The 54,160-nt window shown below is 67.9% G+C and carries 60 protein-coding genes, 1 tRNA gene and 1 pseudogene (1 of these 62 cut by a window edge); 35 read left to right on the top strand and 27 right to left on the bottom strand.

What is annotated here, in order from left to right:
* Window positions 1-865 carry the 5' portion of a [protein-PII] uridylyltransferase family protein gene (locus tag ABS73_RS05405; RefSeq protein WP_277020780.1) on the bottom strand. The gene continues 1,931 nt to the left of window position 1, outside the view, so only the first 865 of its 2,796 coding nucleotides appear in the window; it begins with the start codon at window positions 863-865; its stop codon lies off the left edge, out of view.
* Between the two features lie 205 nt (window positions 866-1,070).
* Between ABS73_RS05405 and ABS73_RS05400 the strand changes: the two genes are divergently transcribed.
* From ABS73_RS05400 to ilvN, 3 genes are all read left to right on the top strand, one after another.
* Window positions 1,071-1,910 carry an arginyltransferase gene (locus ABS73_RS05400; protein WP_277020782.1) on the top strand — a complete coding sequence of 280 codons (840 nt, stop codon included), beginning with the start codon at window positions 1,071-1,073 and terminating at the stop codon, window positions 1,908-1,910.
* A gap of 160 nt (window positions 1,911-2,070) precedes the next feature.
* Complete coding sequence (locus ABS73_RS05395; RefSeq protein WP_277020784.1) at window positions 2,071-3,825, top strand: acetolactate synthase 3 large subunit; 1,755 nt, start codon at window positions 2,071-2,073, stop codon at window positions 3,823-3,825.
* A 25-nt stretch (window positions 3,826-3,850) separates the two neighbouring features.
* Window positions 3,851-4,411 carry an acetolactate synthase small subunit gene (ilvN, locus tag ABS73_RS05390; protein ID WP_277020785.1) on the top strand — a complete coding sequence of 187 codons (561 nt, stop codon included), beginning with the start codon at window positions 3,851-3,853 and terminating at the stop codon, window positions 4,409-4,411.
* 42 nt (window positions 4,412-4,453) lie between these two features.
* Here the strand turns inward: ilvN and ABS73_RS05385 are convergent, their stop codons facing one another.
* The 3 genes from ABS73_RS05385 to ABS73_RS05375 form a co-directional block, all read right to left on the bottom strand.
* Window positions 4,454-4,864 carry a hypothetical protein gene (locus ABS73_RS05385; RefSeq protein WP_286693412.1) on the bottom strand — a complete coding sequence of 137 codons (411 nt, stop codon included), beginning with the start codon at window positions 4,862-4,864 and terminating at the stop codon, window positions 4,454-4,456.
* Window positions 4,865-5,008: 144 nt separating this feature from the next.
* Window positions 5,009-6,283 (bottom strand): DUF2254 domain-containing protein, encoded by a 1,275-nt coding sequence (locus tag ABS73_RS05380; protein WP_277020790.1) that lies wholly within the window; start codon window positions 6,281-6,283, stop codon window positions 5,009-5,011.
* Between the two features lie 2 nt (window positions 6,284-6,285).
* Window positions 6,286-7,059, bottom strand: coding sequence for a M48 family metalloprotease (locus ABS73_RS05375; RefSeq protein ID WP_277020792.1), 774 nt, complete (start codon window positions 7,057-7,059; stop codon window positions 6,286-6,288).
* A gap of 142 nt (window positions 7,060-7,201) precedes the next feature.
* Between ABS73_RS05375 and ABS73_RS05370 the strand changes: the two genes are divergently transcribed.
* Window positions 7,202-7,447 carry a DUF8831 family protein gene (locus ABS73_RS05370; protein WP_136856705.1) on the top strand — a complete coding sequence of 82 codons (246 nt, stop codon included), beginning with the start codon at window positions 7,202-7,204 and terminating at the stop codon, window positions 7,445-7,447.
* On the opposite strand, the gene ABS73_RS05365 is transcribed toward ABS73_RS05370, so the two are convergent.
* Window positions 7,444-7,692, bottom strand: coding sequence for a DUF167 domain-containing protein (locus ABS73_RS05365; RefSeq protein WP_277020795.1), 249 nt, complete (start codon window positions 7,690-7,692; stop codon window positions 7,444-7,446). The two genes, ABS73_RS05370 and ABS73_RS05365, sit on opposite strands and share 4 nt — an antisense overlap.
* Window positions 7,693-7,792: 100 nt before the next feature.
* Here ABS73_RS05365 and ABS73_RS05360 point away from each other — a divergent pair, with 100 nt between their 5' ends.
* On the top strand, window positions 7,793-8,365 hold the full coding sequence (locus ABS73_RS05360; protein WP_277020797.1) for a nitroreductase family protein: 573 nt from the start codon (window positions 7,793-7,795) through the stop codon (window positions 8,363-8,365).
* Window positions 8,362-9,078 carry an EI24 domain-containing protein gene (locus ABS73_RS05355; RefSeq protein WP_277020799.1) on the top strand — a complete coding sequence of 239 codons (717 nt, stop codon included), beginning with the start codon at window positions 8,362-8,364 and terminating at the stop codon, window positions 9,076-9,078. Before ABS73_RS05360 ends, ABS73_RS05355 begins: the two co-directional genes overlap by 4 nt.
* Here ABS73_RS05355 and ABS73_RS05350 read toward each other — a convergent pair.
* Both ABS73_RS05350 and mce read right to left on the bottom strand, forming a co-directional pair.
* Window positions 9,035-9,304, bottom strand: coding sequence for a DUF1467 family protein (locus ABS73_RS05350; protein WP_277020801.1), 270 nt, complete (start codon window positions 9,302-9,304; stop codon window positions 9,035-9,037). The genes ABS73_RS05355 and ABS73_RS05350 overlap by 44 nt on opposite strands.
* On the bottom strand, window positions 9,304-9,708 hold the full coding sequence (mce, locus tag ABS73_RS05345; RefSeq protein ID WP_277020803.1) for a methylmalonyl-CoA epimerase: 405 nt from the start codon (window positions 9,706-9,708) through the stop codon (window positions 9,304-9,306). Before mce ends, ABS73_RS05350 begins: the two co-directional genes overlap by 1 nt.
* Before the next feature lie 126 nt (window positions 9,709-9,834).
* On the opposite strand from mce, the gene ABS73_RS05340 reads away from it, so the two are divergent.
* Window positions 9,835-10,569, top strand: coding sequence for a response regulator (locus tag ABS73_RS05340; RefSeq protein ID WP_423805172.1), 735 nt, complete (start codon window positions 9,835-9,837; stop codon window positions 10,567-10,569).
* A 1-nt stretch (window position 10,570) separates the two neighbouring features.
* On the opposite strand, the gene ABS73_RS05335 is transcribed toward ABS73_RS05340, so the two are convergent.
* From ABS73_RS05335 to cobS, 8 genes are all read right to left on the bottom strand, one after another.
* Window positions 10,571-11,746, bottom strand: coding sequence for a DUF1501 domain-containing protein (locus ABS73_RS05335; protein ID WP_277020806.1), 1,176 nt, complete (start codon window positions 11,744-11,746; stop codon window positions 10,571-10,573).
* A 4-nt stretch (window positions 11,747-11,750) separates the two neighbouring features.
* The gene (locus tag ABS73_RS05330; protein ID WP_277020808.1) at window positions 11,751-13,121 is read right to left on the bottom strand and encodes a DUF1800 domain-containing protein; all 1,371 of its coding nucleotides are present in this window, start codon (window positions 13,119-13,121) and stop codon (window positions 11,751-11,753) included.
* 66 nt (window positions 13,122-13,187) lie between these two features.
* Complete coding sequence (aspS, locus tag ABS73_RS05325; protein ID WP_277020810.1) at window positions 13,188-14,963, bottom strand: aspartate--tRNA ligase; 1,776 nt, start codon at window positions 14,961-14,963, stop codon at window positions 13,188-13,190.
* A gap of 61 nt (window positions 14,964-15,024) precedes the next feature.
* Entirely contained in the window at window positions 15,025-15,687 is a 663-nt protein-coding gene (locus ABS73_RS05320; protein WP_277020812.1) for a CPBP family glutamic-type intramembrane protease, read from the bottom strand.
* Entirely contained in the window at window positions 15,660-16,463 is an 804-nt protein-coding gene (locus tag ABS73_RS05315) for a glycoside hydrolase family 25 protein (protein ID WP_246053582.1), read from the bottom strand. Before ABS73_RS05315 ends, ABS73_RS05320 begins: the two co-directional genes overlap by 28 nt.
* A gap of 175 nt (window positions 16,464-16,638) precedes the next feature.
* On the bottom strand, window positions 16,639-16,944 hold the full coding sequence (locus ABS73_RS05310; RefSeq protein ID WP_277020814.1) for a hypothetical protein: 306 nt from the start codon (window positions 16,942-16,944) through the stop codon (window positions 16,639-16,641).
* A gap of 68 nt (window positions 16,945-17,012) precedes the next feature.
* The gene (cobT, locus tag ABS73_RS05305; RefSeq protein ID WP_277020815.1) at window positions 17,013-18,881 is read right to left on the bottom strand and encodes a cobaltochelatase subunit CobT; all 1,869 of its coding nucleotides are present in this window, start codon (window positions 18,879-18,881) and stop codon (window positions 17,013-17,015) included.
* A gap of 52 nt (window positions 18,882-18,933) precedes the next feature.
* The gene (gene cobS, locus ABS73_RS05300; RefSeq protein ID WP_136856718.1) at window positions 18,934-19,905 is read right to left on the bottom strand and encodes a cobaltochelatase subunit CobS; all 972 of its coding nucleotides are present in this window, start codon (window positions 19,903-19,905) and stop codon (window positions 18,934-18,936) included.
* A gap of 163 nt (window positions 19,906-20,068) precedes the next feature.
* Between cobS and ABS73_RS05295 the strand changes: the two genes are divergently transcribed.
* From ABS73_RS05295 to ABS73_RS05250, 10 genes are all read left to right on the top strand, one after another.
* Window positions 20,069-20,623 carry a sigma-70 family RNA polymerase sigma factor gene (locus tag ABS73_RS05295; RefSeq protein WP_277020818.1) on the top strand — a complete coding sequence of 185 codons (555 nt, stop codon included), beginning with the start codon at window positions 20,069-20,071 and terminating at the stop codon, window positions 20,621-20,623.
* Window positions 20,620-21,327 carry an anti-sigma factor gene (locus ABS73_RS05290; RefSeq protein WP_277020821.1) on the top strand — a complete coding sequence of 236 codons (708 nt, stop codon included), beginning with the start codon at window positions 20,620-20,622 and terminating at the stop codon, window positions 21,325-21,327. The genes ABS73_RS05295 and ABS73_RS05290 overlap by 4 nt, the downstream gene beginning before the upstream one ends.
* Window positions 21,328-21,429: 102 nt before the next feature.
* Entirely contained in the window at window positions 21,430-21,996 is a 567-nt protein-coding gene (locus ABS73_RS05285; RefSeq protein ID WP_136856720.1) for a fasciclin domain-containing protein, read from the top strand.
* A 180-nt stretch (window positions 21,997-22,176) separates the two neighbouring features.
* Entirely contained in the window at window positions 22,177-23,178 is a 1,002-nt protein-coding gene (locus ABS73_RS05280) for a DUF808 domain-containing protein (RefSeq protein WP_277020824.1), read from the top strand.
* A 107-nt stretch (window positions 23,179-23,285) separates the two neighbouring features.
* On the top strand, window positions 23,286-24,599 hold the full coding sequence (gene ugpB, locus ABS73_RS05275; RefSeq protein ID WP_277020827.1) for a sn-glycerol-3-phosphate ABC transporter substrate-binding protein UgpB: 1,314 nt from the start codon (window positions 23,286-23,288) through the stop codon (window positions 24,597-24,599).
* Between the two features lie 77 nt (window positions 24,600-24,676).
* The gene (gene ugpA, locus ABS73_RS05270; RefSeq protein WP_277020830.1) at window positions 24,677-25,555 is read left to right on the top strand and encodes a sn-glycerol-3-phosphate ABC transporter permease UgpA; all 879 of its coding nucleotides are present in this window, start codon (window positions 24,677-24,679) and stop codon (window positions 25,553-25,555) included.
* On the top strand, window positions 25,555-26,403 hold the full coding sequence (gene ugpE, locus ABS73_RS05265; RefSeq protein WP_136856724.1) for a sn-glycerol-3-phosphate ABC transporter permease UgpE: 849 nt from the start codon (window positions 25,555-25,557) through the stop codon (window positions 26,401-26,403). The genes ugpA and ugpE overlap by 1 nt, the downstream gene beginning before the upstream one ends.
* A gap of 1 nt (window position 26,404) precedes the next feature.
* Window positions 26,405-27,412 carry a sn-glycerol-3-phosphate import ATP-binding protein UgpC gene (locus ABS73_RS05260; protein ID WP_277020833.1) on the top strand — a complete coding sequence of 336 codons (1,008 nt, stop codon included), beginning with the start codon at window positions 26,405-26,407 and terminating at the stop codon, window positions 27,410-27,412.
* 87 nt (window positions 27,413-27,499) lie between these two features.
* Window positions 27,500-28,570: a M4 family metallopeptidase gene (locus tag ABS73_RS05255; RefSeq protein WP_277020836.1), complete on the top strand. Its 1,071-nt coding sequence runs from the start codon at window positions 27,500-27,502 to the stop codon at window positions 28,568-28,570.
* 15 nt (window positions 28,571-28,585) lie between these two features.
* Complete coding sequence (locus tag ABS73_RS05250; protein ID WP_277020839.1) at window positions 28,586-28,864, top strand: protealysin inhibitor emfourin; 279 nt, start codon at window positions 28,586-28,588, stop codon at window positions 28,862-28,864.
* On the opposite strand, the gene ABS73_RS05245 is transcribed toward ABS73_RS05250, so the two are convergent.
* From ABS73_RS05245 to ABS73_RS05215, 7 genes are all read right to left on the bottom strand, one after another.
* Complete coding sequence (locus ABS73_RS05245) at window positions 28,861-29,823, bottom strand: magnesium transporter CorA family protein (RefSeq protein ID WP_277020842.1); 963 nt, start codon at window positions 29,821-29,823, stop codon at window positions 28,861-28,863. The genes ABS73_RS05250 and ABS73_RS05245 overlap by 4 nt on opposite strands.
* A 123-nt stretch (window positions 29,824-29,946) precedes the next feature.
* The gene (locus ABS73_RS05240; protein WP_136856729.1) at window positions 29,947-30,144 is read right to left on the bottom strand and encodes a CsbD family protein; all 198 of its coding nucleotides are present in this window, start codon (window positions 30,142-30,144) and stop codon (window positions 29,947-29,949) included.
* A gap of 59 nt (window positions 30,145-30,203) precedes the next feature.
* Window positions 30,204-31,154 (bottom strand): 2-hydroxyacid dehydrogenase, encoded by a 951-nt coding sequence (locus ABS73_RS05235; protein ID WP_277020845.1) that lies wholly within the window; start codon window positions 31,152-31,154, stop codon window positions 30,204-30,206.
* Window positions 31,151-31,480, bottom strand: a complete 330-nt coding sequence (locus ABS73_RS05230) for a tRNA-binding protein (protein WP_277020847.1) — start codon at window positions 31,478-31,480, stop codon at window positions 31,151-31,153. The genes ABS73_RS05235 and ABS73_RS05230 overlap by 4 nt, the downstream gene beginning before the upstream one ends.
* Window positions 31,477-32,286, bottom strand: coding sequence for a pyrroline-5-carboxylate reductase (gene proC, locus ABS73_RS05225; RefSeq protein WP_277020849.1), 810 nt, complete (start codon window positions 32,284-32,286; stop codon window positions 31,477-31,479). The genes ABS73_RS05230 and proC overlap by 4 nt, the downstream gene beginning before the upstream one ends.
* A 1-nt stretch (window position 32,287) precedes the next feature.
* Window positions 32,288-32,791, bottom strand: coding sequence for a type III secretion system chaperone family protein (locus ABS73_RS05220; protein WP_277020850.1), 504 nt, complete (start codon window positions 32,789-32,791; stop codon window positions 32,288-32,290).
* Window positions 32,792-32,905: 114 nt separating this feature from the next.
* Window positions 32,906-33,256: an alginate O-acetyltransferase AlgX-related protein gene (locus tag ABS73_RS05215; protein ID WP_277020853.1), complete on the bottom strand. Its 351-nt coding sequence runs from the start codon at window positions 33,254-33,256 to the stop codon at window positions 32,906-32,908.
* An 85-nt stretch (window positions 33,257-33,341) separates the two neighbouring features.
* Between ABS73_RS05215 and cobD the strand changes: the two genes are divergently transcribed.
* Window positions 33,342-34,304, top strand: coding sequence for a threonine-phosphate decarboxylase CobD (gene cobD, locus ABS73_RS05210; protein WP_277020855.1), 963 nt, complete (start codon window positions 33,342-33,344; stop codon window positions 34,302-34,304).
* Here the strand turns inward: cobD and ABS73_RS05205 are convergent.
* The gene (locus tag ABS73_RS05205; protein ID WP_277020856.1) at window positions 34,301-34,597 is read right to left on the bottom strand and encodes an alkylphosphonate utilization protein; all 297 of its coding nucleotides are present in this window, start codon (window positions 34,595-34,597) and stop codon (window positions 34,301-34,303) included. The genes cobD and ABS73_RS05205 overlap by 4 nt on opposite strands.
* Window positions 34,598-34,733: 136 nt before the next feature.
* On the opposite strand from ABS73_RS05205, the gene ABS73_RS05200 reads away from it, so the two are divergent.
* Genes ABS73_RS05200 through ABS73_RS05180 form a run of 5 tightly spaced genes read left to right on the top strand, consistent with a single transcriptional unit; the run spans window position 34,734 to window position 37,816 of the window.
* Window positions 34,734-35,198, top strand: a complete 465-nt coding sequence (locus ABS73_RS05200; RefSeq protein WP_277020858.1) for a hypothetical protein — start codon at window positions 34,734-34,736, stop codon at window positions 35,196-35,198.
* A 55-nt stretch (window positions 35,199-35,253) separates the two neighbouring features.
* Window positions 35,254-36,156 (top strand): polyphosphate kinase 2, encoded by a 903-nt coding sequence (ppk2, locus tag ABS73_RS05195; protein ID WP_136856738.1) that lies wholly within the window; start codon window positions 35,254-35,256, stop codon window positions 36,154-36,156.
* A gap of 12 nt (window positions 36,157-36,168) precedes the next feature.
* Window positions 36,169-37,038, top strand: coding sequence for a PhzF family phenazine biosynthesis protein (locus ABS73_RS05190; RefSeq protein WP_277020862.1), 870 nt, complete (start codon window positions 36,169-36,171; stop codon window positions 37,036-37,038).
* On the top strand, window positions 37,038-37,331 hold the full coding sequence (locus ABS73_RS05185) for a DUF1330 domain-containing protein (protein WP_277020865.1): 294 nt from the start codon (window positions 37,038-37,040) through the stop codon (window positions 37,329-37,331). The genes ABS73_RS05190 and ABS73_RS05185 overlap by 1 nt, the downstream gene beginning before the upstream one ends.
* Before the next feature lie 32 nt (window positions 37,332-37,363).
* Window positions 37,364-37,816 (top strand): tellurite resistance TerB family protein, encoded by a 453-nt coding sequence (locus tag ABS73_RS05180; protein ID WP_277020868.1) that lies wholly within the window; start codon window positions 37,364-37,366, stop codon window positions 37,814-37,816.
* 12 nt (window positions 37,817-37,828) lie between these two features.
* Here the strand turns inward: ABS73_RS05180 and ABS73_RS05175 are convergent.
* From ABS73_RS05175 to ABS73_RS05160, 4 genes are all read right to left on the bottom strand, one after another.
* A tRNA-Arg gene (locus ABS73_RS05175) sits at window positions 37,829-37,905 on the bottom strand.
* A gap of 54 nt (window positions 37,906-37,959) precedes the next feature.
* The gene (locus tag ABS73_RS05170; RefSeq protein WP_277020869.1) at window positions 37,960-38,700 is read right to left on the bottom strand and encodes a calcium-binding protein; all 741 of its coding nucleotides are present in this window, start codon (window positions 38,698-38,700) and stop codon (window positions 37,960-37,962) included.
* A gap of 85 nt (window positions 38,701-38,785) precedes the next feature.
* Window positions 38,786-39,247: a GNAT family N-acetyltransferase gene (locus ABS73_RS05165; protein WP_338118591.1), complete on the bottom strand. Its 462-nt coding sequence runs from the start codon at window positions 39,245-39,247 to the stop codon at window positions 38,786-38,788.
* Between the two features lie 65 nt (window positions 39,248-39,312).
* Window positions 39,313-40,443 carry an aminotransferase class V-fold PLP-dependent enzyme gene (locus ABS73_RS05160; protein ID WP_277020872.1) on the bottom strand — a complete coding sequence of 377 codons (1,131 nt, stop codon included), beginning with the start codon at window positions 40,441-40,443 and terminating at the stop codon, window positions 39,313-39,315.
* Between the two features lie 138 nt (window positions 40,444-40,581).
* On the opposite strand from ABS73_RS05160, the gene ABS73_RS05155 reads away from it, so the two are divergent.
* The 12 genes and pseudogenes from ABS73_RS05155 to ABS73_RS05100 all read left to right on the top strand — a co-directional run.
* Window positions 40,582-41,289 (top strand): type 1 glutamine amidotransferase, encoded by a 708-nt coding sequence (locus ABS73_RS05155; RefSeq protein ID WP_277020874.1) that lies wholly within the window; start codon window positions 40,582-40,584, stop codon window positions 41,287-41,289.
* Window positions 41,286-42,641 (top strand): glutamine synthetase family protein, encoded by a 1,356-nt coding sequence (locus ABS73_RS05150; RefSeq protein ID WP_277020876.1) that lies wholly within the window; start codon window positions 41,286-41,288, stop codon window positions 42,639-42,641. The genes ABS73_RS05155 and ABS73_RS05150 overlap by 4 nt, the downstream gene beginning before the upstream one ends.
* Complete coding sequence (locus tag ABS73_RS05145; RefSeq protein ID WP_277020879.1) at window positions 42,638-43,933, top strand: NAD(P)/FAD-dependent oxidoreductase; 1,296 nt, start codon at window positions 42,638-42,640, stop codon at window positions 43,931-43,933. The genes ABS73_RS05150 and ABS73_RS05145 overlap by 4 nt, the downstream gene beginning before the upstream one ends.
* A 122-nt stretch (window positions 43,934-44,055) precedes the next feature.
* Window positions 44,056-44,433, top strand: coding sequence for a hypothetical protein (locus tag ABS73_RS05140; protein WP_277020882.1), 378 nt, complete (start codon window positions 44,056-44,058; stop codon window positions 44,431-44,433).
* Window positions 44,430-47,255 carry a response regulator gene (locus ABS73_RS05135; protein ID WP_277020884.1) on the top strand — a complete coding sequence of 942 codons (2,826 nt, stop codon included), beginning with the start codon at window positions 44,430-44,432 and terminating at the stop codon, window positions 47,253-47,255. Before ABS73_RS05140 ends, ABS73_RS05135 begins: the two co-directional genes overlap by 4 nt.
* A gap of 2 nt (window positions 47,256-47,257) precedes the next feature.
* Window positions 47,258-48,262, top strand: a complete 1,005-nt coding sequence (locus ABS73_RS05130; RefSeq protein WP_277020888.1) for a GGDEF domain-containing protein — start codon at window positions 47,258-47,260, stop codon at window positions 48,260-48,262.
* 172 nt (window positions 48,263-48,434) lie between these two features.
* The gene (locus tag ABS73_RS05125; protein WP_277020891.1) at window positions 48,435-50,033 is read left to right on the top strand and encodes an ABC transporter substrate-binding protein; all 1,599 of its coding nucleotides are present in this window, start codon (window positions 48,435-48,437) and stop codon (window positions 50,031-50,033) included.
* Window positions 50,034-51,104 carry an ABC transporter permease gene (locus ABS73_RS05120; RefSeq protein ID WP_423805173.1) on the top strand — a complete coding sequence of 357 codons (1,071 nt, stop codon included), beginning with the start codon at window positions 50,034-50,036 and terminating at the stop codon, window positions 51,102-51,104.
* Window positions 51,101-52,024 carry a nickel transporter permease gene (nikC, locus tag ABS73_RS05115; protein WP_277020893.1) on the top strand — a complete coding sequence of 308 codons (924 nt, stop codon included), beginning with the start codon at window positions 51,101-51,103 and terminating at the stop codon, window positions 52,022-52,024. The genes ABS73_RS05120 and nikC overlap by 4 nt, the downstream gene beginning before the upstream one ends.
* Window positions 52,021-52,860: an ABC transporter ATP-binding protein gene (locus ABS73_RS05110; RefSeq protein WP_277020896.1), complete on the top strand. Its 840-nt coding sequence runs from the start codon at window positions 52,021-52,023 to the stop codon at window positions 52,858-52,860. Before nikC ends, ABS73_RS05110 begins: the two co-directional genes overlap by 4 nt.
* A 1-nt stretch (window position 52,861) precedes the next feature.
* Window positions 52,862-53,626 (top strand): ABC transporter ATP-binding protein, encoded by a 765-nt coding sequence (locus ABS73_RS05105; RefSeq protein WP_277020898.1) that lies wholly within the window; start codon window positions 52,862-52,864, stop codon window positions 53,624-53,626.
* Window positions 53,627-53,791: 165 nt separating this feature from the next.
* Window positions 53,792-53,917: pseudogene (locus tag ABS73_RS05100) on the top strand (IS3 family transposase); the annotation flags it as partial.
* Window positions 53,918-54,160 lie beyond the last annotated feature (243 nt).

Here is a 54,160-nt window from a genome sequence, read left to right as displayed (position 1 = left end):
CGTCTTGGATGGCCGCGAAATCCAGATGCTTGCGCCAGACAAAGGGCCGCAGCTCTCGCAGGAACCGATCGCCCGCCGCGATGTCGCCGGCCGCCGCGCGGGCCTTGATAAAGGCCGCGCGTTCCCAGGTCCGCCCCTCGGCCTCGTAATAGGCCAGGGCCGCGGCGGTCGAGATGCAGACCGGCGTCACCGCCGCATCGGGCCGCAGGCGCAGATCGGTGCGAAAGACATAGCCGTGATCGGTCACATCCGACAGGGTCGCGGCCATCCGGCGCGTGGCGCGGATCAGCGCGGCGCGGGCCTCCATCTGCGCATCGGGGGCATAGGCGGTCTCATCGAACAGCACGATCAGGTCGATGTCAGAGCTGTAGTTCAGCTCCCGCGCGCCGCCCTTGCCCATGGCCAGCGCAAAGATCCCGCCCGCATCGGCGTCGGTCTGGGGCAGTTTGCCGCGCCGGATCTCGGTCGCGACATGAGCGCGCAGCGCCAGATCGACGGCGCGGTCGGCCAGGTCGGACAGCGCGCCGGTCACCTGCTCCAGCGGCCAGACACCGCCCAGATCGGCCAGCGCCGCCTGAAGCGCCACCCGCCTTTTCGCGCGGCGCAGGGCGATGCCCAGGGCGTCGGCCTCCAGCGCCTCGATGTCCGCGGTCTCGCGCGCGACGACATCGTCATGCGCCAGCGCGCCGGGCAGCCAGTCGGCCTCGAACCGCAGCAGCCCGGCCAGATAGGGGCTGGAACCGGCGGCGCCGGCGATCAGGTCGCGCAGCCGGTCGGGCAGGTCGGGAAACAGGCCCGCGACATCCGCCGCGCGGGCAGGATCGGCTGGCAGCGGCAAGCGGGTGATGCGGGACGAAAAGCTCATGCGCGCCACCTTAGAGGTCGCCGTGCCCCAGTCAACGCAACCCCGCCATGCGTGACGGTGCCCTCCGTTAAACATAACGTTTTCCGTGCTTGGCCTGTCGCATAAACGTTGCTAGGCTTCGCCGCATTCTTGACCGTTGCAACGGAAACCTCAGCGCCCGCATGACCAGCCGCGATCTGACCAGATGCTGCAAGGGGCGCACCTGATGCGCCATACGCTGCCCCATGCGCCGCAATTCTATGTGACGGCCCCCCAGCCCTGCCCGTATCTGCACGGGCGGGCGGAACGAAAGCTGTTCACCGCGCTGCAGGGCGACAACGCCGCCGACCTGAACAACGCCCTGTCACGGCAGGGCTTTCGTCGGTCGCAGAACGTGTTGTACCGGCCCAGCTGCGAAAGCTGCGTGGCCTGCATGTCGGCCCGCATCCGGGTGGCCGATTTCCATCCCTCGCGCACGCAGCGGCGGGTGATGGCCCGCAACGGCGCGCTGCGCCGCGTCGCCACCAGTGCCTGGGCCACCGAGGAACAGTTCGAGCTGTTCCGCCGCTATCTGGACAGCCGCCATGCCGATGGCGGCATGGCCGACATGGACATCTTCGAATTCGCCGCCATGATCGAGGAGACGCCGGTCAAGACGCGCGTCATCGAATATCGCTGCCTGGACGACGCGATCCCCCAGCTGGCGGCGGGTGACGACCATCTGGCGGGGGTCTGCCTGACGGACGTGCTGGATGACGGGCTGAGCCTGGTCTACAGCTTCTACAACCCGCTGCTGCGCCCGGCCAGCATGGGCACCTACATCATCCTGGACCATATCGAGATCGCGCGCGCGGCGGGCCTGCCCTATGTCTATCTGGGCTATTGGGTGCCCGGCAGCCGCAAGATGGACTATAAGGCCCGCTTTGGCGCGCTGGAGATCTACAAGGGTGGCGTCTGGCAGGATATCGGCGACCCCGAGGCCCATTCGAACGAAGCGCATCCCCTGTCCGTCGACCCCATCGTCGAGCAGGTGGCCCGAATCGCGCTGCCGCAATTCGACCGATAGCGCCGGACAGTTCGCGAAACAAAGTTTCAAATAGACGCCTGCCTGCGTCACTTTCTCCACCAAATGCCATTGACGCTGTCGGAGCGTGACCCTAGGTTGCGCCGACGCCGGGTCGGGAAAAGCCCGCCCGGCGGGTATTTTTGATGGATGGAGCAAGACGATGTCCCGAACAATGACGGGTGCGAGAATGGTGGTCGAGGCGCTGCGCGATCAGGGCGTCGATACCGTATTCGGCTATCCGGGCGGGGCCGTCCTACCCATCTATGACGAGATCTTTCAGCAGAACGACATCACCCATGTCCTGGTCCGCCACGAACAAGGCGCCGTCCACATGGCCGAGGGCTATGCCCGCGCCACCGGCAAACCCGGGGTCGTGCTGGTCACCTCGGGGCCCGGCGCCACGAACGCGGTCACCGGCCTGACCGACGCGCTGCTGGATTCGATCCCGCTGGTCGTGCTGTCGGGGCAGGTCCCGACCTTCATGATCGGCACCGACGGGTTCCAGGAGGCCGACACGGTCGGCATCACCCGCCCCTGCACCAAGCACAACTGGCTGGTCAAGGATACCGACAAGCTGGCGGCCACGATCCACAAGGGCTTTCACGTCGCGACCTCGGGCCGCCCCGGTCCGGTTCTGATCGACATTCCCAAGGACGTGCAGTTCGCGACCGGCACCTATGTCGGGCCCAAGCAGGTCGATAATGGCCGCTACAACCCCACGAAAAAGGGCGATCTGGCCGCGATCACGCGCCTGGTCGAGCTGATGGAACAGGCCGAGCGGCCGATCCTGTACACGGGCGGCGGGGTCATCAACTCTGGCCCCGGCGCCAGCCAGCTGCTGCGCGAACTGGCCGAGGGGACGGGCTTTCCGGTCACCTCGACCCTGATGGGGCTGGGCTGCTATCCGGCATCGGGCGATAAATGGCTGGGCATGCTGGGCATGCATGGCACCTACGAGGCCAATCTGGCGATGCATGGCTGCGACCTGATGATCAACATCGGCGCGCGCTTCGACGACCGGATCACCGGGCGGATCGCGGATTTCAGCCCCGGCTCGGTCAAGGCGCATATCGACATCGACCCGTCATCCATCAACAAGGTCGTGCGCGTCGACGTGCCCATCGTCGGCGATGTGGGCCATGTCCTGGAGGATCTGCTGAAGGTCTGGAAGTCGCGCGGCCGCAAGGTCAACAGCCCGGCGCTGAAGCAGTGGTGGGGCCAGATCGAGGAGTGGCGCGCGCGCAAGTGTCTGGCCTACAAGCCCAGCAGCACGATCATCAAGCCGCAGCACGCGCTGGAACGGCTGGAGGCGCTGACCAAGAACCACGACCGCTACATCACGACCGAGGTCGGCCAGCACCAGATGTGGGCGGCGCAGTACTTGGGCTTTGAGGGGCCGAACCGCTGGATGACGTCGGGCGGTTTGGGCACGATGGGCTACGGCCTGCCGGCGTCGATCGGCGTGCAGATGGCCCATCCCGAGGCGCTGGTGATCAACGTCGCGGGCGATGCCAGCTGGCTGATGAACATGCAGGAGATGGGCACCGCGGTGCAGTTCCGCCTGCCGGTCAAGCAGTTCATCCTGAACAACGAACGCCTTGGCATGGTCCGCCAGTGGCAGCAGCTGCTGCATGGCGAACGCTACAGCCAGTCCTGGTCGGACAGCCTGCCCGATTTCGTCAAGCTGGCCGAGGCCTTCGGCTGCAAGGGCGCGCAGGTGCGCGACCCCAAGGATCTGGACGCCGCGATCCAGCAGATGCTGGATTATGACGGCCCCTTCATCCTGGACGTGCTGGTCGAGAAGCACGAGAACTGCTTCCCGATGATCCCCTCGGGCAAGCCGCATAACGAGATGCTGCTGGGCGAGGCCGAGACGCAGGGCGTGATCGAATCCGAAGGCGCAGTGCTGGTCTGAGACCGGCCGGAGAAAGGGCAGAACCATGAACGCTTTGAACATCCAGAAGGGCATGTCCAGCCATTCGGCCTATGACCTGCGCGACCCGCATGCCCCGCGCGAGGAGAGCCACACCCTGGCCGTCCTGGTCGAGAACGAGCCGGGCGTCCTGGCCCGCGTGATCGGCCTGTTCGCGGGCCGCGGCTACAACATCGACAGTCTGACCGTGGCCGAGGTGGACCATACCGGGCACCGCTCGCGCATCACGGTGGTGACGCGCGGCACCCCGGAGGTGATCGAGCAGATCAAGGCGCAGCTGGGCCGCATCGTGGTCGTGCACGAGGTCCACGACCTGACGGTCGAGGGTCCCGTGGTGGAACGCGAGCTGGGCCTGTTCAAGGTGCGCGGCTCCGGCGAAAAGCGCGTCGAGGCCCTGCGCATCGCCGAGATCTTTCGCGCCAACGTGGTCGATTCGACGCTGGAGAGCTTTGTCTTCGAGCTGGTCGGCACGCCGTCCAAGCTGGAGGCCTTTGCCGATCTGATGCGGCCTCTGGGGCTGAACGATCTGGCGCGCACCGGCGTTGCGGCGCTGTCGCGCGGCGTCTGATCACAACCGGCATCAGCCCTATCGGGGCTGGTGCCAGCACGCTCAGCAGGCGGCGCCGCTGCGGGGCTGGGTATAGGGAAAGGCGGGGCGCGCCGGGGCCTTGGAGGCCGTTGTGCCTTGCGGCGTCAGATCCTGCTGAGCCACCACACGCAGGGCGGGACGGGCCGGCGCCTCGGCCTCTGCCAATATCCGGGGGATCTGCGGACAGCTCTGTTCGGACAGCATGGACACGTTCAGCGCATGGCGCAGATTGCCTACGGTGCGCGTCTCAAGTTCGACCAGATCGCCGGGTTGTGGCCATTCGCCATGCCCGATGAAATTGGCGTGCCCTTGCAGATACGCCAGGGTCGCCTGATCTTCGCACCAGACGATCGCTTTTTCACGCGACCCACTGCTCCATACGACAACCCCGATCATGGGCGCCCCTCTATCAGAACGGCGCCGCTGCGCCATATCGTGTCAATTCAAACAATTCTCTTTGTGCGAACCTGCCCTGACTAAAGCAGAAATCCGCCGACATGCCAGCATTTTTCTTTCAGCGGTGGAATTTTCTTTCATCTGCAGGTTGATGCGTGACCGGATGGGCACAACCGATTTTCAGGTGGCGGCAACCTGCGCGGACAACGCGCATATCTCTGTTTTTTCAAGTTCCAGAACAAGGGCTTGATTGGCATAGGCGACGCAATCTGCGGTCAGCGCCCGGGCCGCGTCGCCATGCACCGCGGGGGAAATTTGCGCCAGGGCCAGCAGGCAGGTCTGCAGGGCGCGGTGCACCTCGACCACCCCTGTCCCGTCGCGGGCCAGCGGCAGCAGGCTGGCGCGCAGGATCTCGTCCACGGTGATGCTGCGCACATAGAGACGCGGAAAGGACACCTCGGGCTGGGCCTGGTCGGTCCATTCGGACAGGACCCGCAGGATGCGCTGGATCACGGCCACCGCCGTGCCGGGGTCGTTGACCGCCGGGGACAGGGCGCGCTGGCCGATCTCGGACAGGACAACAAAGCCGAATCTGGGGTCCTGGTCAAAGCTGCGCTGCGCCCGCAGGCTGAAGCATTCGGTCAGCTGTCGCGTCAGCGCGGTGGCCTCGTCGGGGTCGTCAGGCAGCCCATCGACATGCAGCAGGGCGCAGGCGGGATGCACGAAATCGCCCGGCGTGACCGTGAGATAGAGGATCAGACCGGCCTTGTCCGCCAGATCGGACAGGCCCTGCATGTCGCAGTTCTGGACATGCCCGGCCTGGGGCGGCGGCACCGGCGTGCTGTCCGTCGGCGGCGGGCCATCCAGGGGGTTGGCGCCCATCCAGGGCGATTCGCGGCGCAGGCGCAGCGCGGTGGCCGTGGCCGTCTCGACCCGGGTCAGGTTGTCCCCGATCAGGCCCAGTTCTCCCAGGCGGTTGATCCAGCGCAGCAGGGACAGGATCACGATCAGGATCACCAGCAGCGTCACGACGAACAGCACCACCCGCCCGCCGCCGCCATAGAGTTCGGTCTTGAGCATGATCAGCCCGACCAAGCTGAACACGAAGGCGCCCATGAAGGTCGCCAGCACCGTCTGGCTGACCCCGTCATTGGCCAGCAGTTGCACCGCCCGCGGGGTCGAGCCCGCGCTGGCCGTCGCATAGGCCGCCGTCAGGATCGACAGCGAAAAGGTCGTGACCGTCAGCATGGACGAGGCCACGATCTCCAGGATGGGCTCTATCGCGTCGGCGCCGATCTGGCCGGCCAGCGCGTCGGGGATCTGGCCCCGCACCACAAAGCCCAGGGCCGCCGTCAGCAGGCCCAGCCCCGCGAATGCCGCGACCCGGACCCACAGCGTCCGCGTGATCTCGATCAGGCGCCAGCGCAGACGGCCGACGCCGCGATGGGCTGCCACGGCTAGCGGACCCGGCCGGCCTGGACATCCGCCACCGCGCGGCGGACCTGCGCCAGGCGTTGCGCGCGCGCCGGGTGGGTGCCCAGGACGTGGTTGCCAGGGTCGGGGATGCGCTGGAACAGGCCAGAGCCGTTGATCGGGTCATAGCCCGCATTCATGGTGATGATCGCGCCCAGATAGTCGGCCTCCAGCTCCCATTCCTTGGAATAGTAGCGCGCGCCGACCGAGGCCCCGATCTCTTGCGCGCGGGCGATGGCGCTGGTGTCGCCGCCATAGGCGGAGGCCAGGCTGCCCAGAACGACCGCCGCCGCGGTGGCCGCGCCGGATTTGCGGTCAAGATGGTTCAGGATGTGATGCGCGGCCTCGTGGCCCACGACAAACGCGATCTCGTCGGGGTTGCGGGTCTGGGCGATCAGCGACAGGGTGAAACCGACCACGGGCCGCCCGTTGCGGTCCACGGTCTGAAAGGCGTTCGGCTCCAGCCCCGGGCGGTCATCCACGACGAAGATGAAATCGCAGCTGATCGGCGCGGTGCGGCGGGTCAGGCAGTCCTGGCGCACGGCGGGTTCCATCCGGCGCATGACCTGGACAAAGCTGCGCGCCGCACCGTCAGGCGTGGCCGCGTGCGGGGCGGATGGCGCAGGCAGGGCCGGACCCTGGACGGGGGCCTGGGCAACCGGCGGGGCGACGGGCACGGGCATCGGTGCGCAGCCCGCCACGGCCAGCGTCACCGCGACCCATCCTGCCAGCCAGCCCCGCCCGATGATCTGTCCCATATGTTCCGCCCTGTTCCGCTGCCCGCATCGGGGCGCACCGCTTGTCACGCGCAGTTTAACCCCTGCCGATGCCGCGTAAACCCCGACTGCTTGCCGCAGCCGCGCTTTCACGCGATTGTCGGGTCACCCCAAGGAGATTCGGATGTTCACCATCGAGCACGACTTTGACGCGACCGTGATCACCCTGATCGACGAGGCCGACCCCGGCACCCGCCCCCTGACCGAGGATGTGGTGATCCTGGGGTTCGACGACCGGGTGATCCTGGAACAGATGAGCGATGACGGAGAGGAGGTCGTGCGCATCACCCTGTCGATGCACCAGCTGACCGAGCTGCGCCTTGCGCTGAACCTGCCCGAAGGCAATTACCGCATCGACAAGAAGGTCTAGTCCAGCCGCACCACCTTGTCGCGGGCCGTCTGGCCGCGGATCACGGTCAGGCGCGATGGCGCGACCTTCATCGCGCGGGCCAGCAGGCGCAGGACCGCGCGGGTCGCACGCCCGTCCTCGGGCGGGTCGGTGACGTGGATGCGCAGCAGACAGCCCTCGACCGTGACGGCATTACGCCGCGCGCGGGGAGTCACGCGCAGGGTCAGGACGGCGCCCGGTCGGGCCAGATGGGTCAAATCGGTCACGCGCTGTTGCTGCCCCGTCCCGGCCCGTGGCGCAAGGCCCCGGCTTGAACACCGCCCGCGCATCTGAAACACCGGACCCCGGACCGCAAAGGAGTGCCGCATGGACCATCGCAACGACGCAGCGCTGGAGTTTCTGGCCACGCGCCGCTCGCATCCGCCCAAGATGATGACCGGCCCCGGCCCCGACCGCGACCAGCTGACGCAGCTGCTGACGCTGGCCGCCCGCGTCCCCGATCATGGCAAGCTGGAGCCGTGGCGCTTTGTCGTGCTGGGCCGCCAGACGCTGGACGCGCTGGCCGGGCCGCTGCAGGCGCTGGTGCTGGCATCGGGGCAGGACAGGGCGGCGGCGGACAAGTCCGCCCAGGCGATGGCATCGCCGGTGATCGTGGCGGTGGTGTTCTCTCCGGTGGACAGCCCCAAGGTCCCGGAATGGGAACAGATGCTGTCGGCGGGCGCGCTGTGCCTGGGGCTGGTGAACGCGGCCCTGGCCTCGGGCTGGGGGGCGGCCTGGCTGACGGGCTTTGCCGCGCTGAACCAGGATTTCGCCGAAACCCATCTGGGTATCACGCCGCGCGAACGCATCGCGGGGCTGATCCATATCGGCACGCGCGGTGCCACGCCGCCCGAACGCCCCAGGCCCGACATCGGGGCCAAGACCACGTGGCGGCCATGACGCCGCTGCGCGCGCTGGCGCGGGGCTGGGCGGACCTGATGCGCCCCTCGGTGCTGCGGCTGGCGGTGTTGGGCATCGCGCTGACCATCGGGCTGTTCGTGGCGCTGCAGGCGGCGATTTTCTGGGTGATCCGGCTGTGGCTGCCGGGGGGCGTCACCCTGCCCTGGCTGGGCACGGTCGAGTTCGGGCAGGTGCTGTCCTGGGGTTCCCTGGCGCTGTTTCCGGTGCTCAGCATCTTTCTGATGGCCCCCGTCGCGGCGGGTTTCGCGGGGCTTTTCGCCGAGGCCGTCGCCGACAAGGTCGAGACGATCCACTATCCCCACCGGCGCGGCGTGTCCGTCGATTTCCTGGACGGGCTGCTGGAATCGGCGGCGCTGGTTCTGGCAATGCTGGGCGTGGCGGTGGTCAGCCTGATCCTGACGCCCTTTCTGGGGCCGCTGGCGCCGGTGCTGTTTCTAAGCGCGAATGGCTGGCTGCTGGGGCGCGAGTTCTTTCAGATGGCCGCGCGCCGTCACCTGTCGGAGGTCGCGGCCCATGATCTGCGCCGCGCCCATTCGGGCCGGGTGACCGCGACCGGCGTGCTGGTCGCGATCGGGCTGGTCATTCCGGTGGTCAACATCACCGTGCCGCTGCTGGCGGCGGCGGCCTTCACCCACCTGTTCCAGATGCTCAGCGGACCAGCTGGTCCAGATTCGCGATATCGGCGCGGGTGATCACGCCGCCCAGGATCAGCCAGGCGATCACGGCCCACATGGCCGCGGTGATCCCCGTGGTCCACAGCAGCTTGCGCCGCCAGTTCACGCCCGCAGGCGCCCCGGCATGGGTGCCGCGGATCACGTCGCCGGCATCGGCCTGGCTGCGCTGGCCAATCGGCATGACGCAGAACAGGGTCAGAAACCACAGGGACGCGAACAGAACGATGCCGCCGGTCAGGTTCATCAGACTTGCTCCAGTTCGATCAGGCAGCCGTTGAAATCCTTGGGGTGCAGGAACAGCACCGGCTTGCCATGGGCGCCGATCTTTGGTTCGCCCGTGCCCAGCACGCGCGCGCCATCGGCCTTCAGAGTGTCGCGGGCGGCGATGATGTCGTCGACCTCAAAGCACATGTGATGGATGCCGCCCGAGGGGTTCTTGTCCAGGAACGCCCGGATCGGACTGTCATCGCCCAGGGGGTGCAACAGTTCGATCTTGGTGTTGGGCAGCTGGATGAAGATGACCGTGACGCCGTGATCGGGCTCATCCTGGGGCGGTCCGACCTCGGCGCCCAGGGTGGTGCGATACTGAGCGGCGGCGGCCCCCAGATCGGGGACGGCTATGGCGACATGGTTCAGACGACCGATCATCTCATCCTCCGTTTTCCGGGGTTCTATGCCTTTCGGGCGGTGCGGGAAAGGAAAAGCATCTCCGTTAACGCCATGTTAGCGAATCGAGGCTTTACTGTCCGTGAAGACATGGATGGGGATCAAGACATGTTGACCGATTACGGGACTGACCAGTCCAAGGCCTTGCCACAATGGCGTTTGTCGTTGCCAAGGCGGCCCCTGACCGGGCTGACGGTGCTGGTGATCGAGGATTCGCGCTTTGCCAGCGAGGCCGTGCGCCTGCTGTGCCTCAAGTCGGGTGCGCGGATTCGCCGCGCGGATTGCCTGCGCTCGGCGGCGCGTCATCTGCGCAGCTATCGCCCGGCGGTGGTGGTGATCGACCTGGGCCTGCCCGATGGCGACGGGGTGGCGCTGATCGCCGAACTGAACGCGACCGAGCCGCGGGTGCCGGTGATCCTGGCGATGTCGGGCGACACGGACCGGGCGGGCCAGGCGCTGGCCGCAGGGGCCGACGGCTTTCTGCCCAAACCGGTCGAGAGCCTGGCGGTGTTCCAGCAGACCATCCTGCAGGCGATGCCCCCCGAGGCCGGAGGCATGACCCTGCGCGCCCTGCCGGACGAGGTGATCCAGCCCGACCCCTCGGGTCTGCGCGACGATCTGGCCCATGTGGCCGAGGTGCTGTCCAGCGCCCAGGACACGACCGAGATCGACTATATCGCCCGCTTTCTGGCCGGTGTCGCGCGATCCGCCCATGATCCCGCGCTGGAGGCCGCGGCCACGGCGCTGGCGCGCGACCACACGGCCGGACACGCGCTGGCGACCGATCTGGCGCGCATCAGCGGCATGGTCCAGGACCGCCTGTCCCGCGTGGCCGAGATGTAGGTCACGCCGTCATCCGCGGATCGGACCCCATGTCCAGCCCCGGAAAGACGGCCCCCTCCAGTGTGGCGCGGTCGATGCCGAACTTGGCATGCAGCGCCCAGGCGGCATAGGCGCGGATGTCGCGCAGCGGCATCAGATCGCGCCCGTCATACAGATCGCCCTCGGCCAGGCCCGGCCACTCGCCCAAGGCGCGCCCGCCCCGAACCGCGCCCCCGGTCACCAGCATCGCGCCCCCGGTGCCATGATCGGTCCCGCCCGAGCCATTCTCCTGCGCGGTGCGGCCGAATTCGGTCATGGCCATCACCGTGGTGCGGTCCCACAGATCGCCCAGGCCCGCCTGCAGGGTCAGGATCGTGTCCGCCAGCCGCGACAGCGCGCGCGGCATTGTCCCCGCCTGCCCCGCATGGGTGTCCCACCCGGCCACCGAAAAGGACGCGATCCGGGTGGGTCCGGTCAGCCGGTCCGCGGCAAAACGGGCCATCTCAAGGTGGTCCTCTCCGGGTTTGCCCGAGGCGATATCGGCGGGCAGCCCCGCGACGATCTCCATCGCCTGCGCGGTGGCATCGCGAAACAGCGGGTCGTCGTGATAGATCCGCTCCAACAGCAGCTGCGCCTGCGGGCTGAGCTGCATCGTGGCCTTGGGCGTCCAGCTGCGCGAAGGGGCGGGCCCCTGCAGGATGCGCATCTGCGACACGCCCACGGAATAGGCGGTCTCGGAGGCCTGCCCCGGCATCGCCTGCAGCAGCCGGTTCAGCCAGCCGTCCTGTTGGGCGTCCAGATCCAGGTCGGTGCCCGTCCCGGCCTCCAGCATGGTCTGGCCGTCGAAATGGCTGCGCTTGTCCCGATAGGGGGTAGAGACTGCGGGCGCAAAGGCCAGTTGCCCCGCCTGCCACAGCGGCAGCAGCCCCGACAGGCCCGGATGCAGCGCGAAGTAGCCGTCCAGATCGGTCGCCCCATGATCGGGGCCCAGCGACAGCGTCTGCCGCAGCCCGGCCAGATTGCGGTCGCCATAGGGCTGGAAGGCGTCGATGCCGTCCATGCCGCCGCGCAGGATGATCACCACCAGGCGATTCTCTCCGGGCGCGGCCGCGAAGGTGGCCGAGGAAAGCAGCGGATGGGCCGCCGCCGAACAGCCGATCAGGGCCGCGGATTTCAGGAACAGGCGCCGGGACAGCATCGCATCACCTCCGGTTGAAATCGGACGAGGCCAGCACCAGCGCGACCCCCTCGGCTTGGCTTTCGGCGCGCGGCACGGCCCAGGCCAGCGCCTCGGATGCGGTGTCGCCCAGGGTCGTGCGCAGAAAGGCCCGCGCATCGGGCAGCGGCCGGGACAGCGTGGCGGGATGGGTCATCGCCCAGGTGATCCGCATTGCCAGGCCCTGCGGACTGGCCCAGGCGGCGGCGGGTTCGGGCCAGCCGTCGGGGCCGGGCGGGGCGGCCCAAGGCTGTCCCATCACCGCCAACGGCTGCATCAGCAGGGCCTGACGGTCGCGCCCGGACAGGGCCCGCACGCCCGCGCCGTCCAGCCCCAGGGCGCGCAGGCTGGCCACCAGGAATTCAAAGGGCTGGCGCATCTTGGTGCGAAAGCTGTCGCGAAGCTCCGGCGCCTTGGCTAGGGCCAGGTTCATCGCGCCCAGATCGCCGCCAGTGTCGCGGTACACCCCCGAAAGACGCTCGATCAGGGCGGGGGGCGGATCGTCGGCCACGAAATGCACGGCCAGCTTGCGCGCCAGATGGCGGGCCGTGTCGGGATGGGTCGCCAGCGCCTCGATCACCGCGCGGATGTCATCGATGCTGGCCTTGCCGCCGCCATAGCTGTCGCCCAGCACGGTCTCGGCGCCCGGCTCGGCGCGGGCGGGGCGAAAGACGCCGGGCTGGCGCGGGTTGTAGGTCAGGCCGGTCAGCAGCAGGGCCAGCTGCTCGACGTCGCCCTGTTCATAGGCGCCGCCAACGCCCAGGCTGTGCAGCTCGATCATCTCGCGCGCCATGTTCTCATTGGCGCCCGCGGGCTTGTCGGGGTTCTTGCGGGCCTCAATGGAATTGGGGCCCAGCGACCGGGCCTGATCCAGATAGCGCAGCATGGCGGGATGAGTTTCGGCGGCGACCATCATGTCGGCAAAGCGCCCGGCCAGATGCGGGCGGATCGCCTCCTGCACCAGCGAGGCGGCCAGCAGGTCCAGATAGATCGTCCCGCCCGTCACCGTGAAATGGTCGGCCCAGAACCAGGTCAGACGCTCTCCGAAGCCGGAAGGATCGTCCACGGCGCGGGCAAAGCGCGTCACCACGGCCTCGGCATAGACGGCGCGCAGGGTCTGGCGGTGATCGCGCAGCGCCTGGCGGGCCTCGTCGCCGCCGCCCTGCTTTTCCTCGGCGCCTAGCACCTGGCCCTGCTGCTGCCAGTCGCGCACCTGGTCCAGGGTCACGGGCTGCGGATCGGGCTGGGTGGCGCCGATCACCGAGGCCGCGACGCCGGACGGATCGGCGGGCGGCGTCAGGCGCGGAGACAGGCCATAGCCCAGGCGGATCGCGGCAAGCTGGTCATAGGGGATCATGGTGCGGCGGGCCTTGGCGGTTGCTGCTGTGCAGCATCATGCCATGCCCCCCGCCCCGATGTCAGGTCACTCTTTCGGCAACGTCCGCAGGCGCAGGTCGCGCATCTGTTCGTTGGTGGGCTCGGAGGGCGCGCCCATCATCAGATCCTCCGCGCGCTGGTTCATCGGGAACATGATGACCTCGCGGATGTTCTGCTCATCCGCCAGCAGCATGACGATGCGGTCGATGCCCGCAGCACAGCCCCCGTGCGGCGGCGCGCCATAGCGGAACGCCTTGACCATGCCGCCGAACCGCTTTTCGACCTCGGAGGCGGGATAGCCGGCCAGCTCGAAGGCCTTGAACATGATCTCGGGCTTGTGGTTGCGGATCGCGCCGCTGATCAGCTCATAGCCGTTGCAGGCCAGGTCATACTGGTATCCCAGAACCTCCAGCGGATCGCCATTCAGCGCCTCCATCCCGCCCTGCGGCATGGAGAAGGGGTTGTGGCTGAAGTCGATCTTGCCCTCGGCGGTCTTCTCGTACATCGGGAAATCGACGATCCAGGCGAACTTGAACTGGTTTTCGTCGATCAGGCCCAGCTCTCGGCCGATCTCGGTGCGGGCGCGGCCCGCGACGGCCTCGAACTGGTCGGGACGGCCGCCCAGGAAGAAGGCCGCATCGCCCTCGGCCAAGCCCAGCTGCGTGCGGATCGCCTCGGTCTTCTCGACGCCAAGCGCCTTGGCGATGGGACCGGCGGCCTCGGTCGACCCGTCCTCGGCCTTGCGCCAGATGATATAGCCCATGCCGGGCAGGCCCTGCTGTTGGGCAAAGGCGTTCATGCGGTCGGCGAACTTGCGGCTGCCACCGGTGGGCGCGGGAATGGCACGGACCTGCGTCCCTTCCTGCTCCAGCAGCTTGGCAAAGATGCCAAAGCCCGAGCCACGGAAATGCTCGCTGACGATCTGCATCTCGATGGGGTTGCGCAGGTCGGGCTTGTCGGTGCCGTATTTCAGCAGGCTGTCGGCATAGGGGATGCGCGGCCAGTCGGTATCGACCGGGCGACCGCCGCCGAACTCCTCGAACAGGCCCTGGATGACGGGCTGGATCGTGGCGAACACGTCCTCCTGCTCGACGAACGACATCTCCAGGTCCAGCTGGTAGAAATCGGTGGGCGAGCGGTCGGCGCGCGGGTCCTCGTCGCGGAAGCAGGGCGCGATCTGGAAATACTTGTCGAAGCCCGCGACCATGATCAGCTGCTTGAACTGCTGGGGGGCCTGCGGCAGGGCATAGAACTTGCCCGGATGCAGACGCGACGGCACCAGAAAGTCGCGCGCGCCCTCGGGGCTGCTGGCCGTGATGATCGGGGTCTGGAATTCGGTGAAGTTCTGGTCCCACATGCGGTTGCGGATCGACCGCACGACCTTGGACCGCAGCATGATATTGTTGTGCAGGCTGTCCCGGCGCAGGTCCAGAAAGCGATAGGCCAGGCGCGTTTCCTCGGGGTAGTCCTGATCGCCGAAGACCGGCAGCGGCAGCTCGTCCGCGGGGCCCAGCACCTCGACCTCGGTCGCATAGACCTCGATCTCGCCGGTGGGCAGCTTGGGGTTGACCAGCGATGCGTCGCGCAGCTTGACGCGGCCGTCGATGCGGATGACGGTCTCGGCGCGCAGACGCTCCATCGCGGCAAAGGCGGGGCTGTCGCTGTCGGCCAGCACCTGCGTCATGCCGTAATGGTCGCGCAGGTCGACGAACAGCACGCCCCCGTGGTCGCGGACCCGGTGGACCCAGCCCGACAGGCGGACGGTGGTCCCGGCATCGGCGGCCTTCAGGTCGCCGCAGGTATGGCTGCGATAGGCGTGCATGTGCGTTTTCCCCAAGTTTTCAGCCCCCGCACAAAGCGCGGGACGGCGGGGAAGTCAACCGCTAGAACGGCCGGACCACGTTGCCGGTATAGAAGTAGAGGCCCATCCCCATCGCGAACAGGATGTTGCCCGCCACCGCATGCAGCACGAAGGCCGCCGGAAAGCCGTGGCGCAGATAGGCGCGGGCAAAAATCCAGCCGCCGATGAACGTCATGATCGCCACAATCCATGACCAGAACATCAGGTGCGCAAAGGAAAAGATCGCCGCGTTCAGCGCAATGGCCGCGCGCCCCTGCGGCAGGATCGCGCCATAGCGGTGAAAGAACAGCGGGCGAAAGATCAGCTCTTGCGGCAGGGCCGACAGGATCGGGTAGAAGGTCCAGATGACCAGCAGGAATTCCGGGCGGTTGCGGATGATCCCGAACAGCGCCTCGGGGCGGGTCAGGGTCAGGATGACCCAGCTGGCCAGCGCGGTGGCCAGCGCGATGCCCGCCACCTCGCGCCAAGGCATCCGCCGCCAGCCGCGCACAAGCACGCGCCAGCAGAACCCGCCGGTCAGCCACAGCAGTGCCATGCCCGCCAGGCTGAACACCGCCAGCGCCGTGAACAGCGCGTCCCCCGGCAGGAACAGCGCAATGGCCAGCGGCGCCCCGATATAGAGCGCCGCGAACTCGACCTTCAGCCAGCGATGCGGGGCTACCGCACCAGTCGTCGTTGCAACCATCGTCCCCAATCCGCCGCAGAGCCTGCAAAGGCGTTGATGTCGGTATCGCCCTGGATGCCCGGAACGATGCCCGTGCCGGTATATTGCCAGAAGGTCCAGCGCTGCCCCGGATAGGTCACACTGGGATGATCCGCGACCGAACGCAGCCAGAATTCGGCATTCATGCGGCCCATCTGGTTCTCACGGTAGAAATCGACCGTGGTATAGATGATCGGGCGCTGGCCGTAGTGGCGACCGACGATCTGCATGAAGACCTCGGCCTCGCGCAGGACCTCGGCGGCCGGGGGGCGGCGGGGGCAGTTGCGCGAATTGGTCCATTCCATGTCCAGGACCGGCGGCAGAGACCCCGCCTCGCGCGGGACGTTCTGGATGAACCAATAGGCCTGCTCGGCCCCGGTGCGGCAGAAGTAATAGAAATGATAGGCCCCGCGCGGAATGCGCGCCTGCGCGGCCTGCGCCCAATAGCGGCGGAAGTTGGGGTCCGAATGGTCGCCCCCCTCGGTCGCCTTGATGAAGGCAAAGCTGATGCCCGCCCCCCGGACGCGGTTCCAGTCGATATCCCCCTGCCAGCGCGAAATATCGATGCCATGCACCGCATGCCCATAGGGCGCGCCGTTGCGCCACGCATGCGGGGCCCGATCGCCCAGCTGCGGATTGGCCCCCGGCCCCGGCGCCACCTGATAACCGTAACCCGAAGGCCCCTGGCCGCGTGGCGGGGTCCGCCCGCAGGAGACCGCGATGGTCACCACCGCCAGCCCCAAGACCAGCTTTGTCAGAAATCCCATACCTGCCCCGTCCTTCTGTCAGAAGATACCGCCCGCGACGCTTGTTGCGCCATTCTGGGGCGGTTATCTCAAAACCGTGAGGCAATGTCATGAGGTCAGGGCGGTCACGGTTGCGTCAGATGGACGATGCCGGCCCCGATGGTGTCGGGACCGGCGGGGGTCAGCGTCAGTTCGCGGGTGCGGTCTCTGCGCCGGCGGGCTGATCGGCGGTGCCGACCGGGCCGGTCGCGGCATCGGCGGGCGTGTCGGCGCCGGGCGCCACAGGATCGGCCGCGCCGCCCAGGCCCTCGGCATCCGACATCGGCGTGCCTGTGGGCGGGGGCGTGGTGGCGATGCCGTCATTCTGCTCATCCGCGCCGGGGGCAAAGACCAGGAACGCCAGAACCGCCACGGCCAGCGCCACGATGATCGCGATGATGGCCGGTTTATGCTTTCTGGCGGCTTTTTCCGGGTCGTTGTGGTTGTAGGACATGGGATCACCTTGCTGTTGGATTCCCATGCCAACGTCAGTGGCGCGCGGCAGTTCCCCGCAGGCGGGGCTCAACCGCGACGGATCGCGGCCATGCCCAGCACGCGCGCCCGCTTGCGCGGATCGCTGTCGAACAGCGCGGCCAGCTGTTCGGTGATGGCGCCTGCCAGCTGTTCGGCGTCCGTGATCGTAACGGCCCGCTGATAATAGCGGGTCACGTCATGGCCGATGCCGATGGCCAGCAGCTCGATCGCGCGGCGTTTCTCGACCATGGCGATCACGTCGCGCAGGTGGCGTTCCAGGAAATTCGCGGGGTTCACCGACAGCGTGCTGTCATCGACCGGGGCGCCGTCGGAAATCACCATCAGGATCTTGCGCGCCTCGGCCCGCTTGACCAGACGCCTGTGCGCCCATTCCAGCGCCTCGCCGTCGATGTTCTCCTTCAGCAGGCCCTCCTTCATCATCAGGCCCAGATTCGGGCGCACGCGACGCCAAGGCGCGTCGGCCGATTTGTAGATGATGTGGCGCAGGTCGTTCAGGCGGCCGGGCTGCGCGGGACGGCCCGCGGCCAGCCAGGCCTCGCGCGCCTGCCCGCCCTTCCAGGCGCGGGTGGTGAAGCCCAGGATCTCGACCTTGACGTTGCAGCGTTCCAGCGTGCGCGCCAGCACGTCGGCGCAGATGGCCGCGATGCTGATCGGACGGCCCCGCATCGACCCCGAATTGTCGATCAACAGCGTGACGACCGTGTCGCGGAACTCGGTATCCTTCTCGATCTTGAAGGACAGCGGCATGGTCGGGTTCGCCACCACGCGCGCCAAGCGGCCTGCGTCCAGAACGCCCTCCTCCTTGTCGAACTCCCAGCTGCGGTTCTGCTGGGCCTGCAGGCGGCGCTGCAGCTTGTTGGCCAGGCGGCTGACCGCGCCGCGCAGGGGGTCCAGCTGCTTGTCCAGATAGGCGCGCAGACGCTCCAGCTCGGCGGGGTCGGCCAGCTCCTCGGCGCGGATCTCCTCGTCCCAGGTCTGGGCAAAGACGCGGTAATCGGCACTGGCATCGCTGACCGGGGGCGGCATGTCGGGCGGGCTGTCCTGATCGGGCATGTCCGCCTCATCGGCCATCTCCTCGTCCGAGCTGTCGTCCATGCTGACCTGGGCCTGACGCTCGTCCTGGGTCTGCTCCTGGCTGCGTTCGGCGCTGGCGTCGCTGTCCTCGCTGTCATCCTCGTCCTGGGACTGGCTGTCGCCCGATTCCTCGTCCTGCTCGGCATCGTCCTCGGCGTCGTCATCCTCGGGCTGGTCGGGGTCCTCGCCCAGCTGGTCGCCATAGCCCAGATCGGTGATGATCCGCCGCGACAGGCGCGAAAACGCCGCCTGATCGGCCAGCGCGTCATTCACATCGGCCAGCGAACCCGCCGCCTGGCTTTCGACGAAAGGCCGCCACAGATCGGCCACGTGCTGCGCCCCGGCGGGCAGCGCGCGCCCTGTGGCGGCCTGGCGCAGGATGTACCCGGCCGCGACCGACAAGGGCGCATCCGCAGGCGCCTTGATCTGGGCATAGCCCTTTTTCTCGGCCTCCGCGCCGATCTTGGCGTCGATGTTGGACAGCGCGCCCGGCATGTCGCGCGCGCCCAGCGCCTCGCAGCGGGCGGTCTCCATCGCCTCGTACAGCTCGCGGGCCATCGGGCCCGCCGGGGCATAGCGCGCATGCAGGCCCGCATCGTGGTGCCGCAGGCGCATCGCCAGCGCATCTGCCGTGCCCCGCGCCAGCAGAACCTCGTCGCGGCCCATGCGGCGGCTGACCTGCGGCAGGCGCATCGTGTCGCCCGCCACCCCGGCCGGGTCGGCGCTGTAGGTCACGTTCAGCTCGCGGTCGCCCGCCAGGGCCCGCGTCGCCTCGGACAGGGCCTTCTTGAACGGATCGGCGGGGTTGTCGGTCTTTTTCATCGGCGGATGGTCCCCATGGGCAGGATGCGGCGGCGCGCAGGCCGCCGCGCGCTCAGCCCGCCTTGGCGGCTGCGCTTTCGGGCAGTTCCTCGTCGAACAGGCGCTGATAGAACTCGGCCACGGTCTGGCGCTCCAGCTCGTCGCACTTGTTCAGGAAGGTCAGGCGGAACGCATAGCCCACATTGTCAAAGATGCGCGCGTTCTGCGCCCACGAGATCACCGTGCGCGGCGACATCACCGTGGACAGGTCGCCCTGCATGAAGGCGGTGCGCGTCAGATCGGCCAGCGTCACCATCTGGCCGATGGTCTTGCGGCCCTTCTCGGTGTTGAACTGCGGCACCTTGGCCAGCACGATCGCGGCCTCGGCATCGTGGCGCAGATAGTTCAGCGTGGCGACCAGCGACCAGCGGTCCATCTGGCCCTGGTTGATCTGCTGGGTGCCGTGATAAAGGCCCGTCGTGTCGCCCAGACCCACCGTGTTGGCGGTGGCGAACAGGCGGAAATAGGGGTTCGGCGTGATGACCTCGTTCTGGTCCAGCAGCGTCAGCTTGCCGTCGGCCTCCAGCACGCGCTGAATCACGAACATCACGTCGGCGCGGCCCGCATCGTATTCGTCGAACACGATCGCGGTCGGGTTGCGCAACGCCCAGGGCAGGATGCCCTCGTGGAACACGGTGACCTGCTTGCCATCGACCAGCTTGATCGCGTCCTTGCCGATCAGGTCGATCCGGCTGACATGGCTGTCCAGGTTCACCCGCACGCAGGGCCAGTTCAGGCGCGCCGCGATCTGTTCGATATGCGTGGACTTGCCCGTGCCGTGATAGCCCTGGACCATCACGCGCCGGTTATAGGCAAAGCCCGCCAGGATCGCCATCGTGGTGTCGGGGTCAAACTTGTAGGTGCTGTCGATCTCGGGGACGCGCTCGGTCCGCTCGGCGAACCCCTTGACCTTCATGTCGCTGTCCAGACCGAACACCTCGCGCAGGTCGATCTCTTCGGTGGGTTTCGCGTTCATGTCCAGCATCGGCCCTAGCCCTTTCCATCACATCGGCGCATTGATCGCGCATTCGCGCCACGGGTGCAAGGCGCGCCGCGTGGCGGGTCCTTGCCTGCCGCGCCGGGGGGCGCGTTGACGCGCCGGGGTGCGCTTCATAAGGTGGCGCGACCTTTGGAAGGATATCCCGGTTTTGTCAGACGCACGCCGATCCGAACTGGAAACGCTGATCTCTCGCACGGCCCTGGGCGACCGGGACGCGTTCGAGGCCCTCTATGAAGCCACCTCGGCAAAGCTGCACGCGGTCTGCCTTTCCGTCCTGCGCGACCGCCCCGAGGCCGAGGAAACCCTGCAGGAGGTGTATATCCGCGTGTGGCAAAGCGCCGCGCGCTATGCCTCGAACGGGCTGTCGCCGATGACCTGGCTGATCACCATCGCGCGCAACCGCTCCATCGACAAACTGCGCGCCCGCGGGTCGCGCCCCGTCACCGCCCCCGAGGATGCCGCCGCCATGGTCGCCTGCACCGCGCCCAGCCCGGAATCGGCCACCATCATGGCCCAGGAACGCCGGATGCTGGACGAATGCCTGTCGCGGCTGGCCGAGGCCCAGGCCGGGGCCGTGCGCGCCGTCTATCTGGAGGGCGTGACCTATGCCGACCTGGCCGCCCGCGAGGGGCTGCCCATCAACACGGTGCGCAGCTGGCTGCGCCGCAGCCTGCTGCGCCTGAAGGATTGCGTGAGCCAATGACCGACGACGCCCCGCTGACCCCGCCGCAGGAAGATCAGGCGCTGGCGGCCGAAATGGCGCTTGGCCTGCTGGAGGGTGCCGAATTGCAGGCGGCCCAGGCCCGCATGGCCTCGGACGACGCCTTCGCCTGCGCGGTCCGCGACTGGCAGGAACGCCTGGCCGGCATGGCCGAGGGGCTGACCCCGGTCATGGCCCCCGCCCGCGCCCGCAACGCCATCCGCGAAAGGCTGGGCCATGCCAGCGCGCCTCTGGCCAACGACCCCAATGCCCGCCGGGCCTGGTGGCGCGGCCCGATGGGGGCGTTGGCCGGCCTGATCGCGGTGGGCGCGATGGTCGCCGTCCTGTGGCTGCCCGGACAGCAGACCGCCCCCGCTCAGCCCGGCTTCCAGGCCCAGCTGACCGCCCAGGACCAGGCCCTGCGCGTGGCCGCCCGCGTCGATGGCCGCCAGATGATCTTTGCCATGGAAAGCGGCCCCGCCCCCGAAGGCCGCGATTGGGAGATCTGGTGGGTCGAACCCGACGGGTCGGCGCCGGTGTCCCTGGGCGTGCTGCCGCGGTCGGGCGACATGCGCATGACCCTGCCCGAGGGGATGGAACCCTCGCCCCAGATCCAGATCGCCCTGTCGGACGAGCCGCAGGGCGGGTCGCCCACGGGTCAGGCGACCGGGCCGGTGGTGGCCATCGCGCCCCTCACGTCGTTGTGATCGCGGATTGACCGGGCCGGGGCGCAACTAACCCGGCCCCCTTTCGTGTTTGGAACTGTCGGGCGCAGAAATGCCGCCCAGAACCAAAACCGGAGGAAGTCCATGACCACCCGCTTTACCAAAGTCGGCGCTTCGATCATCGCTGCCACCATCGCGCTTGGCGCACCCGCATTCGCCCAGAACACCATGGTCGGCGGCGCCGAGATGCTGCCCACCCGCAACATCGTCGAGAATGCCGTGAACTCGGCCGATCACACCACGCTGGTCGCCGCCGTGCAGGCCGCGGGCCTGGCCGAGACGCTGTCGGGCCCCGGTCCCTTCACCGTCTTCGCACCCACCAACGCCGCCTTTGACGCGCTGCCCGACGGCACCGTCGAGGGCCTGCTGGAGCCGGGCAGCCTGGAGACGCTGCAGACCGTGCTGACCTGCCACGTCGTGCCGACCGAGGCGTTCTCGACCGCCGTCGGCAACATGGTGATGCAGGGCGGCGGTTCGGCCGCGCTGGAGACCGTGGGCGGCTGCACGCTGACCGCCTCGATCCGCGACACCGACAACGCGCTGCAGATCACCGATGAGAACGGCAACGTCGCCACCGTGCTGATCCCCGACGTGGACCAGTCGAACGGCGTGATCCACGTGATCGACACCGTGCTGCTGCCGGCCGCGTAAGCCCGCCCATCCCATCCCGCGCGTCCCCCGACGCGCCGGGTGCCGCCCGCGCAGTCCCCGCTGCGCGGGCTTTTTTCCGTCCGCTGCCGGGCCCGCGTGAACCCCCTTGCGCCGGGCGCGTTGCGCGGTGCTGATATCTGCGACATGCCGTCGCATCACGGCACCTCGAAGGGACATCACATGAGCGGGCTGATCGCGCTGCTGGACGATATCGCGGCCATTTCCAAGGTGGCCGCCGCCTCGATCGACGACGTCGCGGGGCAGGCCGCCAAGGCCGGGGCCAAGGCCGCGGGCGCGGTCATCGACGATGCGGCGGTGACGCCGAAATACGTCCAGGGATTCGACGCCAGCCGCGAATTGCCGATCGTCTGGAAGATCGCGCGCGGGTCGCTGTTCAACAAGCTGGTGATCCTGCTGCCCGTGGCCCTGGCGCTGTCGGCGCTGGCACCCTGGGCGATCCCGCCGCTGCTGATGCTGGGCGGCGCCTATCTGTGCTATGAGGGCGCGCACAAGGTCGCGCATCTGTTCCACCGCACCGACACCCATGACAGCGCCCAGCACATCCACCCCACCGGCGACGGCCCCGCCCTGGAGGAGGCGCGCGTCGCGGGCGCGATCAAGACCGACTTCATCCTGTCGGCCGAGATCATGACCATCGCCCTGTCCACCATCCCGACCCAGGACAGCCTGTTGATGAAGGGCGTCATCCTGGCGCTGGTGGCGGTGGCGATTACGGTCGCGGTCTATGGATTCGTGGCGCTGGTGGTCAAGGCGGATGACGCGGGCCTGCACCTGGCGCAGCGGCGCCGCGGGCCGGTCGCGGCCCTGGGGCGCGGCATCGTGCGGGTCATGCCGGGGCTGATGACGACGCTGACGGTGGTGGGCACGGCGGCGATGATCTGGGTCGGCGGCCAGATCATCGTGCATGGCCTGCACCAGCTGGGCTGGCACGCGCCCTATGACATGATCCACCACTGGGCGCAGGGTGCCGCCGCAGCCCTGCCCGCCGCGCCGGGCGTCGCCGCATGGGTCGTCACCGCCTTTTGCGACGGGGTGATCGGCCTGATTCTGGGGCTGATGCTGATCCCCGTGGCCACGTTTGTCGGCACCCCCCTGATCGAGGCCGCCAAGGGCGCATTCGCGCAACTGCGGAAAAAACCGAACCCGAACGAAAATCGTTGACCGGTCGCTCAAGACGTCACAAGACTGTCACATGAGCGTTGCGAGCCTGTCGTGAAGCGCCGTTAGGCGGGGACATCTTCGCAGCTCCATAAGGGAGGGACTACAGCATGATCCGATACAGCACCGCATCCGTGGTGGCACTGGTGGCGTCGCTTGGCGCAGCCCAGGCCGAAACGAACATCGACTGGTGGCACGCCATGGGCGGAGAGCTTGGCGCCAAACTGGAAGAGATCGCCCAGGGCTTCAACGACAGCCAGGACGAATACCGCGTCACCCCGTCCTACAAGGGCACCTATCCCGAGACGATGACCGCCGCGATCGCCGCCTTCCGCGCGAATCAGCAGCCCGCCATCGTCCAGGTCTTTGAGGTCGGCACCGGCACGATGATGGCCGCCGACGGCGCGATCGTGCCCGTCCACCAGCTGATGGCCGATCACGGCCAGGATTTCGACGCCGCCGCCTTCCTGCCGTCGGTCGTGGGCTATTACACCGATGGCGACGGCAACATGCTGTCCATGCCCTTCAACAGCTCGACCCCGATCCTGTATTACAACAAGACCGTGTTCGAAGCCGCAGGCCTGGACCCCGAGACGCCCCCCACCACCTGGGCCGAGCTGGAGCAGTTCAGCAACCAGATCAAGGAATCGGGCGCGGCCTCCTGCGGGTTCACCACCCAGTGGATCAGCTGGATCCAGACCGAGAACCTGTCGGCCTGGCACAACCAGCCCATCGGCACGCTGGAGAACGGCTTCGGCGGTCTGGATTCGCGTCTGTCGCTGAACGGCCCCGTCCAGGTCAAGCATTGGGAGAACCTCAAGCGCTGGTCCGACGAGGGCATCTTCAAATATGGCGGCCCGGTGGGCGCCGACAACGCGGCCCCCATGTTCTATTCGCAGGAATGCGCGATGATGATGGGCAGCTCGGCCAGCCGCGCGGGTGTCATCGCCAACTCCAGCGCCTATGAGCTGGGCTTCGGCATGCTGCCCTATTACGACGATGTCGAGGGCGCGCCGCAGAACTCGATCATCGGCGGCGCCTCGCTGTGGGTGCTGTCGGGCAAGTCGGATGAGGAATACGCGGCCGCCGCCGCCTTCTTTGACTATCTGACCCAACCCGAGGTTCAGGCCGATTGGGCGTCCTTCACCGGCTATCTGCCGATCACCCAGGCCGCCTATGACGCGATGGAGTCGTTCCACGCCGAGAACCCCGGCGCCGATACCGGCATCCGCCAGATCACCCTGAACGAGCCGACCGAGAACTCCAAGGGTCTGCGTTTCGGCAGCTATGTCCAGATCCGCGGCGTCATCGACGAAGAGTTCGAGCAGCTGCTGTCCGGCTCCAAGGACGCGCAGGGCGCGCTGGATGCGGTCGTGGCCCGCGGCGACGATCTGCTGGAACAGTTCCAGGCGCAGAACCAATAAGGTCGCACCCGCGCCGAAAGGGGGCCGCGACCGTCGCGGCCCCCTGATCCATTCCTGCCCCAAGCATCCGGTATCCGATGAAGCGCACCATCTTCAGCAACCAGCTTTTGCCCTGGCTGCTTCTGGCCCCCCAGCTGATCATTACCTTCGTGTTCTTCCTGTGGCCCGCGGCCCAGGCCATCCGGCAGAGTTTCCTGCGCGAGGACGCGTTCGGCACCCGCACGACCTTCGTCGGCCTCGAGAACTTCGTGCGCCTGTGGAACAGCCCGGAATATCTGAACAGCCTTCAGGTGACGGCGGTCTTCGCCATTTCGGTCACGGTGCTGTCGATGGGGCTGTCGCTGCTGCTGGCGATCGCGGTGGACCGGATGATCCGATCGACCCGCGTCTATACGACGCTGCTGGTCTGGCCCTATGCGGTGGCGCCTGCGGTGGCGGGCATCCTGTGGTGGTTCATCTTCAACCCGACCATCGGGATCATGCCATATCTGCTGGGGGGACTGGGCTATGACTGGAACCACATCCAGAGCAAGAGCGACGCCATGACCCTGGTCGTCATCGCCAGCGCCTGGAAACAGATCAGCTACAACTTCCTGTTCTTCCTGGCGGGCCTGCAGGCCATCCCGGCCAGCCTGCGAGAGGCTGCGGCTATCGACGGGGCGGGTCCGGTGCGGCGCTTCTTCGACATCACTTTCCCGCTGCTGTCGCCGACCACGTTCTTCCTGCTGGTCGTCAACATCGTCTATGCCATGTTCGACACCTTCGGCGTCATCGACGCCACGACCGAGGGCGGCCCCGCGCAGGCCACCAACATCATGGTCTACAAGGTCTATTTCGACGGCTTCGTGGGTCAGAACCTGGGCAGCTCTGCCGCGCAATCCGTGGTGCTGATGGCACTGGTGCTGGTGCTGACGGTGATCCAGTTCCGCTATGTGGAAAAGAAGGTGGCATACTGATGATCGAGAACCGTCCATTTCTGAACATGGCCGCGCATCTGGTGCTGATCCTGGGGGTCTGCATCGTGGCGCTGCCGGTCTGGGTGGCCTTCGTGGCCTCGACCCACGGGCCGACGGCCTTCATGTCGGGCACCATCCCGATGTGGCCCGGCCCCGATCTGGTCAAGAACTACAGCCAGATGCTGGGCGCGGGCGTCTCCACCAGCGGCACCCCCCCGGTGGGCGTGATGATGTTCAACAGCCTGATCATGGCGCTGTCGATCGCCATCGGGAAAATCGTGATCTCGGTCCTGTCGGCCTTTGCGGTGGTCTATTTCCGCTTTCCGTTCCGGGGGCTGGCCTTCTGGTGCATCTTCATCACGCTGATGCTGCCGGTCGAGGTGCGCATCGTCCCCACCTTCCAGGTGGTGGCCGATCTGGGCATGCTGAACAGCTATGCCGGCCTGTCCATCCCGCTGATCGCGTCGGCCACGGCCACGTTCCTGTTCCGCCAGGTCTTCCTGACCATCCCGGACGAGCTGACCGAGGCCGCCCGCATCGACGGCGCCGGACCCATGAAGTTCTTTCGCGACATTCTGCTGCCCCTGTCGCGCACCAACATCGCCGCCCTGTTCGTGATCCTGTTCATCTATGGCTGGAACCAGTACCTTTGGCCGCTGCTGATCACGACCAGTTCGGACTATTACACCATCGTTGCGGGGATCAAGCGCATGGCGGATGCCGTGGACGGTCTGCCGCAATGGCATCTGGTCATGGCGACCGCGATGCTGGCGATGATCCCCCCCGTGATCGTGGTGGTCGCCATGCAGCGCCTGTTCGTCAAGGGCCTTGTCGAGACGGAGAAATAAGATGGCTTCCATCACCCTGAACAATGTCGGCAAGATCTATGCCGGTGGAGCCCGCGCCGTGGGCGGCGTCAATATCGACATCGCGGATGGCGAATTCCTGGTCCTGGTCGGGCCGTCAGGCTGCGGCAAGTCCACCCTGCTGCGCATGGTCGCGGGCCTGGAAAGCATCAGCGAGGGCGAGGTCCGCATCGGCGACCGCGTCGTCAACGAGGTCGAGCCCGCCGACCGTGACATCGCGATGGTGTTCCAGAACTATGCCCTGTACCCGCATATGTCGGTGCGCCAGAACCTGGCCTATGGCCTCAAGAACCGCGGCACCCCCAAGGCCGAGATCGAGCGTCGCGTGGGCATCGCATCCGACATCCTGCAGATCGGCCCGTTCCTGGATCGCAAGCCGCGCGCCCTGTCGGGCGGCCAGCGTCAGCGCGTCGCCATGGGCCGTGCCATCGTGCGCGAACCGGCCGCGTTCCTCTTCGACGAGCCGCTGTCGAACTTGGACGCAAAACTGCGCGTCGCCATGCGCCTGGAGATCAAGGAGCTGCAGAAACGCCTGCGCACGACCTCGATCTATGTTACCCACGACCAGCTGGAGGCGATGACCCTGGCGGACCGTCTGGTGGTGCTGAATGGCGGGCAGATCGAACAGATCGGCACGCCGCTGGAGGTCTATCGCCGCCCCGCATCGGCCTTTGTCGCCAGCTTCATCGGCAGCCCCGCCATGAACCTGATCGAGGCGAGCGCCGTCCCGCACCTGCCGGGCACCGCCCATGCGGGCCATGTGGGCATCCGCCCCGAGGATCTGACCGTCACCGCCGACGGCCCGATCCAGATGACCGTCATGGCGGTCGAGGAGCTGGGCGCGCAGCGTCTGGTCCATGGCCGCACGGGCGATGCGCGCATCACTATCACCCTGCCCTCGGACGCGCCGCTATCGGATGATCTGCGCCTGTCCTATCGGCTGAACGCGCTGCACCTGTTCCACAAGGACACCGGCAAACGGATGGACTGACGTGAATGAAACGTGAACGTCTGCCCCTTGCCGGGCGGGCGTTCCGTGCTACCCTAAGGCGATCCCAATGCGGAAAGGTCGCCTTCCATGTGCCTGTCCTTCGGCTGCACCCATCACAACCCCATCGCCTGCATCGTGCCGCCCTACATGCTGCGGGTGCTGGCGCTGCGCGGCGATCCGGCGACGGCGCGCATGGCGCGGACCCTGTTGGCCCATGACGAGCAGTTGCGCCTTGAGCGTGCCGCCCATGCCAGCCCCGCCTCTGAGATGCAGGCAATCACCCCCGACCCCGATCTGTGCTGTCCCGACCGCCGCATCCATGACGGCGAATTCCGCGCCGCCCTGCCCGGCCGCCTGGTCCGGTCCGAGGGCGACCCGCCATCGGGCATCCGCGATGCCGACATGGCCTATGACAGCGCGGGTCAGGTCTTTGCGATGTTCGCCGAGGAATATGGCCGCAATTCGCTGGACGGCCGCGGCATGCCGCTGGTGGCGACGGTCCAGCACCGCCGCAACTATAACAACGCCTTCTGGGACGGGCAGCAGATGGCCTATGGCACGGGCGACGGAAAGATTTTCCAGACGTTCCTGCAGCTGTCGGTCATCGCGCATGAAATGGCCCATGGCGTCATCCAGCATTCCGGCGGCCTGATCTATGAGAACCAGTCCGGCGCGCTGAACGAACATGTGGCCGATGTCTTCGGCGCGCTGGCCGAACAGCGGGTGCTGGGCCAGGACGCGCATCAGGCCGACTGGCTGATCGGGCGCGGCATCCTGGGGCCGGGCATCAACGGGCGCGCGCTGCGCAGCATGAAGGCGCCGGGCACCGCCTATGCCGACGACCTGCTGGGCACCGATCCGCAGCCCTGGCACATGGACCAGTTCAACACCACGACCGACGACAATGGCGGCGTGCATATCAATTCGGGCATCCCGAACCACGCTTTCTACCTGTTCTGCAGCTATCTGGGCGGCCCCGCGTGGGAGGTTCCGGGCCGCATCTGGTATCGGACCCTGCAGGACATCAACAACCCGATGGCCAGCTTTGCCGATTGGGCCGATCAGACCCTGCGCAGCGCCGTGGCGCTGACCGGGGCGGGCAGCATGCCGGTGGTGATGCTGCGCCGGGCGTGGAAACTTGTGGGAATCGCGGTCTAGGCCTATCCTGCCACCATGATCATCGAGATCCGCAGCCATGGCGGCTTTGGGGGCATCATCGCCGCCCCCCCGCGCCGCATCGACACCGACGCCCAGCCCGCGGCCCTAGCCCGCGACCTCTGTGCGGCCTTCGGACCGGATGCGCTGGCGCGGATGGCGGCGACCCCCTGCCCCGACTGCGCGGACCGCATGCGCTATGCGATCACCGTGACCGATGCGACCGGCCCGCACAGCATCACCCTGTCCGAGGGACAGATGCCCCCCGCGATGCTGGACCTGATCGACCGACTTTAAAGCCAGCGTTTCCAGCGCAGGAACAGCCATGTCCCCATCGTCGTGGCTCCCATCAGCACCAGCGCAAAGGCATAGCCCCATGGCTCGTCCAGCTCTGGCATGTTGGTGAAGTTCATCCCGTAGACACTGGCGATCAGCGTAGGCGGCAGGAACAGCGCGGCGATGACCGACAGGATGCGGACGGTGTTGTTCTGCTGCAGGTTGATCATGCCCAGGGTCGTGTCCACCGCCAGGCTGACGCGGCTGCCCAGGAAATCGCCATGCTCCTCCAGCGCCTGGACGTCGCGCATCTGGGCGCGGATCACCGGGCGCAGGCGGTCGGCCTCGGGGCGGTCGTCCAGAATGGCGGTGTGAAACGCCAGGATCCGCTCGACCGTCAGCAGGGCCAGGCGGACGCGGGCCATCGTCTCGGCCTCGCGGCCCACCGATTGCAGCGCGGCCTGCAGGCGGTCGGACGCCGCCCCCACGGCCCTGCGCTGAAAGATGTCGGCGGTGGTCTGGTCCAGCGTGCGGCCCACCCCCTCCAGGATGTCGGCCAGCCGGGCGATGATCTCCTCGATCAGCCCCGAGAACAGGCGGTCGGGGCTGGTGCAGCCCAGGGTCGACCGCTCGGCCCGCGCCGGAAAGGTCAGGAAGGGGCGCGGCGAATGGTGCCGGACCGTGACCAGCCGCGCGCCCGACAGGATGGAGGTGACCGGCATCGACACGCGGTACCCAGCCCCGTTCTCTCCGGGCAGGACGGCGGTCATATAATCCAGCCCATCCTCGCGATAGAGGCGGTTCGACAGCTCGATCTCCTCCATCTCGGCCAGGGTCGGCAGGGGCACGCCCAGATCCCGCAGGCGCGCCATCTCGGCGTCGCCCGGCTGGATCAGGTCGATCCACAGCGCCTGCGACAGGTCGTGATCGGCCTCTTGCAGGGCCAGACGGCCATCGCGAAGGGCATAGGCATAGAACATGGCACGGGCTCCGGCACGGGGTGCGCCCCCGTGGTGCCCCGCCCGGCGGCGGCGTTCAAGCGCCCGCGCAGCAAAAAGGGCACCCGCATAGGGCGCCCTGTCCGCAGGCCAAGAAAACGGGCCTTACTTGTCGCGATAATATTCGTCGATCTGCTTGTCCGCCTCGTCCTTGGTCCAGCCGTATTTTTCCTGCAGCTTGCCGGCCAGCTTGTCCTTGTTGCCGTCGATCTGATCCAGCTCGTCGTCGGTCAGCTCGCCCCATTTGACCTTGGTCGCGCCCTTGAGCTGCTTCCACTTGCCTTGGATGATATCCCAGTTCATGTCCGTCTCCTTTGCAGAAGTTCCTATGGAAGGCCAACGTCCGGGGCGCCCTGGGGTTCCTATCCCACGGCATCCGGCAGGTCGGTGCCGTCGATGAAGGCCTGCAGGTTGGCCAGCGCGCGAAGGCCCATGCGGGTGCGCGTATCATCGGTGGCGGTGCCCAGATGCGGCAGCAGCGTGGCGTTCGGCGCCGCCAGCAGCGCCTGCGGCACATGCGGCTCCCGGGCATAGACGTCCAGCCCGGCCCCGGCGATGGTGCCCGTAGTCAGCGCCGCGATCAGCGCCTCCTCATCGACCACATCGCCGCGCGCGATATTGACCAGCACGCCCCGCGGCCCGAGGGCGCGCAGTTCGTCCGCCCCGATCAGGCCGCGCGTCTCCGCACCCCCCGGCACCGCCACCACCGCCACGTCGCAGGCCGCCAGCATGTCGCCCAGCCTCGCGATCTGGCGCGCCGGATGATCCAGCCCCGTCACGGTCGAGCGGTTGAAGAACACGACCTCCATCCCGAACCCGTGGTGACAGCGCCGCGCGATGGCCTGGCCGATGCGGCCCATGCCGACGATGCCGACGGTGCGGCCCGTCATCTCTGCCCCCAGCAGCTGGGTAGGGTTCCAGCCGGTCCATTCCCCCGCGCGCAGGATGCGTTCGCCTTCGGACGCGCGGCGCAGCGTCATCAGCATCAGCGTCAGCGCAATGTCTGCCGTGGCATCGGTCACGACATCGGGCGTGTTGGTGACCGCCACGCCAGCCGCCCGCGCCGCCGCCACGTCGATATGGTTGAAGCCCGCGCCGAAATTGGCCAGCAGGCGACAGCGCAGATCGCCGCGGAACACCTCCGCCGTGAAGGCGTCGCCCAGGGTCGGGATGATCGCGTCGTGATCGCGCATGGCCTGGGCCGCCTGGTCGGCGGTCAGGGGTGTGTTGGTGTCGCGAAACGTCGCGTCGCAAGCCGCGCGGATGGCGGCCGTGGCGCGGTCGGTCAAGGGCCGGGTGACCAGGACCTTCAATAGAGCCTCCCGCCATTGGGGACCGGCTGGTCCGGGCGGATCAGCACGACCTGATCGTCGGGGTCAGGGACGCCCAGGACCAGCACCTCGGACATCACCGGACCGATCTGGCGCGGCGGAAAGTTCACCACACACAGGACCTGCGTACCCACCAGCGTCTCGGGGGCGTAGTGCCGGGTGATCTGGGCCGAGGACCGCCGCTCTCCCAGATCGCCCAGATCGACCCACAGCTTGATCGCGGGCTTGCGCGCCTCGGGGAAGGGTTCGGCGCGGGTGATCGTGCCCACGCGGATATCGACCTTGAGGAAATCGTCAAAGGTGATCATGCGCGCCCCAACTCACGCCCGCGTTCGGTGGCGGCGGCGACGGTGCGCACCATCAGCGGCGGCAGGCCGTGATCGGCGTCCATCAGCACCGCCAGCCCCGCCGCCGTGGTCCCATTGGGCGAGGTCACGTTGCGGCGCAGAACGGCCGGGTCCTCATCGGCATGGACGGCCAGTGCGCCCGCCCCGGCCACGGTGGCGCGGGCCAGCTCCAGCGACAGCTGGGGCGACAGGCCCTGCGCCTCGCCCGCGGCGGCCATCGCCTCGATCAGGTGGAACACATAGGCCGGGCCGCTGCCCGACAGGCCGGTGACGGCATCCATCTGATCCTCATGCTCCAGCCGGACGACGCGGCCCACGGCGCGCATCAGCGTCTCGGCCAGGTCCAGATGCGCGGACGTGGCGGCACCGTTGCCGATCATCGCCGAGATGCCCTGCCCGATGGCTGCGGGCGTGTTCGGCATGACGCGGATGACGGGCGCGCCGGGAAACGCCGCCTCGAAGGTCGCGATGGTCGTGCCCGCCGCGACCGAGATCACCAGGCTGCCCGACAGGTCCGGCATCGCGGCCAAGGCGTCGCCCATCATCTGCGGCTTGACCGCCAGCACCACCACCGCCGGATCGGCGGGCAGGTCCGCATTCACCCGCAGGCCCCGGTCCTGCCATTCGGGCGCCAGGTTCGGGTCCAGCACCGTCACCGCGCCGGGCTCCAGCCCCTGCGCCAGCCAGCCCTGCAGCATCGCGCCGCCCATGCGGCCACAGCCCACCAGGACCAGGCCGCGCCGGTTGATATCGTGAAATTGCGTCATGTCAGGCCCGTCCGTAGGTTTCGCCCAGCGCAATCTCCAGCGCGGCGGCGGGGGTGGTGTCCCCCCATCCCGCCAGCTGGAACGAGGGATAAAAGCGTTCGCAGGCGGCCAGCGCCGCCCCGATCATCCGGTCCACCTGTTCGGGCAGCGCGATCGCATCGCCCGCCAGGACCAGCCCGTATCGCCAGGCCATCAGCCGCTGCGGTGCCCAGAAGGCAAAGCCGCCGTCCCAGACGTGATCGTTGGCCAAGTTCAGCACCTCATACAGGGCGGGCAGGCGCGCGGCGGGCGGGTCCAGATCAAAGGTGCAGATCAGGCGCAGCACCTCGTCGCGCGCGGACCACGCCAGCGTCAGCGAATAGCTGCGCCACTGGCCCTCGACCACCATGGCGATCTGGTCGTCGGCCAGGCGGTCGAAATCCCAGTCATGATGGGTGGCCACGGCCTCGACGATGTCGATGGGGTGGATGTCGTCGCTGGCGATGAAGGAATCGGTCTGCGTCATGGCCTGCCTCCGGCATGGGATACGGGGTGGCCACACAACACCGGGCGTCGGCAGCCACGCCGCTTACCACATATCGTGGTCGTTCTTGCAGGTCGTGTAAAGCGCGAAACGCCTTCAGCCCATCGCCAAGCGCCGCCGGTCGATGAGTTGGTCCCACAGCGCGGGAAAGTCAGGATCGGGCGCCATCGCCCGGCCCAGCATCAGCGGATAGGCCAGGAAATGCGGACGCTCGGCATCGGGGCGGGTGCTGGCGAAATAGCGTTCGGCCAGCCCGACCAGGATGTCATCCGGCGCGACCGCGGCGACCATCTCGGCGTGAAAGAACTGCGTGCGGCAGAACACGATCCGGCGCCAGTACCGTGACAGGTCCGGCAGCAGCATCCGAAAGAACGAATCGCCAAAGATCAGCAGTGTCCGGTCGTTGTCCGCATTCGGACTGACGACCAGCGGTCTGGCACCGCGCACACGGTGCCGCCACGCGAAAGCCTTCGGGCGATTGCGCGGGGGGCGCGGCTGGCCTAGCAGGGGCGGGATCATCGAGGGGGGACGCATGGCACGCGATCACGGCGGCAATCTGGACGCGGCGCAGGCCCGATTCGGCGCGGGCGACTGGATCGACCTGTCCACCGGCATCAACCGCCAGCCCTGGCCCGTGCCCCCGCTGTCCGAGGCCGCATGGCGCGCCCTGCCGACGCAGGCTGCGTCAGATGCGTTGGTGCGGGTGGCGGCGGCGTGGTTCGGCTGCGCGCCCGACCGGGTGCTGCCGGTGGCGGGGGCCACCGCCGCGATCCAGCTGCTGCCGCGCCTGCTGCCTGCCGGCCGCGCGGCGGTGATCACGCCCAGCTATAATGAACATGCCGCCAGCCTGATCGCCGCCGGATGGCAGGTCACCCCCGCCCCCGACCTGACAGCGATGGAGGGGGCCGATCTGGCCGTCGTCGTGAACCCCAACAACCCCGACGGGCGCGAATGGACGCCCGCGCGGCTGCGCGCCCTGGCGCAACGCGTCGGCCGGCTGATCGTGGACGAGAGCTTTGCCGACCCACGCCCGGACCTGTCGCTGGCCCCGGACCTGCCGGACAATGTCATCGTGCTACGCAGTTTCGGCAAGTTCTGGGGGCTGGCCGGCCTGCGCCTTGGCTTTGTGCTGGCCGCGCCCGACCTGCTGGCGCGGCTGCGCGAAGCGGCGGGTCCCTGGTCGGTCGGCGGCCCCGCGCTGGAGATCGCGACCGCCGCCATGGCCGACCGGTCTTGGGCCGACCAGACCGTCACCTATCACAGCGAGGCCAGCCTGAACCTGGACCGCCTGGCCGCCCAGGCGGGGTGGCGGCCCCTGGGCGGCACGCATCTGTTCCGCCTGTACGACACCCCGGACGCTGTGGCCGAACAGGACCGCCTGGCGCGCGCCCACATCTGGACGCGGCGGTTTCCCTATTCCGACCACTGGTTGCGGCTTGGGGTGCCGGGCAATCGCACGGAGTGGGACCGGCTGACGGCGGCGCTGCTGGACTAGCGCTTGCGCAGGAACTCGGTCCGCAACACCAGGCCGCGGATGCTGTCATGGCGGCAATCGACCTCGGCGGGGTCGGCGGTAAGGCGGATCGACCGGATCACGGTGCCCTGCTTGATCACGCTGCTGCTGCCCTTGACCTTGAGGTCCTTGATGACGACGACCTGGTCGCCATCGGCCAGGGCCGTGCCCGCGCTGTCGCGCACGATGCCCGCGGCTGCGGCCTCAGCGGCGATGTCGGCGGCGGGGCGCCATTCGCCGCTGGCCTCGTCATAGACATAATCATCATCGGCCATGGCATCGCCCCTTTGCGGCTGGCGGCATCTGCCGCACCCCCGGGCTTAGGCCGCGCCACGGCCCGGCGCAACCGTGCAGCGGGCACTGGCGTGCCGCCGGGCCTGCGGGCATGATGGCGGGCAAAGGATGCGCCCCATGACCCGACTTGCCCTGATCCTGCTGATGCTGGCCGCGCCTGCGGCCCTGGCTGACGCGCCGCTGGTGGTGCTGGACCGCACGCAGTTGCCCTTTGACCTGGGGCCGGGGCATCCGGCCAACAACCCGGCCCGCCCGGGCAACGCCCCCCATGCGGCGTGGAATTCCGCCGGCAACACCGCCAATGCCGCGACCACCCCCGGCAACCGCCCCACCGACCGCGTGAACGAGGGGCGGGTGATCTTCACCGCCGACGGATCGGTGGTGGGCTATTACGCGCCCAATGCAGCGGGCGTGCTGAACCTGTTCGACCTGACGGGGCGGCGCATCGCCTATCGCCCGGCGCGGGGCACGCGCAGCCTGTTCACGGTGCAGGGCGCGTGGTGCGGCACGGTGGACGGGCTGCGCAACGGCGGCATGGTGCTGGCCGTGACGCCCGATTGCGCGCGCCAATTCTCACGCTGACATCGGGCCGTCACAATCCCGCCCTAGACCGCAGCAAGCCCATTCGGAGACGCAGATGAACGACTACAAGGACTGGCTGGAAGCCGAGCTGCAGGAGACCCTGGACGAGGAGATCGAGCTGGAGTTGGAGGACGCCGTCCTCTCGGCCGAGATTCGCCGCATCTATCGCAGCCACCATCCCGACCAGCTGGACCGCGGGGTCTATTTCCGCGAGCTGCTGCGCCTGCAATCCGAACTGATCCGCCTGCAGGACTGGGTCAGCCACAACAACGAACGCGTCGTTGTGCTGTTCGAAGGCCGCGATTCGGCAGGCAAGGGCGGCGCGATCAAGCGCATCACCCAGCGGCTGAACCCCCGCGTGGCCCGCGTCGTGGCCCTGCCCGCGCCGTCGGATCGCGAAAAGACGCAATGGTATTTCCAGCGCTACGTCCCGCACCTGCCCGCCGGCGGAGAGATCGTGCTGTTCGACCGCAGCTGGTACAACCGCGCCGGCGTCGAACGCGTGATGGGCTTCGCGACCGAGGACCAGGTCGAGCAATTCTTTCAGGATGTGCCGGAATTCGAACGGATGCTGGTGCGCTCGGGCATCCGGCTGGTGAAATACTGGTTCTCGATCACCGATGAGGAGCAGCAGATGCGGTTCCAGATGCGCATCCACGACCCGCTGAAACAGTGGAAGCTGTCGCCCATGGACCTTCAGTCCCGCATCCGGTGGGAGGCCTATACCAAGGCCAAAGAGGACATGTTCGAGCGCACCAACATCCCCGAGGCGCCCTGGTACATCGTGCCCGGCAACGACAAGCGGCGCGCGCGGCTGAACTGCATCGACCACCTGCTGGGCCTGATCCCCTACGGAGAGGTCGATCACGAACAGATCACCCTGCCCGACCGCGTGTTCAACCCCGATTACGAACGTGACGTGGTCCCGCGCGAGCTGTATGTCCCGCAGAAATACTGATGCGGGGGCGTGATGCTGGAATTCCATGTCTATGACGTGTTCACCGACCAGGCGTTTTCCGGCAATCCGCTGGCGGTGGTGATGGGCGCGGACGCGCTGAGCGGGCGGCAGATGCAGACCATCGCGCGCCAGTTCAACCTGTCCGAGACCATCTTTGTCATGGCACCCCGCGACCCGGCCCATGCCGCGCGGGTGCGGATCTTCCTGCCCTTGGCAGAGATCCCCTTTGCGGGCCATCCGACCATCGGCTGCGCGCTGCACCTGTCGCCCCGTGACGGCGATCTGGTCCTGGAGGAGGAGGCCGGGCCGGTCCCGGTGACCATCCGCGACGGGCTTGCGGAATTCGCGGCTCCCGTGCTGCCGGAATGCGGCGCGGCGGTGGACCGTGCCATCGCGGCCGCCGGGCTGGGGCTGGACGGGGCGCAGGTGGGCTTTGACCGCCACCGCCCGATGCTGGCGCAGGCCGGGCCTGGCTTTGTCATGGTGCCGCTGCGCGATGTTGCGGCGCTGGCGCAGGCCCGTCCGCATGGTGCCGCCTTCGAAGCGCTGAGTGCAGGCCCCGGCAAGGTCTATTGCTATGCGCCCGACCCCGACCTGCCCCCCGACACCGGGTTCCGCGCGCGCATGTTCGCCCCCGCCAATGGCGTCCCAGAAGACCCCGCCACCGGGTCCGCCACTGCCACGCTGGCCGCCCCCCTGCTGGCCGCAGGCGTCCTGCCCGAGGGAGAGACCCGCCTGTCCCTGCGCCAGGGAATCGAGATGGGGCGCCCCGCGCGGTTGGGCTTGCGCATCACGGTGCGGGGCGGCAGTCTGGCGCAGGTCTGCGTGTCGGGGCGTGCGGTCCCGGTGGCGCAGGGGCGCATCGCCATCCCGGAGGACTGATGACCAAGGCCTATTGGATCGCCCATGTGACGATCGACGATCCCGACGCCTACGAGGCCTATCGCGCCGCCAATGCCGCGCCCTTTGCGCAATATGGCGCCCGGTTTCTGGTGCGCGGCGGCGCGCAGCAGGTGGTCGAGGGGAAGTCCCGCCCCCGCAGCGTGGTGATCGAATTTCCGTCCCTGCAGGCCGCGCAGGACTGCTATCACAGCGCCGGGTATCAGGCGGCCCGCGCGCTGCGCGAGCCGGTCTCTGCCGCAGATGTGATCATCGTCGAGGGATGGCCCGGCTAGACCCCTGTGCGCGGGGCGGGCATGGTGGCAGGATGTTCATGGATCTTCTGTCCCGCCTGATGGGCGACACCCCCACGCCCATCGACAGCGACGACGCCGAGCTGGCGATTGCCGCCCTGCTGGTGCGCGTGGCCCGCGCCGACGATCATTACGACGATGAAGAACGCAAGCGGATCGAACGCGTGCTGTCGCGCCGCGGCCTGTCCGCCGATCAGGCCGCCACCCGCCGCCTGCAGGCCGAGGTGCTGGAGGCCGAGGCCAGCGACACCGTCCGCTTTACCCGCCAGATCAAGGACCGGATCGCGCTGGAGGACCGCTGCGACGTGCTGGCCGGGCTGTGGGCGGTCGCCTATGCCGATACCCGCCGCGGCCAGGACGAGGACAGCCTGATCCGGCTGGTCGCGGGCCTGTTGGGTATTCCCGACCGCCGCTCGGCCCAGATCCGCCAGCAGGTGCTGCGCCGGATGGGGCTGCCCCCGGAATAGACGGTGGATGGATGGCGATCCCGGGACGACTCGAACGCCCAACATCCTGATTAGAAGTCAGGTGCTCTATCCAGTTGAGCTACGGGACCGTGATTCCCCTGATAGCGCGTCACCCGACCCTGCGCAATATCGGGCCCTGCGGCCTAGAACGGCAGCTGTTCCTGCGTCAGCAGGCGCACGGCCAGCTGTTCGGCGGTGAAGTTGCCGTTCAACACCAGCGTCTGGCGGTCGCCCAGCAGAACTTGGGTGGTCTGGCTGGCCTCGTTAAAGCGCACGGTGATCAGCGGCGGGTTCTCGGGGTCGAATTCGGCATAAAGCGTCAGCTGATCATCGGCCGGATCGAAATCCGAAATGGTGGCGGGCCCACCCTCGGGCGTCAGGATCAGGTTGAAGCTGTCCTGCCCGCTGCCGCCATCAGCGATGTCGTCGGGGGTGAAGAACAGGAAATCGTTGCCCTCGCCGCCCGACAGCGTCTCGGCGCCGCCGCGGGTCCAGATGGCCTCGCGGTCCAGGCGGTCGACACTGATGATGTCATCGCCCGCCCCGCCTAGCAGCACATCGGTGCCGCCGCCGCCCGCCAGCGTGTCATTGCCGTCGCCGCCCTCCAGCGTGTCGCGGCCGGTATTGCCGGCCAGCGCGTCATCGCCCCCCAGGCCGATCAGCCGGTCGTTGCCCGCCATGCCGGACAGGATGTCGTCACGCTCGGTCCCCTCGATGACCTCGTCGGCATCGGTGCCGATGCGGGTGATGCCGGGGTCGCGGCCGTCATCATCCGCGCGGTCATCGTCATCGTCGCTGCTGAACATGTCGAACGGGTCGACATAAAGCATCGTCAGCCCGCCAAAGATCAACCAGTTGGCGATGAACGCCCATTCGTAACCCATGCAACACCTCGATAACCGTCACGCGACCGCAGTCACCGTCAGCCTTAGCGCGCATCGCACACCAGTCAATCGGCCTTGTGAGGCGCTATAGCATCAGAGTCATGAACACCGAGTTAGGGTCGGCGCGATACTGACCGAAAGGCGGGCATTCAGTGAACCCCTCACGCGCATAGAGACCGCGTGCGGCGATGAAACCAGGCTGCACGCCCGTCTCCAGCGACAGCCGCCGATGGCCCGCCAGCCGCGCCTGATCCAGCAGATGGCGCAGCAGCATCCGCGACACGCCCCGCCCGCGCTGTTCGGTCAGCACATGCATGGATTTCAGCTCGGCATGCCCCTCGCCCAGGTCCTTCAGCGCACCCATGGCGACGGGACGGCCCGCATCGCGCACGACGAAAAAGGCGATGGCGGGGTCGGCCAGCCCCTCCTTGGGCATCATGTGGATCGATTCGGGGGGCGTGTCGGCATGCATCTCGGCGGTGTGGCGCTGGAACAGCAGGTCAAGATCCGCGTCCAGCGGGCTTTCCAGATCGATCGTCAGCGTCATGGCATGGTCCTGTTCGGGAAGACGTGTCCCGCGCAGTAGCCCGCCATGACGTGCACGTCAAAGGGTCAGCGCAGCACCTGGTCCAGCACCGGCGACAGCCGTGCCATCGTGCCCTCGACATCGCGCAGCTTGTCCAGCCCGAACAGCCCGATGCGGAAGGTCGAGAAATCGGCCCCCTCGTCGATGGCCAGCGGCACGCCCGCCGCGATCTGGGTGCCGAGGGCGGCAAACGCCTTGCCCGACTTGACCTCGGGGTCGTCGGTATAGCTGACCACGACGCCGGGCGCCTGGAACCCCTCGGCGGCGACCGACCGGATGCCGCGTGCGGCCAGATCGTCCCGGACCGCGCGGCCCAGCCGCCATTGCGCGTCGCGGGCGGCGGCAAAACCCATCGCGCGCGTCTCCTCCATCGCGTCGCGCAGGCCCAGCAGGGCGTCGGTCGGCATGGTCGCGTGATAGGCGTGGCCGCCATCCAGATAGGCCTGCATGATCGCGCGCCATTTCTTCAGGTCCAGCGCAAAGCTGTCGCTGGCGGTCGCCTCCAGCCGTTCGGCGGCGCGGTCAGACAGCATCACCAGACCCGCGGCAGGCGATGCCGACCAGCCCTTTTGCGGGGCCGAGATCAGCACGTCCACGCCCGTGGCCTGCATGTCGACCCAGATCGCGCCCGACGCGATGCAGTCCAGCACCATCAGGGCGCCGACCTCATGCGCGGCATCGGCCAGCGCGGTGATATAGTCGTCGGGCAGGATCAGCCCGGCCGAAGTCTCCACATGCGGCGCGAAGACCGCATCGGGGCGCGTCTCGCGGATGCGGGCTACGACCTCGTCGATAGGGGGTGGCGCATAGGCGGGCTGGGGTGTGTTGCCCTGGGGGCGGGCCTTGACCACCGTCACCTCGCGCGCAAAGGCGCCCGCGTCGAAGATCTGGCTCCAGCGATAGCTGAACCAGCCGTTCCGCACGATCAGCGCATGCGCGTCGCGGCCGAACTGGCGGGCGACCGATTCCATGCCGTAGCTGCCGCCGCCCGGCACGATCACCACCTGCGCCGCGCCATAGACCTCGCACAGGCCCGTCGACAGGTCGCGCATCACCTGCTGAAAGCGTTTGGACATGTGGTTCAGGGACCGGTCGGTGAACACGACCGAGAATTCGTCGAGGCCCTCGGGGTCGATTTCGGGGCGCTGATGGGGCATGGGGCATCCTTTCCGTTTGGGCGCAGCCTAACGCCTGCGGGGCGGTCCGGCCAGACCGCCAAAAGCCGCAAACGCCCCCCTTGCGGCCCCCCCTGCGGGGCGACTAGGCTTTGGTCACAAGCAACATCAAGGTTTTTCATGCGGATCGGCATCCTTCAATGCGGCCAGTCGCCGGCGCAGCTGAAGCGTGATCTGGGCGACTATCCCGACATGTTCATGCGCCTGCTGGACGAGCGCGGCTTCGACTTCACCACCTGGCATGTCGAGGGGATGGCGTTTCCCGACGATATCCACGACGCCGACGGCTGGCTGCTGACCGGTTCGCGCCACGGCGCGTACGAGGATCACGCCTTCATCCCGCCGCTGGAGGATTTCATCCGCCGCGCCCATGACGCGGGCGTGCCGATGGTCGGCATCTGTTTCGGTCACCAGATCATCGCCCAGGCCCTGGGCGGCACCGTGGTCAAGCATCCCGGCGGATGGGCCGTGGGCGCGCAGGATTACGATTTCGGCGGCCAGCTCGTCACGCTGAACGCCTGGCACCAGGATCAGGTCGTGGCCCTGCCGCCCAGTGCGCAGGTCGCGGGCCGCAACGCGTTCTGCGAGAATGCCGCGCTGATCTATGGCGACCGGGCGTTTACCGTGCAGGCGCATCCGGAATTCGGCGACGCCTTCATCCAGGGGCTGATGGACACCCGCGCCAAAGGGGTCGTGCCCGACGACCTGCTGGCGGCGGCCTCGGCCCGCATGGGGCAGGCCGATGGCGCATCCCTGCTGGCCGAGCGGATCGAGGCCTTCTTCAAGCAACCCCGCGCCTTGGCGCGACCGGACAAAGGTGCCGCATGAGCGACTGGACCGAAAAGCTGCCCCAGGCCGCACGCGACTTCATGGCCGGGCGCCGCCTGGATGAGGTCGAATGCATCGTCGCCGACATCGCGGGCGTGGCCCGTGGCAAGGCGATGCCCGCGTCGAAATTCGCGCGCCAGAACCAGTTCTATCTGCCAAATTCGATCTTTCTGCAGACGATCACCGGGGAATGGGCCGACAACCCTTCGGGGGCGTTCACCGAACCCGACATGGTGATGGTGCCGGACTATTCCACCGCCACCGCCGCGCCCTGGACGGCGGACTGGACCATCCAGGTCATCCATGACGCGACCGATCAGCAGGGCAACCCCATGCCCATCGCGCCGCGCAACGTGCTGAAACGCGTGGTGCAGCTGTATCGCGACAAGGGCTGGAACCCGGTCGTCGCCCCCGAGATGGAGTTCTTTCTGGTCGCCCGGAACATCGACCCGAACCAGCCGATCATCCCGCCGATGGGCCGCACGGGGCGGCGCGCCGCGGCGAAACAGGCCTATTCCATGTCGGCGGTGGATGAGTACGGCAAGGTCATCGACGACATCTATGATTTCGCCGAGGCGCAGGGCTTCGAGATCGACGGCATCCTGCAGGAGGGCGGCGCGGGCCAGGTCGAGATCAACCTGAACCACGGCGACCCCGTGGCCCTGGCCGACGAGATCTTCTACTTTAAGCGGCTGATCCGCGAGGCCGCGCTGCGCCACGACTGTTTCGCGACCTTCATGGCCAAGCCCATCGAGGGCGAGCCGGGCAGCGCGATGCACATCCACCACTCGATCACCGACATCGAGACCGGCCAGAACATCTTTTCCGACGACAAAGGGCGCGAGACCCCGGCCTTCCTGCATTTCATCGCCGGGATGCAAAAGCACCTGCCCGCGGCCATCGCCCTGCTGGCGCCCTATGTGAACAGCTATCGCCGCTATGTCCCGGATTTCGCGGCGCCCATCAATCTGGAATGGGGGCGCGACAACCGCACCACCGGCCTGCGCGTGCCGATCTCGGGACCCGAGGCGCGGCGGCTGGAGAACCGGCTGGCGGGGATGGACTGCAACCCTTATCTGGGCATCGCGGCGTCGCTGGCCTGCGGCTATCTGGGCCTCTTGGAGGCAGAGAATCCGCGCGCCGAATGTCTGGGCGACGCCTATATGTCGCGGGACGAACTGCCCTATAACCTGGGCGACGCGCTGGACCTGATGATGGACAATGAGGCCATGCGCGGCGTTCTGGGAGAGGAGTTCACCGCCGTCTATGAATCCGTCAAGCGCAACGAATACAAAGAGTTCCTGCAGGTCATCAGCCCGTGGGAACGCGAACATCTGCTGCTGAACGTATGAACCTGCTGCACCTGAACGACCGGCCCGGCGCCTATCCGCCCAGCCTCTATGCCGCCCAGTGCGGGCCGCAGCCCGACCTGCCGCCCCTGCAGGGCGAGGCGCGGGCGGATGTGGCGGTGATCGGCGCGGGCTACACCGGCCTGTCGGCGGCGCTGCATCTGGCGCGGCGCGGCCTGTCGGTGACGGTGCTGGAGGCGCAGCGCGTGGGTTTCGGCGCATCGGGCCGCAACGGCGGCCAGATCGGGTCCGGCCAGCGCCAGGAGGTCGACTGGCTGGAGGCGAAGCTGGGCCGCGACATGGCCCGCCGCCTGTGGGATCTGGCCGAGGAGGCCAAGACCGCCGTCCGCGATATCGCCGCCGAGGCCGGTGTTCCGGTCCGCGACGGCATCGCCCATGCCTGCCGCACGGCGGCCGAGGTCGACCACGCCCGCCACATGGCCGACCACCTGGCGCGCCATTACGACTACGGGCAGGTCGCGTCCCTGGACCGCGACGCGCTGGCGGCGGCGCTTGGCAGCACGGCCTATGTCGGCGGCGATCTGGACCGGGGGGCGGGGCATGTGCATCCGCTGGCTCTCACGCTTGGCATGGCGCGGCTGGCGCGCGATGCGGGCGCGGTGATCCATGAACGCAGCCAGGTCACCGGCCTGACCCATGGCGCGCCCAGCACCATCCGCACCGATCAGGGCGTTCTGCGGGCTGATCACGTCATTCTGGCCTGCAACGGCTATCTGGGCGATCTGGACCGGGGCGTCGCCGCGCGGGTGATGCCCATCAACAACTATATCGTCACGACCCCGCCGCTGGACGACCACCCCGAGATCCTGCCGGACCGCATCGCGGCGGCGGACACGAAATTCGTGGTGAACTATTGGCGGCTGGACGATGAACGGCGGCTGGTCTTTGGCGGCGGAGAGACGGTGACCTATCGCTTTCCGCGCGACATCGCGGCGGTGGTGCGCCCGCACCTGCTGTCCGTCTATCCGCAGCTGCGCGACGTGCCCCTGACCCATGCCTGGGGTGGGACCCTGGCGATCACCATGAACCGCATGCCCTGTTTCACCCGTCCGGCGCCGAATTGCCTGTCGGCCAGCGGCTATTCCGGGCACGGCGTGGCGATGGCCACCCTGGCGGGACGGCTGATGGCCGAGGCCGTGGCAGGCCAGGCCGACCGGTTCGACGCGATGGCCGCCGTCCCCACGCGACCCTTTCCGGGCGGCGCGGCCCTGCGCAAGCCGCTGCTGGTGGCGGGCATGGCCTGGTTCGGGCTGCGCGACCGTCTGGGGCTCTGACCCCCCGGAACGTCCCCGCAACCGCCAAACAGATCAAACTGGATATTCTTGCATTTGACCGGTCGCGGGACGGGCGGCATCCGCGTGGCTAATCTGGGGCCTTGCAGATGGGACAGGGCAGGATGGCACCCAGAATCACGGCGATGACGGACAAGGCGGCGCAAGGTCGCCCGCGCGATGGCGTCCTGGCCTTTCTTCCGGCTTTGGTGCTGGCGCTGGTGGGGCTGGCGGCGCTGTCGGGCCATGCGCTGATGCGCGGCGGTGCCACCGGTCAGTATCTGGTCCTGACGCGGCCCGGACTGCCCGACGCGGTGGTCATGGACATGGTCTATCGCGCGGGCGGCGGGGTCATGGCCTTTGGCTGGCTGCCGGGCGCGGTCCTGACCCTGTCCGACCAGCCTGATTTCCCCGACCGGATGCGCCACGCGGGGGCCTGGGGCGTCCTTGCCGCGCCGGGCAACCTGGGCTGTGCCGCCCCGGCCAGAGGGGGGGCGGCATGAACGTCGAACTGAATGCGCTGCGCGCCCGCTATGGCCGGATGCTGGTCACGCTGCTTTGGGCGCATGTGCCGGTCATCGGGCTGGCGGCGCGGTGGGTGGGCAGCATGTCGCCGCTGGTCGCGATGACGGCGGCGGCAGTCCTGGCCGCGATCTATCAACTGACATGGCACTGGAAACGGACCGCGCCGGTCACCCGCAACATCGCCGCCGTCGTGCTGGTGGCCGAGCCCGCGCTGTTCCTGCTGGTCTTTGAGGGGCATGCTTGGCAGATGGACATGCACATGTACTTCTATGCGGTGCTGGCGCTGAGCCTGGCCTGGTTCGACCGGGCCGCGCTGATGATCAGCGCGGCGGCGATCACCGTGCATCATCTGGTGCTGTTCTATGTGCTGCCCGGTGCGGTCTTTTCGTCCGATGGCGATCTGGGGCGGGTGCTGCTGCACGGCGCCATCGTGGCGTTCCAGACGATCGTCTTGATCTGGGTCAGCGACAAGGTGGTGCAGTCCTTTGACCGCATCGGCCGGATGAGCGACGAGATCGTCGCGAAAAGCGCCGCCCTGGAGGAGCGCACCCGCGAGGCCGAGGAGGCCAACCGCACCAAGAGCATGTTCCTGGCCAATATGAGCCACGAGATCCGCACCCCCATCAACGCGATCCTGGGGTTCTGCCATCTGGTCCAGCGCACCCCGCTGGAGCCGCGCCAGCGCGAACATGTCAGCAGGATCAGCACGGCGGGCGGCGTCCTGCTGCGGCTGATCAACGACCTGCTGGATTTCTCCAAGAACGAGGCCGGGGCGCTAACGCTGGAGAGCCGCCCCTTCGATCTGCGATCCGCCCTGTCCTGCCAGGTCCAGCTGGTGGCCGAGACCATGGCCGCGCGCAACCTGACCCTGCGCCAGGAGCTGGCCCCGGACCTGCCCGAGGTGGTGGTCGGCGACGAGCTGCGCCTGAACCAGGTGCTGCTGAACCTGCTGAGCAACGCCACCAAGTTCAGCCGCGACGGAGAGATCGTCCTGTCCGCCCGCCTGGCCCAGCGCGACGGTGACACCGCCCAAATCGAGGTTTCGCTGCGCGATTGCGGCATCGGCATGACGCCCGACCAGATGGCGCGGCTGTTCACGCCCTTCACCCAGGCCGACAGCTCGACCACACGGCGGTTCGGGGGCACCGGGCTGGGGCTGGCGATCTGCCGCCAGATCGTCGAGCAGATGGACGGCTGGATCCGCGCCGACAGCACCCCGGATCAGGGCAGCACCTTCACCTTTTCCGTGCCGCTGGCCGTGGGCGACGCGGTGCTGGCCGACAGCGCCCTGCCCTGCACCGCCATTCGCGCGCTGCGCATTCTGATCACCGATGATAGCCCCATCGCGCTGAAGATGCTGGAGGAGGCCTTTGCCCGCTGGCAGATGCGCGTTACCGTGGCCGCCTCTGGGAGGGCCGCCCTGGACATGATCAGCGCGGCCGATCAACGCGGATCGGGATACGACCTGCTGATCCTGGACTGGAAGATGCCGGACATGGACGGGCTGCAGACGCTGCGCGCCCTGCGCAGCATGGGCCTTCGGCGCGCACCGGCGGCGATGGTGATGACCGCGCACGGCGTCGATGCGGTCATGCACGAGGCTGCAGGAGAGCGGATCGACCTGTTCCTGGCCAAGCCGATCAATGCACGCAGCCTGATGGACGCGCTGCGTCAGCTGCCGGGCCTGGCCGAGCGGCATCTGGCGGCCAGCGTGGTCGACATGCCCGCGACCGAGGCCCCGCCGCAGGTCCTGGCAGGCCGCCACGTCCTGCTGGTCGAGGACAACCCGATCAACCGAGAGATCGCTGTGGCCCTGCTGGCGGATGCAGGCCTGCAGATCGAGTGTGCCGAAAACGGGCTGATCGCCTGTCAGATGATCGAGGCGGGCACCGTCGATTACGGCGCCGTGCTGATGGACATGCAGATGCCCGAGATGGACGGCCTGACCGCCACCCGTCGCATCCGCCGGACGCACAGCCCGCAGGACCTGCCCATCATCGCGCTGACCGCCCATGCCTATGATTCCGAACGGCAGGCCTGCCTGGAGGCGGGGATGTGCGACCACCTGACCAAGCCCGTGGACCCGGTGCAGCTGGTGACGGTACTGGCACGCCATATCCGCCCGGCGCGCGTCGCGCCCCTGCCGCCGGTGGCGCCCGCCCCCATCGCGGCGGATGGCGCGCTGCCCGACATGCTGCCGCCCTTTGACATCCCGGCAGCCCTGATGCGGGTAAACGGCAAGCGCGCGCTTCTGCGGCGGCTGATCCTGTCCTTTGCCCACGGAAACCGGGATGCGGTGGCGCAGATCCGCCGTCTGGTCGCCGGAGGCCGGACCGAGGACGCGCATCGCGCCGCCCACACGCTCAAGGGCGTGGCCGCGTCGCTGGAACTGCCCGACGTCGCGACGCTGGCCGGCCGGATCGAGGCTGCCTTGGCGCAGCCGGGCGGACAGGCGCTGGACCCGATGCTGGACACGCTGGATGCTGCGCTGTGGCCCGCGATCGCGGCTGCGGACAGCCTGTCCCAGCCTGCCGCCCCCACCGCGCCGCCGCAGGCGCAGGCGCAGGCCCCCGCAGACCCCGCCCTGCTGGGACAGCTGCGCAGCCAGCTGCACGATCAGGTGCGCCGCCGCAGCATGGCCGCGCGCGGCGCCTTTGACGCCCTGGCCGAGGCGCTGCAGCTGGACCCGGCATTGCGAGGTGACCACCCGCTGCGGCAGGCGCTGCTGCGCCTGGACTACGCGGCGGCAGATGCGCTTCTGGACACCCTTCCCTCCGACCACCGACAGCCGAGGTTCTGATCATGGACGATCGCCCGACCATTCTGGTCATCGACGACGAGCCTGCCAATATCGAGATCGTCTCGGCTGTGCTGGAGGACGACTACGAGATCTGCTTTGCCCTGTCGGCCGAACAGGCGATCCAGGTGGCCCATGCCGCCCGGCCCGACCTGATCCTGCTGGATGTCGTGATGCCCGGCATGGATGGCTATCAGCTGTGCCGGATCTTCAAGGCCGATCCGCTGCTGTGCGACGTGCCGGTGATCTTTGCCACCGCCCTGGGCGATGACGAGGCAGAGCTGCGCGGCCTGGCGGTCGGTGCCATCGACTATGTGACCAAGCCGATCCGCCCCGCCACCTTGCTTCGGCGGGTGCGCAACCACGTCCAGATGAAGCGCATGCGCGATCAGCTGACCGAACAGGCGCTGCGCGATCCGCTGACCGGTCTGGGCAACCGGCGCATGCTGGAACGGCGCCTGCAGGCGGAGCTGCACCGGCAGGCGCGCGAGGGCGGGCTGATCGCGGTGTTGATGCTGGATATCGACCACTTCAAGGGGTTCAACGACAGCTATGGCCACCCCGAGGGCGACCGCTGCCTGCAGGCGGTGTCGGCCAGCCTGGCGCAATGCGTGCGGCGGTCCGGCGACCTGTGCGCGCGCTATGGAGGAGAGGAGTTCGCCTGCATCCTGCCCGGCACCGACCTGGACGGCGCCCTGAGCGTCGCCGAGGCGATGCGCGCAGGCGTCCAGGCCCTGGGCATCGCGCATCGGGCGTCGCAGGTGGCGCCGGTGGTCACGGTCAGCATCGGCGTCGCCTCGGGGCGCTGCGACATGGGCAGCGACAATGGCTTCTGGCTGACCGGGGCCGACCGGATGCTGTATCGCAGCAAGCTGGCCGGGCGGAACCGGGTCAGCGGACAGGCCATGACCGCCGAACCCGACGCCCGCGGTCGCAGCCAGTGCGCGCCTGATGGCAGCCACGCCCCCGCCCCCGCCCCGCCACCTGGCGGAGAGGCCCGCACCGGCTGAGCCGGACATCCGCGGACGATGCCGGTCGTTTCATGGGCAGTCGCGGCCCCGGACCCGCAACGGGGCCCGGCCTGCCACGGTGGGGCTTGCAAGCGTTGCGTCGCTGCGTCAGGCTGCACGTTGTGCAACCCTGCATCAAGGCGGGGACCACTCAACGACGGGGAAGATCCACATGACATTTCATCTGACCACGCGCGCCCTGCTGCTGGCCTCCGCACTTGCCCTCGGCCCTGCGGCCTGGGCGGAAACGCCCGCGGACACGTTGGTGGTAGCCCATACCATCGACGACATCATCAGCCTGGACCCGGCCCAAAGCTTTGAGTTCGCGGGCAATGACGTCAACAACAACACCTATGACCGGCTGGTCGATTTCGACCCGCTTGACCCGGATGCGGGATTCCAGCCCAGCCTTGCGACCGCGTGGGAGGTGTCCGAGGACGGGCTGTCCATCACCTTCACCCTGCGCGAGGACGTCACCTTTCATTCCGGCAACCCGCTGCGCGCCGCCGACGCGGCCTGGTCGCTGCAGCGCGCGGTCAAGCTGGACAAGACCCCGGCCTTCATCCTGACCCAGTTCGGCTTCACCGCCGACAACGTCGACCAGATGATCACCGCCGACGGCAACACCCTGACGCTGACGCTGGATCAGCCCTATGCGCCGTCCTTTGTGCTGAACTGCCTGACCGCGAACATCGCCAGCGTCGTTGACATGGAGACGGTCATGGCCAACGAGGTCGATGGCGACCTGGGCAATGCCTGGCTGTCCACGAACGAGGCGGGCTCTGGCGCCTATGTCCTGGCCGCCTGGCGCCCGAACGAGCAGGTGCAGCTGACCGCCTATGAGGAGTATTGGCAGGGCGCCCCGGAGATGAAGCGCGTGATCGTGCGCAACGTGTCGGAATCCAGCGCGCAGCGGCTGCTGCTGGAGCAGGGCGACATCGACGTGGCGCGTAACCTGACGCCCACTGACGTGGAATCCGTGGCGACGGTCGAGGGTGTCAGCGTTCAGGACGAACCGCGCGGCCGCATCCTGTACATGGGCCTGAACCAGAAGGACGAGCTGCTGTCCAACCCCGCCGTCATCGAGGCCATGAAGCATCTGGTCGACTATGAGGGCATCACCGGCAGCTTCCTGAAGGGCCAGTTCGTCACGCATCAGACCTTCCTGCCCCTGGGCTATCTGGGCGTGCTGGAGGAGCAGCCTTGGACCTATGACATCGAAAAGGCGCGCCAGATCCTGACCGATGCCGGGATTGAGGGCGGCACCATCACCACCCGCGTGCGCGACCTGCGCGAATATATCGACGTGGCGCAGACCCTGCAGGCGTCGATGGCCCAGGTCGGCCTGACGCTGAACATCGAACAGATGACCGGCGCGCAGGTGCTGGACGCCTATCGCGCGCGCGAGGTGCCGATTTTCCTGGGCGAATGGGGCCCGGATTATTCCGACCCGAACACCAATGCCGCGACCTTCGCGTTCAACCCCGACAACAGCGACGAGGCCGCTGCCGTGGGCCTGCTGGCCTGGCGCAACGCCTATGAGGTCCCGGCCGAGATGAACGAGGCCACCGTCGCCGCCACCCTGGAACAGGATGCCGACGCCCGCGCCGCGCTGTATCAGGACATCCAGCGCCAGTACCAGGCCGAGGCGCCGATCGTCCCGCTGTTCCAGCGCATCGAACAGGTCGGCCTGCGCGACGGCGTCCAGAACTGGTGGAGCGGCGGGGCGATTTCGTCGGTCATGTATCGTCAGGTGACGAAGGGCGAATAAATGGCCCTGACCGATCCGACCGGCGCCGCGACCCAACCGTCGCGGCGCCACGCCCTGACCCGCAGGCGCGCGCGCAGCGTGGCGGGCACCGTCCTGTCGCTGGCACTGACCCTTTTGGGCCTGCTGCTGGTCACCTTTGTCATCGGGCGGGTCATGCCGATCGACCCGGTGCTGAAGGTCGTGGGCGACCGCGCCACCCAGGCGCAATACGATGCCGCCTATATCGCGATGGGGCTGGACCAGCCGCTGATCGTGCAGTTCCTGTCCTATGTGGGCGACGTGCTGCGCGGCGATTTCGGGCGGTCGATCTCCACCGGGCAGCCCGTGGCGCAGGACATCGCCCGCGTCTTTCCCGCGACGTTCGAGCTGGCGGCCCTGGGCACCTTCATCGGCGTCGCGATCGGCGTGCCCCTGGGCGTGATCGCGGCAGCGCGGCGGGGCGGCATCATCGACCAGGTCGCGCGGGTCGTGGCGCTGGTCGGCTATTCGATGCCGATCTTCTGGCTAGGGCTGATGGGGCTGCTGGTCTTTTACGGCATGCTGGGCTGGGTGGGCGGACCGGGACGACAGGGGATCCTGTATGACGGGATGGTGCCGAACGTGACCGGCATGATCCTGGTGGACAGCCTGCTGGCGCGGGACTGGGCCGCGTTCCGCGACGCGTTCTCGCATATCATTCTGCCGGCCAGCCTGCTGGGGTATTACTCGCTGGCCTATATCAGCCGCATGACGCGCAGCTTCATGCTGGAGCAGCTGTCGGCAGAATACATCACCACCGCCCGCGTCAAGGGCCTGTCCGAACGGGCGGTCATCTGGGGCCACGCGTTTCGCAACATCGCGATCCCGCTGGTCACCGTCATCGCGCTGTCCTTTGGGTCGCTGCTGGAGGGATCGGTCCTGACCGAGATCATCTTCAGCTGGCCGGGCCTAGGCAGCTATATCACCCGCGGGTTGCTGTCGGGCGACATGAACGCGGTGCTGGGCGGCACGGTGGTCGTGGGCGTCTGCTTTGTCCTGCTGAACCTGTTCAGCGACATGCTGTACCGTTTCCTTGACCCGAGGTCCAAATGAGCGCCGTGCCCCACCCCCGAGAGAGCCGGCGCGACTGGCTGCTGTCGGACACGCCGCAGACCCGCCGCCAGGCACGGCTTGGCGCGATCTATCAGGGCTGGCTGACCTTTCGCGCGAACAGGCTGGCGATGGTCGGGCTGATCGTGCTGGTGGTGCTGATCGGCATGGCGATCCTGGCGCCGTGGATCTCACCGCAGAACCCCTATGCGCAGAACCTGGCCAACCGGCTGCAGCCGCCATCGGCCGCGCATTGGCTGGGCACCGACGCGTTGGGGCGCGACATCCTGTCCCGGCTGATCCACGGGTCGCGCATCACGCTGTTCATCGTGGGCACGGTCGCGCTGATCGCGCCGGTCATCGGGTTGCTGATCGGCACGGTCGCGGGGTTCGCCGGGGGCTGGGTGGACCAGGTTCTGATGCGGGTGACCGACATCTTTCTGGCCTTCCCCAAGCTGATCCTGGCGCTGGCCTTTGTCGCGGCCCTGGGGCCCAGCATCGGCAACGCGGTACTGGCCCTGGCGCTGACCGCCTGGCCGCCCTATGCCCGCCTGGCCCGGGCCGAGACGCTGACCATCCGCAACGCCGATTTCATCGCCGCCGCGCGTCTGCAGGGGGCGGGGCGGCTGCGCCTGCTGATCCGCCACATCTGGCCGCTGTGCCTGTCGTCCCTGATCGTTCGGGTGGCGCTTGACATGGCGGGGATCATCCTGTCGGCGGCGGGTCTGGGCTTTTTGGGCTTGGGTGCACAGCCGCCGCTGCCCGAATGGGGCGCGATGATCAGCGACGGGCGAGGCTATATCCTGGACTTCTGGTGGGTCGCCGCCATGCCGGGCATCGCGATCTTCCTGGTGTCGATGGCCTTCAACCTGCTGGGCGACGGGCTGCGCGACGTGCTGGACCCCAAGGGAGACAAGTCGTGACCGAACCCCTTCTGTCCGTGCGCGACCTGCGCGTCACCTTCCCGACCCGGCAGGGCGAGTTTCAGGCCGTGCGCGGCATCGATTTCGACCTGGGCCGCGAACGCCTTGGCGTCGTGGGCGAAAGCGGGTCGGGCAAGTCCATGACCGGCCGCGCGATCCTGGGCCTGGTCCGCCCGCCCGGCCGGGTCGAGGCCGCCCGGATGGAGCTGGAGGGCCAGTCCATCCTGAACCTGCCCGACCGCCAGATGCGTGCCATTCGCGGCGGGCGCATCAGCATGGTCATGCAGGACCCCAAATTCAGCTTGAACCCGGTGATGACCGTGGGCCAGCAGATCATCGAGGCCTATCGCCTGCACGCCCGCGCGCCCCGTGCCGCCGCCCGCGCCAAGGCGCTGCAGATGCTGGAGGCCGTGCAGATCCGCGACCCGGAACGCGTCATGGACAGCTATCCCCATCAGGTATCGGGCGGCATGGGCCAGCGCATCATGATCGCCATGATGCTGGCCCCCGACCCCCAGATCCTGATCGCGGACGAACCCACAAGCGCGCTGGACGTGTCGGTCCGGACCGAGGTCCTGCACATCATGGACCGGCTGGTGCGCGACCGGGGCATGGGGCTGATCTTCATCAGCCACGACCTGAACCTGGTCGCACAGTTCTGCGACCGGGTGCTGATCATGTATGCGGGCCGCGTGGTGGAAACGCTGCCTGCGCGCGATCTGCACCGGGCGCAGCACCCTTATACCCGCGGGCTGCTGAACAGCCTGCCGCGGCTGGATGCGCCGGTGGACCGCCTGCCGGTGCTGGAACGCCAGGACAGCTGGAGGGAAGTTTGACATGCTGAGCGTCGCCGATCTGAGCGTTTGGTTCGGACAGGCCCCGGACCGGGTGACCGCCGTCCACTCCGCATCCTTTGACGTGGCACCGGGAGAGAGCTTCGGTCTGGTGGGCGAAAGCGGATCGGGCAAGTCCACGATCCTGCGCGCCATCGCCGGGCTGATCCCCGGCTGGTCGGGTCGCATCACGGTCGACGGCCGCGACCAGCGCGCCGATCGCCGTGACCGGGCGTTCTTTCGCACTGTCCAGATGGTGTTCCAGGACCCCTATGCCAGCCTGCACCCGCGCCATTCCGTGGATGCTGTCCTGGCGGAGACGCTGCACCTGCAGGGCATGGACCGGATCGACCAGCGCATCGTCACGCTGCTGGATGACGTGGGCCTGGGCCGGGGCTTCCGGTTTCGCTATCCGCACCAACTGTCCGGCGGGCAACGACAGCGCGTGGCGATCGCCCGCGCGCTGGCCGCTGAACCGCGCCTGCTGCTGCTGGACGAGCCCACCAGCGCGCTGGATGTGAGCGTCCAGGCAGAGATCCTGAACCTGCTGTCCGACCTGCGCGAGGAACATGGGCTGACTTATCTGATGGTCAGCCATGACCTGTCGGTGATCGCCCATATGTGCGACCGCCTGGCAGTCATGCAGCAAGGCCGCATCGTCGAGATCCTGCCCGCCGCCCGCCTGCGACATGGCCAGGGCTCGACCCCCTACACCACGCAGCTGATCGCCGCATCTGCCGGCTATGAAGCCGAGGTCGTGCGGCCGTGACTGCCCCTTGCCGGTTAATATTAGGTTCCGATATTTTTGGTTTCAGGCTTAGGCACGAGAGCCATTGATTTTACGCTTTGAGAGGTGGTTCCGGAAATCTGAGCAGCCGGGAGAAGTGGATTTTTCCCGCAACAGCGGCATGATGCTGCAAGTGAGAAAAAGACCATGGCAAGACGCCTACGCCAGAATCACAGCCCGGCATTCAAGGCGAAAGTGGCGGTGGCGGCGATCAAGGTCGAGAAGACCTTGATCGAGCTTGCGCAGGCGTTCGACGTCCATCCGAACCAGATCAACGCCCGTAACCTGTTCAGATCAGCCGAGCCACCTCTTGACCCATCACTGCGACATCGTCGAAACCGGCAACGAGAGCTGGCGCTTCAAGACCCATGAATGACCACGACCCCGCTGGCCCGATACGGTTGCGCTATATGGGGGCTGAGGTGGCTCGGGAAAACCGAACAGCCGGGATAAGTGGATTTTCCGCGCAACAGCAGCATGATGCTGCGAGCGAGGAGATGACCATGACGAGACGAC

Origin of the sequence: Paracoccus sp. SCN 68-21, assembly GCF_001724535.1 — a bacterium.
GTDB lineage: Bacteria > Pseudomonadota > Alphaproteobacteria > Rhodobacterales > Rhodobacteraceae > Paracoccus > Paracoccus hibiscisoli.
Note: the sequence above shows the minus strand (reverse complement) of the source record. Positions and strands in the feature narration are given on the sequence as shown.

What these genes read in the sequence shown, in the direction of transcription:
- cobD (WP_277020855.1), top strand. Translation starts at nt 33,342, where the DNA reads ATGGCACGCGATCACGGCGGCAATCTGGACGCGGCGCAGGCCCGATTC.
- ABS73_RS05170 (WP_277020869.1), bottom strand. Translation starts at nt 38,700, where the DNA reads ATGGGTTACGAATGGGCGTTCATCGCCAACTGGTTGATCTTTGGCGGG.
- ABS73_RS05335 (WP_277020806.1), bottom strand. Translation starts at nt 11,746, where the DNA reads ATGCTGTCCCGGCGCCTGTTCCTGAAATCCGCGGCCCTGATCGGCTGT.
- ugpB (WP_277020827.1), top strand. Translation starts at nt 23,286, where the DNA reads ATGATCCGATACAGCACCGCATCCGTGGTGGCACTGGTGGCGTCGCTT.
- aspS (WP_277020810.1), bottom strand. Translation starts at nt 14,963, where the DNA reads ATGCACGCCTATCGCAGCCATACCTGCGGCGACCTGAAGGCCGCCGAT.
- ABS73_RS05250 (WP_277020839.1), top strand. Translation starts at nt 28,586, where the DNA reads ATGATCATCGAGATCCGCAGCCATGGCGGCTTTGGGGGCATCATCGCC.
- ugpE (WP_136856724.1), top strand. Translation starts at nt 25,555, where the DNA reads ATGATCGAGAACCGTCCATTTCTGAACATGGCCGCGCATCTGGTGCTG.
- ABS73_RS05370 (WP_136856705.1), top strand. Translation starts at nt 7,202, where the DNA reads ATGTTCACCATCGAGCACGACTTTGACGCGACCGTGATCACCCTGATC.
- ppk2 (WP_136856738.1), top strand. Translation starts at nt 35,254, where the DNA reads ATGAACGACTACAAGGACTGGCTGGAAGCCGAGCTGCAGGAGACCCTG.
- ABS73_RS05145 (WP_277020879.1), top strand. Translation starts at nt 42,638, where the DNA reads ATGAACCTGCTGCACCTGAACGACCGGCCCGGCGCCTATCCGCCCAGC.
- ugpA (WP_277020830.1), top strand. Translation starts at nt 24,677, where the DNA reads ATGAAGCGCACCATCTTCAGCAACCAGCTTTTGCCCTGGCTGCTTCTG.
- ABS73_RS05165 (WP_338118591.1), bottom strand. Translation starts at nt 39,247, where the DNA reads ATGACGCTGACGATCGATCTGGAAAGCCCGCTGGACGCGGATCTTGAC.
- ABS73_RS05125 (WP_277020891.1), top strand. Translation starts at nt 48,435, where the DNA reads ATGACATTTCATCTGACCACGCGCGCCCTGCTGCTGGCCTCCGCACTT.
- ABS73_RS05220 (WP_277020850.1), bottom strand. Translation starts at nt 32,791, where the DNA reads ATGACGCAGACCGATTCCTTCATCGCCAGCGACGACATCCACCCCATC.
- ilvN (WP_277020785.1), top strand. Translation starts at nt 3,851, where the DNA reads ATGAACGCTTTGAACATCCAGAAGGGCATGTCCAGCCATTCGGCCTAT.
- ABS73_RS05140 (WP_277020882.1), top strand. Translation starts at nt 44,056, where the DNA reads ATGGCACCCAGAATCACGGCGATGACGGACAAGGCGGCGCAAGGTCGC.
- ABS73_RS05330 (WP_277020808.1), bottom strand. Translation starts at nt 13,121, where the DNA reads ATGATCCCCTATGACCAGCTTGCCGCGATCCGCCTGGGCTATGGCCTG.
- ABS73_RS05285 (WP_136856720.1), top strand. Translation starts at nt 21,430, where the DNA reads ATGACCACCCGCTTTACCAAAGTCGGCGCTTCGATCATCGCTGCCACC.
- ABS73_RS05105 (WP_277020898.1), top strand. Translation starts at nt 52,862, where the DNA reads ATGCTGAGCGTCGCCGATCTGAGCGTTTGGTTCGGACAGGCCCCGGAC.
- ABS73_RS05240 (WP_136856729.1), bottom strand. Translation starts at nt 30,144, where the DNA reads ATGAACTGGGATATCATCCAAGGCAAGTGGAAGCAGCTCAAGGGCGCG.
- ABS73_RS05205 (WP_277020856.1), bottom strand. Translation starts at nt 34,597, where the DNA reads ATGGCCGATGATGATTATGTCTATGACGAGGCCAGCGGCGAATGGCGC.
- ABS73_RS05255 (WP_277020836.1), top strand. Translation starts at nt 27,500, where the DNA reads ATGTGCCTGTCCTTCGGCTGCACCCATCACAACCCCATCGCCTGCATC.
- proC (WP_277020849.1), bottom strand. Translation starts at nt 32,286, where the DNA reads ATGACGCAATTTCACGATATCAACCGGCGCGGCCTGGTCCTGGTGGGC.
- ABS73_RS05180 (WP_277020868.1), top strand. Translation starts at nt 37,364, where the DNA reads ATGTTCATGGATCTTCTGTCCCGCCTGATGGGCGACACCCCCACGCCC.
- cobT (WP_277020815.1), bottom strand. Translation starts at nt 18,881, where the DNA reads ATGAAAAAGACCGACAACCCCGCCGATCCGTTCAAGAAGGCCCTGTCC.
- ABS73_RS05290 (WP_277020821.1), top strand. Translation starts at nt 20,620, where the DNA reads ATGACCGACGACGCCCCGCTGACCCCGCCGCAGGAAGATCAGGCGCTG.
- ABS73_RS05200 (WP_277020858.1), top strand. Translation starts at nt 34,734, where the DNA reads ATGACCCGACTTGCCCTGATCCTGCTGATGCTGGCCGCGCCTGCGGCC.
- ABS73_RS05230 (WP_277020847.1), bottom strand. Translation starts at nt 31,480, where the DNA reads ATGATCACCTTTGACGATTTCCTCAAGGTCGATATCCGCGTGGGCACG.
- ABS73_RS05375 (WP_277020792.1), bottom strand. Translation starts at nt 7,059, where the DNA reads ATGGGACAGATCATCGGGCGGGGCTGGCTGGCAGGATGGGTCGCGGTG.
- ABS73_RS05385 (WP_286693412.1), bottom strand. Translation starts at nt 4,864, where the DNA reads ATGGCGCAGCGGCGCCGTTCTGATAGAGGGGCGCCCATGATCGGGGTT.
- ABS73_RS05360 (WP_277020797.1), top strand. Translation starts at nt 7,793, where the DNA reads ATGGACCATCGCAACGACGCAGCGCTGGAGTTTCTGGCCACGCGCCGC.
- ABS73_RS05340 (WP_423805172.1), top strand. Translation starts at nt 9,835, where the DNA reads ATGTTGACCGATTACGGGACTGACCAGTCCAAGGCCTTGCCACAATGG.
- ABS73_RS05190 (WP_277020862.1), top strand. Translation starts at nt 36,169, where the DNA reads ATGCTGGAATTCCATGTCTATGACGTGTTCACCGACCAGGCGTTTTCC.
- ABS73_RS05395 (WP_277020784.1), top strand. Translation starts at nt 2,071, where the DNA reads ATGTCCCGAACAATGACGGGTGCGAGAATGGTGGTCGAGGCGCTGCGC.
- ABS73_RS05120 (WP_423805173.1), top strand. Translation starts at nt 50,034, where the DNA reads ATGGCCCTGACCGATCCGACCGGCGCCGCGACCCAACCGTCGCGGCGC.
- ABS73_RS05130 (WP_277020888.1), top strand. Translation starts at nt 47,258, where the DNA reads ATGGACGATCGCCCGACCATTCTGGTCATCGACGACGAGCCTGCCAAT.
- ABS73_RS05260 (WP_277020833.1), top strand. Translation starts at nt 26,405, where the DNA reads ATGGCTTCCATCACCCTGAACAATGTCGGCAAGATCTATGCCGGTGGA.
- ABS73_RS05400 (WP_277020782.1), top strand. Translation starts at nt 1,071, where the DNA reads ATGCGCCATACGCTGCCCCATGCGCCGCAATTCTATGTGACGGCCCCC.
- ABS73_RS05350 (WP_277020801.1), bottom strand. Translation starts at nt 9,304, where the DNA reads ATGAACCTGACCGGCGGCATCGTTCTGTTCGCGTCCCTGTGGTTTCTG.
- mce (WP_277020803.1), bottom strand. Translation starts at nt 9,708, where the DNA reads ATGATCGGTCGTCTGAACCATGTCGCCATAGCCGTCCCCGATCTGGGG.
- ABS73_RS05150 (WP_277020876.1), top strand. Translation starts at nt 41,286, where the DNA reads ATGAGCGACTGGACCGAAAAGCTGCCCCAGGCCGCACGCGACTTCATG.
- ABS73_RS05135 (WP_277020884.1), top strand. Translation starts at nt 44,430, where the DNA reads ATGAACGTCGAACTGAATGCGCTGCGCGCCCGCTATGGCCGGATGCTG.
- ABS73_RS05320 (WP_277020812.1), bottom strand. Translation starts at nt 15,687, where the DNA reads ATGGTTGCAACGACGACTGGTGCGGTAGCCCCGCATCGCTGGCTGAAG.
- ABS73_RS05245 (WP_277020842.1), bottom strand. Translation starts at nt 29,823, where the DNA reads ATGTTCTATGCCTATGCCCTTCGCGATGGCCGTCTGGCCCTGCAAGAG.
- ABS73_RS05355 (WP_277020799.1), top strand. Translation starts at nt 8,362, where the DNA reads ATGACGCCGCTGCGCGCGCTGGCGCGGGGCTGGGCGGACCTGATGCGC.
- ABS73_RS05160 (WP_277020872.1), bottom strand. Translation starts at nt 40,443, where the DNA reads ATGCCCCATCAGCGCCCCGAAATCGACCCCGAGGGCCTCGACGAATTC.
- ABS73_RS05185 (WP_277020865.1), top strand. Translation starts at nt 37,038, where the DNA reads ATGACCAAGGCCTATTGGATCGCCCATGTGACGATCGACGATCCCGAC.
- nikC (WP_277020893.1), top strand. Translation starts at nt 51,101, where the DNA reads ATGAGCGCCGTGCCCCACCCCCGAGAGAGCCGGCGCGACTGGCTGCTG.
- ABS73_RS05310 (WP_277020814.1), bottom strand. Translation starts at nt 16,944, where the DNA reads ATGTCCTACAACCACAACGACCCGGAAAAAGCCGCCAGAAAGCATAAA.
- ABS73_RS05280 (WP_277020824.1), top strand. Translation starts at nt 22,177, where the DNA reads ATGAGCGGGCTGATCGCGCTGCTGGACGATATCGCGGCCATTTCCAAG.
- cobS (WP_136856718.1), bottom strand. Translation starts at nt 19,905, where the DNA reads ATGCTGGACATGAACGCGAAACCCACCGAAGAGATCGACCTGCGCGAG.
- ABS73_RS05155 (WP_277020874.1), top strand. Translation starts at nt 40,582, where the DNA reads ATGCGGATCGGCATCCTTCAATGCGGCCAGTCGCCGGCGCAGCTGAAG.